Origin of the sequence: Yoonia sp. I 8.24 (genome assembly GCF_022096995.1) — a bacterium.
Classification (GTDB): Bacteria; Pseudomonadota; Alphaproteobacteria; order Rhodobacterales; family Rhodobacteraceae; genus Yoonia.
In genome coordinates, this window is the sequence record NZ_JACXGQ010000004.1 from 226,581 (window position 1) to 283,187 (window position 56,607).

Below are 56,607 nucleotides of genomic sequence, written 5' to 3' on the forward strand. Positions count from 1 at the left end.
GGAGGTAAGTTCGGCGCGGGCACATCGGCCCCATTATCAACGCCACCAAGACTAGGCGTGTCGCCAAGCTGGGCAATGTCGCAATTTGCTTCAAGTTCACACAGCCGGAATTCAAGATCGCCCACACGGTTGGTGCCATCCACCGTGATCCGGTTCACCCGGAATTCAAGCTGCTCAGTCTTTGACGTCAGGCGCTGCAATTCAGCTTCAATCGCATTAAGCCGGTCAAGCGGTGTATTGCCCGCGATCCCGCTATTTAGCCCGCCAGTGGTTGATAGCTCGCGACGCAACAGTTGCACGTCACCATAAAGCCCGGTCAATTGCTGTCGAATATCGGCCAACGTTTCCTCTTGGGCAACGGCGGGCAGCGGCGACAACAAAATGGCGTAAAGAACAACAATACGGTGCAACATAGGGGGTCCTTTGGGCTGGTTAGCTAGTAATAGCTGAGAATGAAAGAACAGTTACCGCGCGACGGTTTTGCGAATAACAGGCCTCGTTAGAGCAGACTTCAATCGGACGAAGTTTTCCGTAGCTGATCACCTCAAGTCGGGCCGTTGGAACCCCACGTGACACCAAATATTCGCGTACGGCATTGGCGCGACGCGCACCCAGCGCGATGTTATATTCGCGTGTGCCCTGCTCATCCGCGTGGCCTTCGACAACTGCGCGGTAGTCGGCATTGGTTAACAACCATTGCGCCTGGCCATCCAAAATGCGCTGACCTTCGGGGGTAAGCGTTGACGTATCCACCGCAAACAGCACCCGGTCGCCAATCGCCTGATTGAAATATGCGGGGCTGGTCGGGTCACTGGCTGATCCTGCCAGACCACCGTCGGCGGCTGCACCACCTGCACCTGCGCCACCGGCACCACCTAAGCGGTCGGGATTGGTACAGGCTGCCGTGCCCAATACCAAAAGCAGCATCGTCGCTTTTGTCATCATATTCATTGGTTCAATCCTGTTTTTATCTGCTCGTTTTCATCAGCATAGCATGGCTGATTGGTTCTGGGAATGTACTTTGACTAGGGCTGCAAGGGGCCCCATGACGGATCCGATGCGGCCCCCTGAACCGGGACAGCCTTCAGGTTACGGCCCGAAATATCGATGGAATACAGTGATGATGTGCCGCTTTCGCCTTGGGTTTCACGGCTAAACATGATCACCCGGCCATTCGGGGACCATGTTGGGCCTTCATCCAAGAACGACGCTGTAAGTAGACGCTCTTCTGAGCCATCCGTGCGCATCACGCCGATATGGAACCGGCCTGCGTTTTGTTTGGTAAAGGCAACCAAATCCCCCCGAGGCGACCAAACCGGCGTTGAATACCGCCCCTCGCCAAAGGAAATCCGGCGCGCCTCGCCGCCATTGGCGGACATAATGTAAAGCTGCTGCGTGCCGGAACGGTCGCTTTCAAAAACGATCTGCGTGCCATCAGGCGACAGGCTTGGCGCGGTTTCAATCGAAGGCGCAGAGGTCAGCCGCGTATATTGCCCCGACGCAAGGTCCGAGCGAAAAATATCCGTGTTTCCGCCGTTAGAGAGGCTATAAATTACTGAACCACCATCGCGCGAAAACCGGGGGCTAAAGGCCATTTCGCCGGGGGCAGTCTGCAACTGCTGGCGGCCCACATTGGCGACATTCAACAGGTTGATCCGCGGAAAGCCACTTTCGTAGCTGGTGTAGAGCACACGGTCGCCGGTAGGTGAAAACCGTGGAGCCAGCACAATGGCACTGCTATCGGTCAAATACTGCGTATTCTCACCGTCAAAATCCATCACTGCCAAACGCATTTGGCGGTTATCTTTGGGGCCGCTTTCCGCGACATAGACAACGCGACTGTCGAAATAGCCGCCCTCGCCGGTGATCCGGCTATAGACCGCATCGGCGACCTTGTGCCCCATCCGGCGCCATCCAGTCGTCGTACCCGCAAGCTGCAAACCGCCGCCCAATTCTTGGCCAGAATAGACATCATATAGCCGGAATTTAACGGTCATCTGATTGCCGTTCACCGCAACCGCACCTGTGACCAATGCCTGCGCATTGATTGCCCGCCAATCCGCAAAGGCGATAGGCTGCGAGAATGACGTGATCTGCGAGATAAACGCGCTCGCCGGAATTTCGCGGAACAAGCCCGTGCCGGACAGATCTTGGGCGACCATCCGGTTCAGGTTGTTCACAACTTGCGCGGCCTCGGCATTTTCAGCCTGAAACACAGGGGCCGCAAATGTGATCGGTTCGATCACACCATCGGTGATCGTTATGCGCAGCGGTCCGTCTTGCGCAGCGACAGGCCCCGCCAACAATAGGGCCATCAAAAGTGTCAGAACTTTTTTCATCTTCTTCGCCTCATTTCGCATCGTCAGGTTACCCCTAATCCGCGTCTTTCTTTGTCTTCATAGCAGATGGATGAAACCATTTCATCTCACCTGCGCGTGTTCTTTTTAACGTAGCCGCATTCCGCTGGGATCGAACGCGGCCTCGACATCCTTCCACGATTCATACTTCTCTACCGGCAATGGAAACCCCCCAGATCGCGACACGGCCCAAATCGAGCTCCGCGCAGCTAGAAACGCAGCATCTACGACTTCAGCCGGCGCATCAGTGTTGCTTATCAACTCAACATCACCATCAAGTTGTCCATCGCGACCTAACGAAAATGCAACGACAATAACGACATTCGAGCTGCGCGCGCCGTTATCGACGATCCACTTTCGACCAATTGCAGAAACAACGTTGCGCATTTCCGTATCAGATAGCCCCTGCCCCAATGGTATCGCAGAAGTCGCAACATTAGGCGTTTCAGTTGCCAAAGCCGCCGCAAGCGCCGCCTCAACCGCGTCATCATTTGGGGTTTCGGTTTCAATCGGCGCTTCAGCAGTCTCGGCCGCTGTGTCTGTTTCCGGCGCAGGTGGCGCAGTGGGTCTTGGTCGTGAAACTGGCCGCAGCGAGGTTTCGACCAAGCCGGACGGTTTTTCATCTTCAATCGCGATCTGAGTTGCCGTTTCTTCGGGCGCGGTTGGGGTGGTTTCTTCTGTCACCACTTCTGCGGTTGTTGTCTCGTCGGGCACGACTGCTTCGCGCACTGTATCTTCAACTTGCGCATCCGGTGGTGGCGGCGCAATTGGAACCGCTGCGACACGGTCCGCCTGCGTCGGTGCGGGTTCTGCATTGACATCAACATTCGGCGACGACGGGAGCGACTCTGGCGCATCAGGTGTCTCAGGTGGCGTATCTTCTGCTTCAGTCACCAGAACGTCTGGCGCGGGTGGCGGCGGAAGCTCGTCAACAGGTTGATCCACAGGGTCCGGCGGCGGCGCGGGTTCTGCGGGGCTTTCTGTTACTGGCAACGGCGGCAGCGTGTCATCAATTTCCGGCTGCGGCGGCGCAGTTGGGTCTGCATCCCCCGGCTCTGGGGTGCGGGCCGCCAACAATTCGTCAAAGGCCTCACCGCTGATAACAGACACATCCATCGCGTCAAATTCCAGCGGATCTGAATCAAAGCCCCATCCAAAGATGAGCCAGCCAATCAAAGCAACATGGCCTGTGGCAGAAATATACGTGCCCGGCGTGCGCATGACCTACCCGTCCGACCCCGCAAAGGACGGGCCGCCAACATCGGTCACCAGACCAATGTTGGAAAACCCACCTGCGTTCAACGCGCCCATGATTTCGGCAACAGCGTTCCACTGGTTCGTGCCATCGGCGCGCAAGAAAATACGGTCGCTCGTACGTTCAGCGGCAATGGCCTGCAATTTCGCGACCAGTTCATCGGGCGATGTTTCTGTCTCTTGAATCATCACGATACCTTCGGCAGTGATGGTAACAGTTAACGGTTCTTCGTCATCACCGGGCAATGCGTCAGCGGCTGTTTTAGGCAAATCAACCGGAACACCCACCGTCATCAACGGGGCCGCCACCATAAAGATGATCAAAAGCACCAGCATCACATCCACAAACGGGGTGATGTTGATCTCGGCCATGGGCTGCGTGCCACCGCCGCTCCGCCGCCGCCTGCGCCGTCCGCCGCCACCACCTGATTTGGTTACACCTGCACCCATGATTAGCTATCCAGCTGGCGACTAAGGATGGTCGCGAATTCATCCGCAAAGGCTTCATAACCTGCGATGATGCGATCACTATCTGCGGACAGTTTGTTATAGAATATCACGGCCGGAATAGCGGCCAAAAGACCCAAACCCGTCGCCAAAAGCGCTTCGGCGATCCCAGGTGCGACAACGGCAAGGTTCGTGTTTTGAGCTTCGGCGATCTCAATAAATGCGTTCATGATGCCCCAAACCGTCCCGAACAGACCGACAAACGGCGCTGTCGATCCGACGGTTGCCAAAACAGGAAGACCCTTTTGCAGCCGCGCGGCCTCTTTCGCGATGGCGACATCCATAGAGCGATCAATGCGTGCAGTTGCCCCTGCGATCAGACCACCGTCTTGGCGGTGCGATCTGCGCCATTCCAACATACCTGCCGCGAAAATCTTTTGGCTGGCGCCCTGTGGGTCAGCGCCGATCTGATCAAACAAAGCATCCAAGGGCTCACCCGACCAAAACTGTTGATCGAAAATCTCGGCCTCGCTCCGGGCATTTCGGTATTGCACGATTTTGTCCACGATCACGGCCCAGCACCAGATAGACGCGGCGATCAGTAAGATCATGACAAGTTTTACGGTAATTGTTGCGCGCGCAAATAGCGCCCACATCGTGAAGTCGGTTGCTGCTTCCATTGTGCCTGCTCTGCCTGTAGGCCCGGTTTTGGGCTCTGATTAAGGCGAGATATAACGCATTCGAAATCGAAAAGCCAATCAAACCCGTATTACAAGGCTGAAACCCACACGAATTAACGCGTGGATTGGCGGATCTGTGCCGGAAGCCGAGCCACCGTCCCAGTTTCATCCATACAAATGATCGTTACAACAGCCCGAAACAACAAGGTCTCTTCGCGCATAACATCTTGCTGAAGTGAAAGCCGCACGCCAGTCGTACGGCTGATCGACGTTTCAATCTGCAACAGATCATCAAAACGCGCAGGCGACAGGTAGTCAGCCTCGACCCGGCGCACCGCAAAAACCAACCCTGCGGCCTTCATCGCAACCTGATCAATCCCCAATTCGCGGACCCATTCAGAGCGGGCGCGCTCAATGAACTTCAGATAATTGGCATAATAGACGATCCCGGCAAGGTCGGTATCTTCGTAATAGACGCGGACGGGGAACTGATGGGTCATGGCAGGCGCGCGCCGATACGCATGGCGTGGCTTGCATCGCGCGCTGCAACCGGCATCACCGGGTCATAGGCGGCACGAATAACGTCGCCGATCTCGGGACGCAGGGCAACTGCCCCGTCGATCATCGCAAGCGGCGGCATTTCCGAAAATGCCGTATCCGACCAAAGCAAAATCACCTGTACCGCTTGCGACAGAGCCAGCGTATCGGCTGGGGCCTGCGCCATTTGGTCATCCATGCGCATAAATACAAAAGCGGCTTGAATGGCGCCAGCATCATCAAAACGGAAAATACGGTACTGATTGGCCTCGGCCGCCTGTAGACGTGCAACCAATGGACCAAGCTCTGGTAACATCTTGTCCAGATGCGGCACTTCCAACAGTTCGGCCCAGTCATTACAGAAGAACATCATCAGGTTGGCACCTAATTCCATGTCAGTCTCGTCCATTTTGTGACCGGCCAATGTCACAACGGCCTCAATCGCTCCCTTAAACAGCGCCAAGGTCGCATCATCGACACCGAACACGACAGGGACAATCGGCCGCCCCCAACGGGCAAATACATAATCCCCATCGGATCGGGTAAACAAAGGCGCGACATCCTGCATCATCTTGCTCCAAATACTCCCGCCGGAGGCGAACAAATTTCTTGAAATTTGATCTGCGCCCTCAGCCAAATAAATCGTCTCGTGACTTTGGTTGATCCAACCCCAAATGGGTCCATGCCGCCTGTGCAAGCATCCGCCCGCGTGGTGTGCGCTGGATCAGGCCTTTTTGCAACAAATAGGGTTCGATCACATCTTCCAAACTATCGCGGCTTTCGGACAAGGCCGCTGACATCGTTTCAATCCCAACCGGGCCACCACCATAGCTTTCTGCGATCAAACGCAAATAGCGCCGGTCGGCATTATCCAATCCCAAATGATCCACGCCCAGCCGGGTCAACGCGCGATCGGCAATTTGCTGTGTGACTGTCCCGTCACCCTCAACAATCGCAAAATCAACGACACGGCGCAGCAACCGCCCCGCAATCCGTGGGGTACCGCGTGCACGACGGGCGATTTCGCGCGCCCCACCGTCGGATGCCGGCGTTCCCATCATCCGGGCACCACGCGTCACGATCTGATGCAATTCATCTTCGGTATAAAATTCAAGCCGTGTTGGAATGCCAAACCGATCACGTAAAGGCGTCGTCAAAAGCCCCATCCGGGTTGTCGCCCCAACAAGCGTAAAGGGCTGCAATTCAATACGCACAGTACGGGCTGCCGGGCCTTCACCGATCACCAAATCCAGTTCAAAATCCTCAAGCGCGGGGTAAAGCACCTCTTCAACGGCTGGGTTCAGCCGGTGAATTTCATCGATAAACAAAACATCGCGCGCCTCTAGGTTGGTCAAGATAGCGGCCAGATCACCTGCTTTGGCCAGCACCGGCCCAGATGTCATACGAAAGCTCACACCCAATTCGCGGGCCATGATCTGTGCAAGCGTGGTTTTCCCCAGCCCCGGCGGGCCGTGAAACAATGTGTGGTCCATCGCCTCGCCACGGCGGCGCGCGCTTTCTATGAAGACCTTGAGATTCGCACGCGCATCCGCCTGCCCGATAAATTCATCCAGCACCTGCGGACGCAGCGCGCGGTCCGCATCTTCGGGCTGAGGCGCTGCGCGCAATGTCGGATCCGGCTCATTCATGGGCCATCTCTACTCTTTTGGGGCCAAGAGCTTCAAGGCCGCACGGATCAGGCGTGATGTATCTGCATCTGGATCGGCGCCTGCGGCTTCGGCGACGGCGCTTGCCGCGTCGCCGGGCGCATAGCCAAGATTACCCAGCGCCGAAAGCGTTTCCGCCTGTGCGGGGTTCGCCTTTTTCGTAGGCTTCCTGCGCACGGGTGCCGCGTCTTCAATCACCGCAGTATCAACCGGTTCCGCGACAGCCCCATGCAACGCCATAACCCCCGGCGCTTTATCCTTGAGATCAAGAATGACTTTTTGCGCGGTCTTCGGGCCAACACCTTTGGCTTTTGCAACGGCATTCCAGTCACCCAGGGCAATCGCACGGCTGACACCGTCTTCGCCCAAGGTTCCCAAAATCGACAACGAAGCCTTGGCCCCGATCCCTTGCACCGACATGAGCATCCTGTGCCATTCTTTTTCGACCAAAGTCGTAAAGCCGAATAGCTGCAAATTATCTTCGCGCACCAAAAGATCCGTATATAGCGCAACCGCCTCACCGTTGCCCGGCAATCCGGTCATCACACGGTCGGACACATAAACTATGTAGCCCACACCGCGCACATCGATCAAAACATGATCGGTGCTACGGTATTCAAGTCTACCTGCAATCTTACCAATCATGCCCCTGCCCTCGCCAACGCTTTGGCCAGTGTACCCGCTGATTGCAGGTGGTGCGAATGACAAATCGCGATCGCAAGCGCATCCGCCGAATCCGCGCCCACGATTTTCACACCCGGCAATTGCAGTTTCACCATATGTTCGACCTGATGTTTTTCTGCATGCCCGACGCCGACAACCGCCTTTTTCACGGCGTTCGGCGCATATTCACCGATCGCAAGCCCGGCCTGCGCAGGCACCAGCATGGCGATGCCGCGGGCCTGCCCAAGTTTGAGCGTCCCTACACCATCCTTGTTTACAAATGTCTGTTCAACCGCAGCCGCATCTGGCGCCCATGCGTGAATGACATCGGTGAGTTGCGCATGGAGCGACAATAACCGCTCCCCAAGGTCGGCGCCCTTAGAGTGACAAATGCCATTTGCGATATGCGACAGGCGTGAACCGGTAACTTCGATCACGCCCCACCCCATATTTCGCAGGCCAGGGTCGATTCCCAATACGCGCATTGCTCGCCTCGTTATTATTTTTGTAAAAATTACCTAGCACAAAACGCGAACATAAACCAAGCCACATTCGGATCACAGGCTTTGGCCGCGCCAAAACCCTCACTTGGCCTTAAGAAAATCGTGCCAAATCATGGCCCTAGTAATTCCTTAAAAACAAGGGTTTTTTACGGGCAACCGCCCAAAAGTTAGGCATTCTGAAAACTCATATGAGCTATGCAAAAAATGGGGTACCGCCGGATCCGAATCCCCCCTAAATGCCGGTCATCAAGTCATTTCTGCAACGCAGATCAACACAAGGAACGACCCAATGGCCAACGTCCAAACAAACCTCGCAACGTCCAGCATCCTTGCAGGCCGCGTTGCATCATTCTTTCACCAGTCCTTCAACACTGCGATGCAGTGGAATGCCGCGCGCATCACACGTAACTCGCTTTCCAAACTTTCAGCACGTGAGCTAGATGATATCGGGCTGACATTTGCTGACATCGACGCTGTCGCGACCCATAAATTACGTTAAACGAACCACCACTCACAAATGCGAAAGGCCGCGCTGATCCAGCGCGGCCTTTTCGTATTCATCTCACAAAAAGTGGTTAGGGCATGATAGTTTTGACTTGGTCCGCGATAAACACAGTTGCAACGTCAGGCTGCATGACCCAAGCACCAGCCTTCTCAACAAATGAACCGCTGCTCAGACCAGCAACCCGTTCTTCATAAGCTTCGGCACCAAGCGCTGCAAAAAGAAAACCTTTGAACAAAAACCCTGTGACGACCAGTGCGATAAGCCCCTTGAGCGGGAAGCGCGGACGATAGACACGCGGGCGTGCAACGATCAGACCATCGGCATTAACAGAAGTAACAACGCCGTTAGCCATACGGTCATGGCGACGCACGATACGCTTCAGTCGTTTATCAAACGGGACATTTGCCTGTGCCATACTAAACTCCAGAAAAAAATATACGGATTAACTCCGTATAGGATTGCAACCCATGTGATCAGAAACAAGGATTTTCACAAGAAACACTTAAATGATTCGTCAAATTGGAATATTCTTGCTCATTGTTAACGTTGTCCATTCAACAATGCTACTATTTTCGACAAGATTGAACCCACTTTCAACATAAACGGCGATCACCTCATCGGCTTGCTCGTTCAATATCCCCGAGAGAATCACGTGCCCCCCATCGACAATATTCTGTGCCATCGCGGGTGCCAGCCCGATGAGCGGTCCCTTTAGAATATTGGCAAATATTAAATCATAGGGCGCGCCCGTTGCCAGTTCGGGTGCTTCAAACCCGGCAGCAACAACGCAATCTACCTGCCCCGAAAGCCCGTTTGCCGCGACATTCGCCGCTGCGACTTCGACCGCAACTGGATCAATGTCGCTGGCAAGTACGACGTCAGGAATAACCTTTGCCGCAGCCATCGCGAGCACTGCGGTGCCGCAGCCCACATCAATAACCCGCCCACCCGAAAAGCCCGCATTACAAAGCGCGTCAAATGCCCGTAAGCAACCTAAGGTTGTTCCATGATGGCCTGTCCCGAACGCCATCGCGGCGTCAATCAGCAGTGGAATCTTGCCCGCTGGCACCGTATCCGCATCATGGCTGCCATAGACGTAAAACCGTCCTGCAGCGACAGGCGCCAATTCGCGCTGCACTTTGGACACCCAGTCTTGGTCGGGGAGTTCAGAAATATTGAACGGTTTCGCATCGTGCAGCGCCGAATAGACCGCCAACGCACCTGCGTCTGGATATTCTAAGAAGTAGGCCGCGACCTCCCATAGGCCGGACCCATCCTCGATTTCAAAAACGCCTACCCCGGTGGGCTCTGGCACCAAATCTTCAAGCGCCTCCGAAAGCTGATAGGCCGCGTCTTCGCCCGAGATGGTGGTTAACGCTGTAAACGTGGTCATATCCGTTGCCCTTTTCCGGTGATCCCCCGAGTTAGGCACAGACCCTCGCGACGTCAAGCCGCGCTCAGGCGCCTGTCCCGATCGGGCAAGTCACCCCTGTCCCGCCGATGCCGCAATAACCGCTGGGGTTCTTGGCCAGGTATTGCTGGTGATAGGTTTCGGCAAAGTAGAACTGAGACGCATCGATGATTTCTGTCGTGATTGCGCCAAGCCCTGCTGCCGTCAGACGCGCGCCAAAACTTGCTCTTGATGCCTGCGCCGCAGCTTTTTGCGCGGCAGAGGCGGTATAAATACCAGAGCGATACTGCGTCCCCGCGTCATTACCTTGCCGCATCCCTTGTGTCGGATCGTGGTTTTCCCAAAACACCTGCAACAGTTGGTCATAGCTGATTTTTACGGGGTCAAAGACAACGCGGACCACTTCGTTATGTCCGGTTTTACCGGTGCAGACTTCTTCGTAGGTGGGGTTGGGCGTATAGCCCCCTGTATAACCAACCATCGTCGAGACCACGCCATCAAGGGTCCAGAACATCCGCTCGACACCCCAAAAACAGCCCATGCCAAAAACGGCGACATCCATCCCGCTAGGTACATCCGCCATCAAGGGCGTGCCAAAAGTAAAATGGGGTTCGGTGATCGGGATCGCGGCATCACGGCCGGGTAAGGCCGCATCGGGCGTGACCATTTCTGATTTAGCGCGGCTGGCAAAAAACATCGGCGAACTCCTTTATCTGATGAACATATATGGGTTATTCGGCTGGTGCCAAAAGACGCCCTTGAAACACGGTTTCGTGACCGGGCCCGGGGTGGCGCGGGACCAAAAGCGCAAGCGCAAAGGAGGTCGCGGCCATACAGGCCGCTACTATGAACACCGCTGCAGGTGAGACCAGCCACAAATACCCAAGCCCCGCAGGCAAAAAAACAGCCGCGATATGGTTAATTGTAAAGGCAACAGCCGCCGTCGGCGCAATATCCCCCGGATCCGCGATTTTTTGGAAATAGGTCTTCAACGCCAAAGCCAGTGCAAACAGCATATGATCGATCACGTATAGCGCAGAGGCGATAATCACGCCCCAACTAAAGAAATACAGCCCACCATAAGCCACAAAGACGATAATCAAACCCGCATATTCAAACAACAGCGCCCGACGTTCGCCAAAGACCTGCACGATCCGCCCCATCAACGGCGCGATGATGATATTGACCACAAGGTTGATCGTATAGAGCGCCGTAATTTCATGGACCTTAAAGCCAAATTTCTCGACCATCATAAAGCCTGCGAAAACCACGAAAATCTGCCGCCGCGCCCCCGCCATGAACTGCAACGCGTAATAGAGCCAATAGCGCTTGCGTAGCACAAAGGTTTTCAACTGTGGGTGCGGGGCCTCGAACTGCGGATAGGCGAACAAACAAAACAGCGCCACAACTGCGGTAAACCCGCCCGACACCATATAGACGAAATTATAGCTCAGATCATACGTGCGCCAGGTCGAGACGATTAGGATATAAGCAACCAATGTCGCGCCGGACCCCGCCGCCATGAGCCAGCCAATCATTTGCGGCGCCCGCTTTTTATCGATCCACTGCAACTGCAATGACTGGTTCACCGTTTCGTAGTAATGAAACCCAATCGACGATAGCATTGTCAGCGTCAAAATTCCGCCCATCGTGGGGAATTGTGCGGTCAATGCGGTGGCCACACCGAGCATCGCCAGTGCAACCATCCCCAAGACTTGTTCGCGCACAAACATGATGATCGCGATCACCCCGATCGCAAAGAACCCCGGAATTTCGCGCACCGTATGCAGCCAGCCGATATCACTGCCATCAAAATTGGCGACATCAATCACAAAGTTGTTAAGCAAGGCCAACCACGTCGAAAACGCCACAGGCATCGCCATCGCCATCAAAAACAAAAGCGCTGCGGGGCGACGCCAAAATGGCAATGCGGGTGTATCTTCAAGACGGATAGTTTTCATTTGTAAATCCTTACGCCCATTCAATTCCATTGGCGAGACCGATCAGACCACAATACACGCACAGTCGCGGCACCATTGGTGCACAATTGCCGTGACACCCCGCCGCAGGGGGCGGCTGCCGCGTTTGATCCACATCAAAGATATATTCCAGACACCTAATACAAGCGATCGTGCGAACAGACCGATTCATTGGATACACTATGTCTACGACACCTCCCCCCTCCCTCTATGCCGCGCGCGAGCCGATCTTTCCTAAACGTGTGAAAGGCTACTACCGCAATCTGAAATGGGCGGTAATGGCCGTCACGCTCGGGATCTACTATCTGACGCCGTGGATCAGGTGGGACCGGGGGCCAAACCTGCCCGATCAAGCCGTGTTGATCGACCTTGCGCACCGCCGTTTCTATTTCTTCTGGATCGAAATTTGGCCGCATGAATTCTATTTCGTCGCGGGCCTGCTGATTATGGCCGGGCTCGGGCTGTTTTTGTTTACCTCTGCCTTGGGCCGTGTCTGGTGCGGCTATACCTGTCCGCAAACTGTTTGGACCGATCTGTTCATCCTTGTCGAACGTTGGATCGAAGGCGACCGCAACGCGCGTGTGCGCCTGTGGAAATCCAAATGGGACATGCATAAATGGCGCTTGCGGATCACCAAATGGATGGTTTGGTTTGCCATTTCGGTTGCGACAGGCGGGGCTTGGGTCTTTTACTTTGCCGATGCGCCAACACTGGCTGCCGGGCTTTTGACCCTTCAAGCGCCTTATATCGCTTGGGCGACTATCGGCGTGCTCGCGTTGACGACATTCGTGTTTGGTGGATTTATGCGCGAACAAGTTTGTAATTACATGTGCCCATGGCCGCGTATCCAAGCAGCGATGATGGACCCTGAAACGCTGACCGTGGCTTACCGGGACTGGCGTGGGGAGCCGCGCGGCAAAAAGCGCGACGCCAATGCAGGTGATTGTATCGACTGCATGGCTTGCGTGAACGTCTGCCCTGCTGGCATCGACATCCGCGACGGGCAGCAGATGGAATGTATCACTTGCGCGCTTTGTATTGATGCCTGCGATGATATCATGGCTAAAATCGGCAAGCCGCGTGGCTTGATCGACTATCTGGCGCTGTCTGACCAAGAGGCCGAATCAAAAGGCAAACCGGCCAAGCCCATCTGGCGGCATGTCCTGCGGCTGCGCACGGTGATCTACACATCTCTATGGTCACTCATCGGGATTGGGCTTGTCTTCGCGCTGTTTATCCGCGCTGACATCGAAATGACCGTCTCGCCAGTCCGCAACCCAACATTTGTGACCCTCTCGGACGGGACAATCCGCAATATCTATGATATTCGTCTGCTGAACAAAAACGGCGAAGATCGGGCGTTTCATCTGTCGTTGGTATCGGATGACATTTTGCGGATTGAGCTGGAAGGCACGGCAGAACGCTCTATCGTTGTTCCCGCGAATGAAACCTTGCTGCAACGGGTCTATGTATCTGCGCGGCCCAGTGACGCGGCAGCAACCGTAGACCGGACCGAATTGCGGCTTTGGGTCGAAGATATGACATCAGGTGAACGTGCCTATAAGGACACGATATTTAACGGAAGGGCTGCACAATGACCCGTGAATTTACTGGCTGGCACATGCTTGGGATTATGGTCGTGATGTTTGGCACGATCATCGCTGTCAATCTGACACTGGCCTATAAGGCTGTAAAAACCTTTCCAGGGCTTGAGACACGCAATTCCTACGTCGTCAGCCAAAGCTTTGATGCGGACCGGGCCGCGCAAAATGCACTGGGTTGGACGCTCGACAGCACGTTGACACATACACAGTTGACGGTCGCAATTACCGATGACGCAGGTACCGCTGTGATCCCCAAAGTTGTCAGCGCGACCTTGGGCCGCGCCACAAATGTTTCCCAAGACATGACGCCTGAATTCGCCGTTGTTGATGGTGTGATGCATGCTGATGTCGATGCGGGCGCTGGCTATTGGAACCTGCGTATCGTGCTTGAGGCCGAAGATGGCACCGTCTTTCGCCGCCGTGTGCAGCTAACGGCAGAATGACCCAAGCCGCCGCGTGTCCGGCCTGTATCGGCCTTCCCGAAGGGACGCTTGAAAAAGCGGCCTCGAACGGCAGCAGCGAGATCTTGCTATCGCTGCCCGCAATTCACTGCGTCGCCTGTATCAACGGGGTCGAACGCGCCCTGCGCGGGATGGACGGCGTGGCCAACGCCCGTGTTAACCTGTCGATGAAACGGGTCACCGTCGGGCTAGATGCGCCCGTCGCAGCCGAAGCGCTGATTGATACGCTTGAGTTGGCCGGGTTTGAGGCGCGTGTGCTCGACACATCTTTGCTTGGCGCAGAAAGCGACAGCTACGGCAGCGGGTTGATGACGCGGATTGCCGTGTCGGGCTTTGCGATGATGAACGTCATGCTGCTTTCTGTCGCGGTCTGGTCGGGGGCCGTTGGGGCGACCCAGCACATGTTCCATATGATCAGCGCGATGATCGCCCTGCCCGCATTGATCTACGCCGCACAGCCGTTTTTCCACAACGCGTGGACCGCTTTGTCGGTGCGTAAGCTGAACATGGATGTGCCGATTTCACTGGCGATCATTCTGGCCGCTGGCATGTCGCTATTTGAAACCTTTGTCGGCGGCGCGCAGGCCTATTTTGACGCGGCCCTTTCGCTGACTTTCTTCTTGTTGATCGGGCGTTACCTTGATCACCGCAGCCGCAAAGCCGCAGCATCCGCCGCGGCACAGCTGTCAGCGCTAGAGGTACCGCGCGTCATGCGCGTGCGTGATGACAGCCGCGAAATGGTTGATTTTGTACAGCTTGCGATTGGCGATTTGATCCAAGTCCTGCCCGGCGGACGCATCCCTGTCGATGGTGTTGTCACGGATGGAAGCAGCCAAATTGACCGTTCTTTGCTGACGGGTGAAAGCCGCACAGCAGATGCGAGCCCCGACACGGTCGTCACCGCAGGCGAGGTCAATATGACCGGGCCGCTGACCATCCGCGCAACAACTGTCGGCGCTGATACGACGCTGCGCAAAATGGTGACCATGGTCGATCAGGCCGAAGCCGTCCGCAACCGCTACACCGCCATCGCCGACCGCGCCGCCGCGGTCTATGCGCCTGTTGTGCATCTGCTGGCCCTGGCCGCGTTCTTGGGATGGGTGTTCTATTCGGGCGACGTGCGCCTGTCGCTGAATATAGCTGTGGCCGTGCTGATCATCACTTGCCCCTGTGCGCTTGGGTTGGCTGTTCCGGCCGTATCAACCACAGCAGCAGGTCGGCTGTTTCGCGCCGGGCTTTTGGTGAAAGATGGTACAGCGCTCGAACGCTTGGCCGAAGTCGACACAGTGGTATTCGACAAGACAGGCACGCTGACCATGCCTGCCGCCGCGCGCGATGCGCTTGATGCGCAGGCGCAATCGATCGCGATGGCGCTCACCGAAAACTCGACCCATCCAGTCGCGCAGGCGATTGCCGCTTCGTTGGATGGGGTCACGCCAGCAAAAATCACTGCCCAAGAGGAATTGTCTGGGCGCGGGTTACGCGCCCAATGCGACGGGCAGGTCGTGCGGCTTGGGTCTGGTGCGTGGCTGGGCGCAAAGGCTGGCACATATTTGCAAATTGGCGACGCACCCGCACAAAAAATCGCACTGCGGTCGGAACTGCGTGAAGGTGCCGCGCAATTGATCAGCGGCTGGCAAGACGCCGGGCTTGATGTGCATTTGGTATCAGGTGATGACGCCGATGAGACCGCCAAGATTGCCGACGCACTTGGGATCAGCAACTGGCAAGCACAGACCAAACCCGCAGAAAAAATCGCCTATATCACTGGATTGTCCGAGAAAGGCGCAAAAGTGCTGATGGTGGGTGATGGGCTGAATGATACGGGTGCGCTCGCTGCGGCCTATGCATCGGTGTCGCCCGCGACGGCTGCAGATGCATCACGTGCCGCATCGGACATCGTTTTGCTGAACGATAGCTTGGTCCCGCTGATCGAACTGCCAAAGGTTGCGCGCGCCGCCAAACGGCGCATTCTGGAAAATTTTGCGATCTCAGCCAGCTATAACGCCATCGCCATTCCGGTCGCGCTCTTGGGGTTTGCAACACCCCTACTGGCCGCGATTGCAATGTCGGCCTCGTCGATTACAGTACTACTGAATGCGCTACGGCTACGAGGGCGGGTATGAATATTTTGGTCATTCTGATTCCGGTTTCACTGATCCTTGGGGGGCTTGGGCTTGCCGCGTTTTTATGGAGCCTGCGCAGCGAACAATATGAGGACCTCGACGGGGATGCGTGGCGCATTTTATCAGAAGACGACGAAACGCCCCGGGATTAATCCGCGCCTTCATCCAAACCGCTGTCCGCCTCAACATCTTCGTCGATGCGGCGGCGTAGCGGTTCATCCGTCATCCCAATGCTGGCCGCGAAAAAGCTAGATGCCGCCAGCGTCGGCACGACCCACACCATTTTGTCGGTCAGGAATGCGGCAGTATATGACGGACCTAAAACGACAAATGCCTTCAGCGCCGCCAGTTTAATATGTGTGATCTGCGTCATCGCCATCGTCTTTCATATTGCGGAACAACATTGCAACCCCAGATTGCCGAGGTCTGTGTTACTGCGCACAATAGACCCAAATTCGCAAAAGAATGCTGAATCTCAAAAATCAGCACATCCGCAAGAACAGGCTGTTGACTCGGGCATTTTCGGTGCCTAACTATGCTGCGTTATCACTCGGACGGGCTGAGTGCTAACACAAGAGAAACCCGAACTGGAGAAGTTCTGAAATGGCATTTACACCACTTCACGACCGCGTACTCGTTCGTCGCATCGAAGGCGACGAAAAGACTGTTGGCGGCTTGATCATTCCTGACAGCGCAAAAGAAAAGCCTGCTGAAGGCGAAGTTGTTAGCACTGGCGAAGGCGCACGCAAAGACAGCGGTGAGCTGATCGCGATGGCTGTTAAAGCTGGCGACAAAGTGCTGTTCGGCAAATGGTCCGGCACAGAAGTTAAAATCGACGGCGAAGACCTGTTGATCATGAAAGAAAGCGACATTCTGGGCATCATGTAAGCCCACGCAGGCGTGGATTGAAATCCACCCTACGTATGTCACGCAATTAGAAATTTAAGGAGCACATGAAAATGGCTGCTAAAGACGTCAAATTCGGCACCGACGCACGCAATCAAATGCTGCGCGGCGTCAACATTCTTGCAGACGCTGTCAAAGTAACATTGGGTCCAAAAGGCCGTAACGTTGTTTTGGACAAATCTTTCGGCGCACCGCGCATCACCAAGGACGGTGTATCGGTTGCCAAAGAAATCGAACTTGAAGACAAGTTTGAAAACATGGGCGCGCAGATGGTCAAGGAAGTTGCTTCCCGGACCAACGACGAAGCTGGTGACGGTACAACAACCGCGACAGTTTTGGCCCAAGCCATCGTACGCGAAGGCATGAAATCTGTCGCTGCTGGCATGAACCCAATGGACCTCAAGCGCGGTATCGATCTAGCGACGTCAACTGTTGTTGAAGCGATCAAATCCGCAGCGCGCCCTGTGAACGACAGCGACGAAGTTGCACAAGTCGGCACAATCTCTGCAAACGGCGAAGCTGAAATCGGTCGTCAGATCGCAGACGCAATGCAGCGCGTTGGCAACGAAGGTGTTATCACCGTCGAAGAAAACAAAGGTCTGGAAACAGAAACCGATGTTGTTGAAGGCATGCAGTTCGACCGCGGTTACCTGTCCCCTTACTTTGTGACCAACACAGAGAAAATGACAACAGAGCTGGAAGACGCGATCATCCTGCTGCACGAAAAGAAACTGTCATCTTTGCAGCCAATGGTTCCACTGCTCGAATCAGTGATCCAATCAGGCAAGCCTTTGCTGATCATCGCAGAAGATGTTGAAGGCGAAGCACTGGCGACTCTCGTGGTTAACAAACTGCGCGGCGGCCTGAAAATTGCGGCTGTTAAGGCACCTGGTTTCGGCGATCGCCGCAAAGCCATGCTGCAAGACATCGCCATCTTGACTGGCGGCCAAGTGATTTCCGAAGACCTCGGCATGAAGCTTGAGAACGTCACAATCGACATGCTGGGTTCTGCTAAGCGCGTTGCGATCACCAAAGACGAAACAACAATCGTTGATGGTGCAGGCGACAAAGCTGAAATCGAAGCACGCGTTTCACAAATCCGTGGCCAAATCGAAGAAACATCTTCTGATTACGACCGTGAAAAACTGCAAGAACGCGTTGCCAAACTGGCGGGCGGTGTTGCTGTTATCCGCGTCGGCGGCATGTCCGAAGTGGAAGTGAAAGAACGCAAAGACCGCGTTGACGATGCTCTGAACGCGACACGCGCTGCTGTTCAAGAAGGCGTTGTTGTTGGTGGTGGTGTTGCTTTGATCCAAGGCGGCAAAGCGCTTGACGGTCTGGCTGGTGACAACTCTGATCAAGATGTTGGCATCAACATCGTACGCAAAGCTATCGAAGCACCTCTGCGTCAAATCGCTGAAAACTCTGGCGTTGACGGTTCTGTCGTTGCTGGCAAAATCCGCGAAAGCGACGACAAGTCTTTCGGCTTTAACGCACAAAAAGAAGAATATGGTGACATGTTCGCATTCGGCGTTATCGACCCTGCCAAAGTTGTCCGTACAGCGCTGCAAGACGCAGCATCTGTTGCTGGCCTGCTGATCACAACCGAAGCAATGGTTGCAGACAAGCCATCCAAAGACGGCGGCGCGCCTGCTGGCGGCATGCCCGACATGGGCGGCATGGGCGGCATGATGTAAGTCGAAACGCTTCGCGTTTCGGCGCGAGCGGCAAAGCTCTTGAAGGGCGGTCCATTTATGGCCCGCCCTTTTTCTATTTATAACACCCGTTTCACATTATTACGCGATCACGCTGTTAGCCCTTGCAACGGAGCGTTAACTCCCACCTTATGACCTGAGTAAGAAGGAACAGAGCTTGGTAATTGGTCCCGATTTTGCCCGCGATCTACGCGCGGGAGAAGAGCCAGCAGTTGATGCGTTGTTGCGCGATGCATTCCCAACCTCGGATGAAGCTAGGCTAGTCGCAAAACTACGCAAGGCACGTGCCATTGCAGGCGAAACAGTGCTGCCTTGGGAACATACAATCATTGGCTATTTTGCTTTGTGTTATATGGTGAAACCCAAAGGTTGGCTTTGCCTCGCCCCCGTCGCCATCCACCCCGATGTCCAAGGACGCGGCTACGGCAAACGCATGTTGGGGATGCTGACAGAATGGGCACGGCTGACGAAAACCCCAATTGTGGTGCTGGGTGATCCCGCATTTTACCAACGCGCCGGGTTTTCAAGCGCACTGGCACAAAACCTAAAATCCCCCTACCCGATCGCAAACACGTTGATCGCCGGCGTCGAAAACGCGCCAAAACAAAGCCTGACCTATCCGTCGGCATTTCAATCATGAGGCTCTTTTTTGCCGTGGCGCTGGTCATGACCGCCTTTGCCGCAAACTCTGTGCTCAACAGGATCGGTATTGCCCAATATGGGATGAGCCCGCTCAGCTTTGCCGCGATCCGCGTGATCGCGGGGGCAGCCATGCTTTGGGTGCTGATCGCCGCCAGAACACAAACTGCGCCCGCCATATTTACCCCGAAACGCTTCGCGGGGGCTGCGACATTAGCCACCTATATGATTGGGTTCTCTGTCGCCTATCAAGAGCTCGACGCGGGTGTCGGCGCGTTGATTTTATTCGGTGCGTTGCAAGTCGTCATTTTCGGTTGGGCCATTGTGGAAAAGCAACCCATTGCGCCACTGCGCTGGCTGGGGGTAGCGACCGCATTCATGGGCCTTTGTGTACTGTTATGGCCATCACAAAGCACTTTGATGCCGTTTGGCAGTATTGCGGCGATGGTCGCTGCGGCAGGGGGCTGGGGGGCCTATACGTTGCTTGGACGCGCAGAAGCAGACCCTTTGGGCGCGACGGCGAGTAACTTTTTACTCTGCGTGCCAGTCGTGGGGTTTGGATTGATCGGCGCGGGTGCTCTCCCCGTGACGGGGATCATGACAGCCGTGGTCGCGGGAGCACTGACATCTGGGTTGGGCTATGCATTGTGGTATCAACTTTTGCCAAAACTCGCGACGACGGTGGCCGGCACCGCGCAGTTGACCGTTCCGGTGATTGCCGTGGCGTTCGGCGTCATATTCTTGGCAGAACCGCTCAGCCTCCGTCTTGTTTTATCGGGTGTATTGGTTTTAGGCGGCATCGGCCTTTCGCTGCTGATCAAGAGGTAACGCGAGGTCCCCCCTTTTCCTACGGCGGCACGATGCTATCTATAGCTGTATGAAAGCCTTTCTCATCGCCGCATTTTGCCTCTTTGGCACCGCATCGTCAGCACAAGACTGTGTTGTCTTGCTGCACGGGCTTGCCCGCTCTGAAATGTCGTTGACGCCCATGCAATTGGTGCTCGAAGACGCGGGCTATAAGGTCATAAACCGCGGTTACCCATCGACAGAGGCCCCTATTGAAACGCTCGTCCACGACCATTTGACCGAAGATGTTGCCGCCTGTGGTGATACGCGCATCAACTTTGTCACCCATTCGATGGGCGGGATTTTGGTGCGGTTGTGGTTGACCGAAAACCGCCCCGAACAAATGGGCCGCGTGGTGATGCTTGGGCCACCCAATGGTGGATCAGAACTGGTTGATATTTTCGGTGAATTTGAACCCTTCCAATGGGTTAACGGCCCGGCGGGGCTTCAGTTAGGAACTGAGCCCAACAGCGTCCCCAATTCCATCGCCTATCTTCCTTATGAAATTGGGATTGTCGCGGGGGATCGCACCCTGAACCTTGTCTATTCAGCGCTAATCGAAGGGCCTGACGACGGCAAAGTCTCTATCGCCTCTACCCGCTTAGATGGGATGACGGATATGATTATCCTGCCCGTCACCCATACCTTTATGATGAACAACCCGCTGGTGATGGAAGAAGTGCTGACCTTCCTCAAAAACGGCAGTTTTGACCATGATCTAACCCTGACGGATGTGATCTTGGGGCTTGATTAAGCCTTTGTGACGATCTTATTCACATGGCCCATTTTGCGCCCTGGCTTGACGTCTGCTTTGCCATAAAGATGGATCGCCGCATCCGTGCGCGCCAACTCAGGCACACGGTTCATGTCGTCACCGATCAGGTTTTCCATCACAACATCCGCATGGCGCGCACCGCTGCCCAGCGGCCAGCCTGCCACGGCGCGAATATGTTGTTCGAACTGACAAATCGTGCAGCCATTCTGTGTCCAGTGCCCTGAATTATGGACACGCGGGGCGATTTCGTTCACGATCAACCCACCTGAGGTGACAAACAGCTCAACCCCCATCACGCCAACATAGTCGAGCGCATTTAAGATGTTCGCCGCCAAAAGCACGGCGTCGGTCCGCTGAGATGGCGTCAGGTTTGCGGGCACTGTGGTGGTCCGCAAAATCCCGTCTTCATGAACATTTTCGCCCGGATCATAACAGGCGACAGCCCCATCTACGCTGCGCGCGCCGATGATCGACACTTCGTGGCTAAAGTTGATGAACCCTTCAAGGACCGCAGGCGCACCCGCCATATCGGCAAGTGCCTGATCCGCATCAGCCGCAGCCATGATGCGTGATTGCCCTTTGCCATCGTAGCCCATACGCCGGGTTTTTAGGATCGCGGGGGTGCCGATTTCGACAATCGCCTTGGCCAGATCATCCGCGTTTTCGACATTGGCAAAAGGGGCCGTTTGTAGGCTAAGCCCTTGCAAGAATGTCTTTTCGGTCAATCGGTCTTGGCTTGTGGCCAACGCCTGACGGCCCGGATGGATCGGCGCGAGAGATTCGAGCAGATCCAGCGCTGACGTGGGGATGTTTTCAAACTCATAGGTGATGATATCAACAGCATTGCCAAAAGCAGTGAGGGCAGCCTGATCGTCATAGCTGGCGGTGGTAACGGTATCGGCCACTTCGGCGGCAGGCGGGTTAGCACCGGGTTCAAAGATATGGGTTTTCAGCCCCAGACGCGATGCCGCAACAGAGAGCATCCGGCCAAGCTGACCGCCCCCCAAGATACCGATTGTGGCCCCGACGGGCAGTGCATTAGTCATCAGTTGGTTCATCCGGAATTGAGGCGGACAAAGCCGCGCGCCATGCATCCAACCGCGCAGCCAATGCAGGGTCTTGTAAAGCCAAAATACTTGCGGCCATCAGCCCGCCGTTCTTCGCGCCAGCGGCCCCAATGGCCATTGTCGCAACCGGAAAGCCGCGCGGCATTTGCAGAATCGAATAGAGACTATCAACGCCAGACAGTGCCTTGGTTTGCACCGGGATACCAACGACAGGCACCCGGGTTTTCGACGCCATCATGCCCGGCAAATGGGCCGCGCCGCCAGCGCCCGCGATAATGACCTGCAATCCGCGGTCCACGGCTGTTTTGCCGTAATCCCACAACCGATCCGGGGTGCGGTGCGCCGAGACGATTTTGGTCTCATAGGTGACACCCAATTCATCTAGGACATCCGCAGCCTCGCGCATTGTCGGCCAATCAGATTGGCTGCCCATAATAATGCCAACAACAGGTTGCGTCATCTGTTCATATCCTTGGTTTCAAAAGGAAGCGGCACTATAGCCAAGGCGGACAAAGCTGCAACGCCATATCACGCGATAATATCAGGGAAAATGCGGTCTTCGAGCCTGACGATCTTGTCCTTGAGCATCAGTTTTTGTCGTTTAAGGCGTTTCAGTGTCAGCATATCGGGTGCCCCGCGTTCATGCAGCGCCGCAATCGCAGTATCAAGATCGCGATGTTCTTGTTTTAAAACGGCAAGTTCGACGCGCAGTACGTCATCTTGATCCATTTTCGAAGAGTTATTCATCAACACTGCACCCAATTCCATTCGTTACGCCGACTATAGAACATGGCTTAGCATAAGACATCTTAATACTTGCCACTTGATCAATTGGTCCGCACCCCCCATATTTTTACAAAGGTCGCCGAAACGGGGCCGCAAACGCGACAGTCGCTTAGCAAAGGACATGTCTTATGACAAAATTGGCTTTGGGAACCCATCCGTTCCTTCTTGGATTTGAGCAGCTTGAACGGCTGGTCGAACGCACCGCAAAAACCGGCAATGACGGTTACCCCCCTTACAATATCGAACAGACCTCGGAAAATTCGTACCGGATCACGCTAGCCGTGGCGGGATTCGCCGAAAGCGATCTCGCGATTACGGTTGAGGATAGCTCGCTTGTGATCCGCGGACGCCAGAACGATGACGCCGAAGGGCGCGTGTATCTGCACCGGGGTATTGCAGCGCGTCAGTTTCAACGCTCTTTCGTGTTGGCAGATGGGGTCGATGTTGGCGAAGCAACCATCGAAAATGGGCTGCTGCATGTCGATCTAACGCGCGCTGTGCCCGACCGTGTCGTGCAAACAATCAACATCCGGAAAGGGTAAGCCATGGAATCCAAAATAGACCTTAACGCATTTGCGTCAGACATTGCTTACGTCAAACCCGTCTTGGCTGCCGATCTCCCTGATGAGATACGCGATCAAGTTGGCGATCTGGAAACGTTGTTTTCAGTGCACAATGCCGAAGGTGAACAGCTGGCGCTGGTCGCTAACCGCAAGCTGGCCTTTCACTTAGCCCGTGAAAACGACATGACGCCCGTCACGGTGTACTAAAGCCAAATACCGTAGGTATCTTGCATGTATTTCACGCAGGCGCTGTCCGCTTCGACGCGGTTGGCGCCCTCGATTACGGAACGATGAAGTGCGGCCGCATCCGCGGCCCCTGTTTCCGGCGGAATGCCAAAGCCAGCGGCACAAAGAATGCCGATCCCCTTGCGTTCGAGATGTCCTGACAGCCAGATGTCATCAACCGTCCACAAAATCGGCGGGATATCAAACATCGTTTCATCAAAGAAATCAGGCTTGATCAGTACCGCGCCAAGACCTTCGGCGATGTGACCAAACCCGGCCCGGCGAAATTGCATCGCGCGATGGGGTTTCGGGTCGATGACCCCTGTCGTGAATTGTTTCACCTTGCGACGCAGCAGTTTGTAGACATGCAGCGGCGTTGTCCTGTGGCGCGGACTTTTGCCGTGGCGTGAAGGGACCTTGATCCCGATCTTATCAACATGGCTAAGCACAGAGGTCGCAACGGCAATATCCCTACGCTCGCCACGTGCAGCAATCATGTTTTCAAACCATTGCGGATGATAAATGCGGTCATCATCACAATAGATCAGGTCCGTATCGGTTCCAGCCAAATCACGCGCGGCAAAAAGAACCTTTGTTGCGGGGCCAATATCATCGTCAGGTTGAATGATCGTGATCCCCTTCGGAACGTCCGGCAATTGCCCATCCCAATCAGGAAAACGGCGATACTTCTTTGGAATATAAAGCCGAATTTCATCAATTTTCACAGTTTGCTGAAGCAAGCCTTCGAGCGCGGGCTGCAATTCTGGAAACCGTGGCGGGATCGCGGACAAGGAAACGGCGAGGCTCATGTATTTCTCATAGGTTGGCGACAGTCATATCGCTTGTTTGGTCTATCATTGCTTGAGCAAACATCCATCGTGCTAAATCCAAACACCGTAGGTTTCCTGCATGTACCTGATACACGCGAGATTTGCGTCGTCTCTATTCACACCCGCAACCGTCGCTTTATAAAGCGGCGAAGTTTCGCTGCTGTCGGTAACAAGCGGGTCTGCAAATCCGGCGCCTTGCCAGATCGCGATACCTTTACGCGCCATATGGCCTGACAACCAGATGTCATCGACGCTCCAGATAACAGGGGGGATGTCATATGCTTCGGCATCAAAGAAATGCGGTTTGACTAACACGGCCCCAAAACCTTCGGCAATGGATGCAAATCCGGGTCGACTATACCTTCCGCGCCGAAGTTGCGGTTGGTCTTCACCGGTGCGCAGCTTGCGAACGATTTGTCTAAGCCTTTTCGCGCGATACCTCAGGTCTTTACGAAAAACCTGTGGCCCTTTGTGCGACGGAAAACCTGGTACAATTTGCACCCCACGAAACGCCAACTCGCGGTCCAAAGTGGCGGTCGCAACGCAGCGATTGTGATGCCGTTTTCTGGCACGCAGCATTCGCGCAAACCAATCAGGTTCATAGATCCTATCGTCGTCACAATAGATAATATCGCAATCAGTGCCCTGCAAATCATCCGCAGCAAACAAGACCTTACTTGCTGGCCCTAAATCCTCGGGGGGGCGTATGATACGCACCCCATTTGGCACTTCGGGTACTTCCCCATCATAGTCAGGAAACCGCCTATAAGATTTTGGTATATACAGCCGTATCTCGTCTATATGCGCCGTCTGTTTCAGTAGATGCGGCAATGACTGCATCAGGTAGGGAAACCGGGGCGGAATGGTAGTAAGCGAAACGACGAGGCTCATCCTATCACCTTGTTAACAAGTACAATTGGTCTCGACCTAATCGTAAACCTGTGTAGGAGCAACTTATGCAACGGGATTGGCCCACACGCCATATTTATCCTGCATGTACTTGATGCAAAGCGCGTTAGCGGCATCCCGGTCATGTCCGTCAATTGTCGCGTCAATTAAGGATTCCACATCACGCCCCTTTGCATAGCGCGGCTTAGGAATGGCGGCTGGCGCCCAAATCAGCACGTTGTTGCGCGCCATATCGCCCGACAACCAATAGTCGTCGACGCTCCATAGGACCTCTGGAATTTCAAAAACCTCCCGTGAAAAAAAATGAGGCTTCACCAGTACACTGCCCCAGCCGCGCGCGATGTCGACGTATCCAGACTTAGCCACATGCGGAAATGGTGGCTTGGGCCGCGACTTGCGCGCGATCACTTCCATCCCAATTTGGAGGACACGTCTTGCGCGATACGACAGATTTTTTTGAGCAGGTAATGCACGTGGCAAATTCCCTGATGCTCTGCCGCCAACATCGATACCCGCAGGCGAAATACACGCATCCGGATGCTGCAATCCCGCCTCGATCATGCGCGCAAACCGCGTAGGCTCATACAGCATATCATCATCGCAATAGACAATATTGCAATCACTTCCGCGTAGATCGTCGACTGCGAATAGCACTTTGCTCGCAGGACCGAGATCATCATCGGTTTGGATAACACGCACACCTTTGGGGACATCCGGCATCTCGCCCGCATACTCTGGGAAGCGCCGAAATCGTTTAGGCACGTAAAGACGTATCTCATCGATCTTCGCCGTTTGCGCGGTGAGGCATTCAAGAACCGGCCCAAGATGCCGAAAGCGGGGCGGAATCGCTGTAAGCGAAACAATCGTAGGCACACCGCTTCTCCAGTTTTGGGGTTGTTCGCTACCCTTTAATAAGCCCCATGCTTTCGAGCTTCAAGATCACTTGGTGCGCGCAATTGTCGACAGCGACACTTTCTGTCTCAAGGCTCAACTCAGGGGCCGCAGGTACATCGTAAGGATCCGAAATCCCCGTGAATTCTTTAATCTTACCTTCGCGCGCCAGCTTATACAGGCCCTTGCGGTCCCGGCGTTCACATTCTTCGATTGATGTCGCAACATGTACTTCGATGAAAGCGCCAAATTGCTCAATATCTTCGCGCACCGCACGACGGGTCGCCGCATAGGGGGCGATAGGTGCGCAGATCGCGATACCACCGTTTTTAGTGATCTCTGACGCGACATAACCGATACGGCGGATGTTCAGATCGCGGTGTTCTTTGCTAAAGCCCAATTCGGAGGACAAGTTTTTGCGCACGATATCGCCGTCCAACAGCGTCACCGGGCGGCCGCCCATCTCCATCAACTTAACCATCAACGCATTGGCAATTGTGGACTTCCCAGAACCCGAGAAGCCAGTGAAGAACACAGTAAACCCTTGGCTCGCCCGTGGGGGGCGGGTTTTGCGCAGCTCTTCGACCACTGTTGGAAAGCTGAACCATTCTGGAATTTCCAGCCCTTCGGCCAAACGGCGGCGCAATTCGGTGCCCGAAATATTCAAGATGGTCACATCGTCTTTATCTGTGATTTCATCAGCGGGTTCGTATTGGGCCCGGTCTTGCACATAAACCATGTGCTTAAAGTCGACCATTTCGATGCCCATTTCTTCTTGGTGCTCGCGGAACAGGTCCTGCGCATCATAAGGACCATAGAAATCTTCACCGGCGGAATTTTTGCCGGGGCCGGCGTGATCACGGCCAACGATAAAGTGGGTGCAGCCGTGGTTTTTGCGGATCAGACCGTGCCAGACCGCCTCACGTGGGCCAGCCATGCGCATTGCGAGGTTCAGCAGTGACATCGCGGTAGTAGACGCTGGATATTGGTCAAGCACCGCCTCATAGCAGCGTACGCGCGTAAAGTGATCGATATCGCCCGGTTTCGTCAGACCGACGATAGGATGGATCAGCAGGTTGGCTTGGGCTTCGCGGGCCGCTCGGAATGTCAGCTCTTGGTGCGCACGGTGCAGCGGGTTGCGAGTTTGGAAGGCCACGACCTTGCGCCAGCCCATTTTTCGGAAATAGGCGCGCAATTCGTTTGGCGTATCGCGACGGGCCCGGAAATCATAGTGCACAGGCTGCTGGATACCTGTGACCGGACCACCCAGGTAAACTGCGCCCGCGTGGTTATGCAGATAGTTCACCGCCGGGTGGGCGCTATCATCCGCGCCAAAAACCTTTTCGGCTTCGCGGGCTTTGTTCGGCACCCATTTGTCCGTGACTGTCATCGTCGCGAGGATCACGCCCTCTTGGTCGCGCAGCGCAATGTCTTGGCCAACCGTGATAGTTTCTGCGAATTTCTCGGTCACATCCAGCGTGATCGGCATCGGCCACAGCGTGCCATCAGCCGTGCGCATGTTTTCCACGACCCCGTTGTAATCAGCCTCGGACAAGAACCCTTTGAGCGGGTTGAACCCGCCGTTCATCAACAATTCAAGATCACAAATCTGGCGCGGCGTCAGATCGTGGCTGACCAAATCGCCAGCCTCTGCCTTAAGTTTTTGGGCGCTGTCATATGAAACGAAGAGTTCGGGGATCGGGGCCAGGTCTTGGGTCATGAATGCTCTCTGACTATGATGTATAATTTCGAGCGGGGATAGCCCCGCATCAGGGCCAATGTCTAGCACAACAAAGCAGAAAAGACAGGTGTTCGCGTGTTCATCCCATCCGCAGAACCAAATCGGCACCAATGCGCCGCAATTGGTCTATGTGTATGCGCGGCGCATAGCGTAAACTAGAAAGGCCAGCCGCACCGCAGCTGACCTCTAACCGTAATAAATAGCAGAATTTATTCTTGTTCGGCGATAAACCGTTCAGCATCCAGCGCCGCCATGCAGCCCATTCCGGCAGACGTCACCGCCTGACGGTAGACGTGGTCGGTCAAATCGCCTGCGGCGAAAACGCCGGGAATTGCCGTGCGCGTACTGCCCGGCTCTACTGCGACATAACCGCCGCTGTGCAATTCCAGTTGATCTTTGACCAGTTCAGATGCAGGCGCATGGCCGATCGCGATAAACACGCCTTTGGCGGGGATATCCGAGATTTCGCCTGTTTTAGTGTGTTTGACCTTGATGCCTTCAACACCAAGCGGGGTGTCGGTCCCGTAGATTTCTTCGATTTCATGGAACCAAAGTGTTTCAATCTTGGGGTTCTTTTCCAAACGATCTTGCAAGATCTTTTCTGCGCGCAATTCATCACGGCGGTGCACAAGCGTCACTTTGGCGGCAAAATTCGTCAAGAACAGCGCCTCTTCCACAGCCGTATTGCCGCCACCGACGACAACGATCTCTTGACCGCGATAGAAAAAACCGTCGCAGGTCGCGCAAGCGCTGACGCCAAAACCCTTGAACTTTTCTTCAGTCGGCAAGCCAAGCCATTTGGCGCGTGCGCCAGTACATAGGATCACAGCATCGGCTGTATAAACCGTGCCACTGTCGGATTGCGCCGTGAAAGGACGGTTTTGCAGATCCAGCTCGGTGATGATGTCACCGATAATCTCACACCCCATTGCACGCGCATGCGCCTCTTGGCGGATCATTAGATCGGGCCCTTGGACTTCGGTATCACCGGGCCAGTTTTCAACTTCGGTTGTTGTTGTCAACTGACCACCTGGTTCAATCCCTTGCACAAGGATCGGTTCCAGCATTGCGCGCGCGGCATAGACCCCAGCGGTATAGCCCGCGGGGCCAGAGCCGATGATCAGAACTTTGGTATGGCGGGTCTCGGACATGGTGGGTCTCTCTTTATGCGATTTGTTTACGATATAGCGGCGCAGCCCGCCGGATGAAAGACCACGCATAACGGGCATGCAGACATCAATAGTTACCAGAACTTGAAATAATATTGCGCCCACCCGCACAGTTGCGTAGTATTTGGAAAAACACAAAGGATCACCGATGCCCGGCACGAAACTTGATGAAATCGATCGTATGATTCTTGCAGAATTGCAGGCGGACGGGCGCATGACCAATGTTGAACTTGCCAAGCGCGTCGGGATTTCGGCCCCACCATGTTTGCGCCGCGTGCGTACGCTTGAGGAACAAGGTTTCATCCACGGCTACCATGCGGATGTGAATGCGCGCGAACTCGGCTTCGAAGTGCAGGTCTTTGCCATGGTCGGTCTGGTCAGTCAGGCCGAGGTAGATCTCAGCGCCTTTGAAAAGCGGTGCGAAGGTTGGCCTCTGGTCCGCGAATGCCATATGCTCAACGGCGAAGTTGATTTTATCCTGAAATGTGTGGCCCCTGATCTGCGCAGCTTTCAACGGTTCCTCACCGAAGAGCTCACCAGCGCTGAAAACGTGGCATCAGTGAAAACATCACTGGTGATCCGCGGTGCCAAAGACCAACCCGGCGTGCCATTTGATGTGCTAGAAGCACGTCTGGCGCAGCAGGCTTAACCGATAGCACCCGCTGCGCAATTGGTTCGGATTTCATGGTTTGTTGGCGCGTTCCAATGGAACTACCAGGGGGCTATGCCGTCTCGATCGCCCCATCACGGAAAACCCGAAGAAACTCGACCTGATCTTTAATTGAATCTGCATATTCCTCTTGCTGATTCAGCTTGGAGACTTCGTCGAGGTCGCCTTTTTCATCGTACCGAAAATGCGTAATCTTCGCGTCATTCGGGTCAAAGCCGAATTTCGCAGAATATCGACAATGCATATCGCCCAAAAAGATGTCCTTGAACTGCATGAAATACACAGTATCGAACCAAGCAACATGTAACACAACATTCAGTGCATTTGCCATTGGACTTTCCCACGACCATGCGGGCTGCACCCGCGAGCGGATTAACAGGTCAGACACACTGATTTCTTTGAGGCATTTATCAACCTGATCTTTGCTTTCGAATGCCATTTTGACCCGCGTCAAATGTGTCGGCGCCACATCAAAGTTCACTGGCGTTCCGATACTGACCAGTTCGTAGTCAGGATAGTCTTTGATAAGCTGACGCAGTAATTTCGCCATCGTGATATCTTTGGTAACTCGTTTTGTTTCCCCAAACACATCGGTCACGAATTGCGGCACGTAATCGACACTTGAACGTACGATAATCTCTTCGGTCAGGCCCGTCGCGACAATGGTAAGTGTCTTTCCGTCTTCTTGCTTAGTATGAATTATAGACATGGTAAAAATTCTCCCTAAATTGATATCTCTAAAGTTGCGCAAAAGTATACTAACTCCCGCATGAGGTATGCCGCAATTCGGGATTTCCTTACCTTCAAGTTGGAGAAACAAACCGCCAAGCCGCTAGAAAGACGCAATGAGGTCGATGCTGAAAATTAGATTCTTAGTACAAAAAAGGGCACCTACTTGCGTAGGTGCCCTTTCCTTCACTGGGTACGTACCGTTGCGCGAACAGATGGTACGCTGCCTTGTGATCCTTATTCGCCGCCGCCCAATTGGTGAACATAAGCTGTCACCGCTTGGATTTCTGCCTCTGTCAAACGTGTGCCCCAATTGGGCATGACCCCAAATCGGGCATAGCGCACGGTTTCTTCCAGTGTGTCGACATCGCCACCATAAAGCCAGATTGCGTCGGTCAGGTTTGGCGCACCGAGGTCGCGGCTGCCGGTACCTTCATCGGCGTGGCAAGCGGCACAGTTATCATAGAAAACCGTTGCCCCCGCTTCGGCCAGTGCGGAGTCGTGTTCTTGGTTCGATATCGCCCGCACATGCTGCACGACTGCGTTGATTTCTTCATCGCTGAGAATCTCGTCATAGGCGGTCATTTCGGAATAGCGCGCGTCCCAATCTTCTTCGTTACGAATACCGTGACGCACAGTATAGGCGATGTTTTCGAAATCACCGCCCCAAAGCCAATCATCGTCTAAAAGGTTCGGATAGCCTTTGGCACCCGCAGCCCCCGACCCGTGGCAGGTTGAACAATTGGTACGGAAAACGGCCGCACCTGCAGATGTCGCATAGCGCATTAGCTCTTCGTTTTCAGACAGCGTCGTCAGATCAGCCGCAGCCAGCTGCGCAGAAATTTCGGCGTTTGCCTCTTCGAAACGGGCGATATCTGCGGCGACTTCACCGCGGGTGGAATATCCCAACACGCCTTTTGTCGCGCCTGAAATCATCGGCCAAGCGGGGTAAGCCACTGTATAGGCGATTGCCCAAACGATACACATATACAGCGTATACAGCCACCAGCGCGGCAGCGGGTTGTTCAGTTCTTTGATCCCGTCCCAATCATGGCCTGTGGTGTCAGTGCCTGTGACCTCGTCAATCTCTTTATGTTCGCTGCTCATGATTGCAGCTCCTTGATACTAGCGTCTTTGCTGGCGGGCGTCTCGACGCTACCGGGCGCAACTTCATTACGAAACGGGATATTGGCGGTTTCGGCATGCACCGACTTACTTCCCGGGCGGAATGCCCAAACGATCACCCCAAGGAAAAATAGGGTCATCGCCAGTAAAACCCAGCTGTCGGCGATTTCACGCAGGATAGAATAGGTATCCATGATCTGTCTCCTTTACCGGCTTGCGTCTGGGGTGAAGGTCGAAAAATCGACCGTTGTGCCCAGCATTTGAAGGTAAGCCACAAGCGCGTCCATTTCGGACACACCAGGCGCGCCGTCAAAGTTACGGACTTGTGCACCCGGATATCGTTCTAACAGCGCGTCGTAAGAATCGCTGTAAGGGTCGATTTGCACCAAGACATCGGATTCTGCGGCTTCGATCATTTCGTCGGTGTAAGGCACCCCAACGATACGGTGCGTCGCCACAACGTCCGCAGCATATTCTGCGTTCACCTCAACATCCATCAAATAGCCATAGCCGGGCATGACGGATTCAGGCACCACAGATTGCGGGTCGATCAAATGATCCACCTGCCACGCATCTGAGTACTTACCACCGACCCGGGCCAGATCAGGCCCGGTCCGTTTTGATCCCCACTGGAACGGGTGATCATACATTGATTCCGCCGCGAGCGAGTAGTGCCCGTAACGTTCGACTTCGTCGCGCATGGGCCGGATCATTTGGCTGTGACAAACATAGCAGCCTTCGCGGACGTAGATGTCGCGCCCCGCCAGTTCAAGCGGCGAATACGGGCGTACCCCTTCGACCTCTTCGATGGTGTTCTCGAGATAGAACAGCGGCGCGATTTCGACGATGCCCCCGATGCTCACCACGACAAGCGACGCGACGAACAACAGAGTTGGGCTCCGCTCAAGCATACCGTGTTTGGCCAGGAAGCCTTTGTTTTCTTGTGTATCAGACATGTTCCTGATCCTTATGCTGTAGGGACGCCGACAAGGGCTTTTTGGCGTGCGCCACCCTTGATGGTCATGAAGATGTTCCACGCCATGATCAGCGCACCAGCTAGATACAAGACCCCACCCAATCCACGGACAACAAGCATTGGGAACTTGGCAGAAACGGTGTCAGCAAAGCTGTTCACAAGGAACCCGTTTGCGTCGACTTCACGCCACATCAGGCCTTCCATGATACCGGTAACCCACATGGAGGCGGCATAAAGAATGATGCCGATTGTGGCCAACCAGAAGTGCCAGCTGATCGCAGACATCGAATACATGCCTTCTTTGCCCCAAAGACGTGGTGCCAAGAAATACAGAGCCGAGAAGGTAATCATCCCGTTCCAACCAAGCGCACCAGAGTGCACGTGACCAATGGTCCAGTCGGTATAGTGTGACAAGCTGTTGACCGCACGGATCGACATCATCGGGCCTTCAAATGTGGACATGCCATAGAACGCGAGACTGATCACCATCATCCGAATGATCGGATCTGTACGCAGTTTGTCCCATGCCCCTTGCAGGGTCATCAGACCGTTAATCATCCCGCCCCATGAAGGCATCCAAAGGATGATCGAGAACACCATGCCCAGTGTCGATGCCCAATCGGGCAACGCGGTGTAGTGCAAGTGGTGTGGACCCGCCCAGATATAAAGGAAGATCAGCGCCCAAAAGTGAATGATTGACAGTTTGTAAGAATAGACCGGACGGCCCGCTTGCTTCGGTACGAAGTAGTACATCATCCCAAGGAAACCCGCAGTCAAGAAGAAGCCAACCGCGTTATGGCCATACCACCATTGCGTCATAGCGTCTTGGACACCCGCAAAGAGCTGTACCGATTTGCTGCCCCAAATACTGACGGGAACGGAAAGGTTGTTCACGATGTGCAACATCGCCACGGTAATGATGAAAGACAGCAAGAACCAGTTGGCGACGTAAATGTGTTTTTCTTTGCGTTTGAAAATTGTGCCCAAATAAACCGCCAAGAAAGCGACCCAGACGATCGTCAGCCAGATGTCGACGTACCATTCGGGTTCGGCGTATTCTTTCGACTGCGTCGCCCCAAGCAGGTAACCTGTCGCAGCAAGCACGATAAACAAATTGTACCCCCAAAACACAAACCACGACAGGTTTCCGCCCCACAACCGCGCGCCGCAGGTGCGCTGCACGATGTAGAATGACGACATAATCAACGCGTTGCCCCCAAAGGCAAAAATCACCGCACTTGTGTGCAGTGGGCGCAATCGGCCAAAGTTACCGAAAGGTTGGAGAAACTCAAAGTTAAGCGCTGGAAAGGCAAGCTGGAAGGCGATGACGACACCGACTAAGAACCCAACAACACCCCAAAAGGTCGTTGCGATGACACCCGCGCGGACGACATCGTCCATATAGCCATCGGTTGCCACTGGCTTGATCGGCTCATCTGTTTGGCGCAACGTGCGCAAAAACAAATAGCCTGCAACAAGCATAATAATTACCGCGTGCACCACGTAGGCGATATCACGCCCCCAGTTTGCCGCGATGGCCGCGAACAGGGTGATTATCCCCAACACGACCAGCTTAACATAGTTCCCCATCCGAGAATCCCCTTCGTTTGCCGCGCCCAACACCGGGCACAACATTTGCTTACGACTCTCGTAATGGTGAACGGGCTGTGTTTCGTCTTTGACATGGATCAAGACAACGTGATCCAGATTAGCAGATGGTAGCGCTGAGGTGCGGCTTGCGCGAACGGTCGCCCTACCGTCGAAACCGAAAAGGGAACCGCCAGTCAATGGATTACAAAATCATTGCAACCGTTCTGACCAGGCAAGATGACGCGCCCGACGCGTTGAATGCAGCAATCGCGCTTGCAACTGATATGAACGCGCATCTGGATATTTACATCGCCACCATCAGCCACACCGAAACCAACAATTACTATTTAGGCGCAGAGGCAATCATGGTCGCTGAGCAAACCCGCGAGGCGATGGCCGCGCGTGAAGAAATCGAGGCGTGGCTTGAAGAGCGGATGAAAGGCGAAGTCATCCGTTGGTCGTCAAAGGCAGCGACAGTACAAGGCCCTGCGCTGACAGGGTATTTGGCGCGCAGCTTGCGTTTTTCCGATTTGGTCGTGCTCCCACGCCCCTATCAAGACAACCCGGAAACCGCCGCAGTCGTCGAAGCCTGCCTATTTTCTGCAGAGCGCCCGGTTTTGATGATCCCTGAAGGTTGCGAAATGCCAGCGCATGGCGGCCGCGTGCTCATGGGGTGGAACGATGGCGCAGAAGCGCTCGCGGCGGCTCGGGCCGCGTTGCCTCTGCTCGAAAAATCGGACCAAACCGACATCTGCATCATCGATCCGCCCGTCCATGCGGCCGATCGATCTGACCCCGGCGGGGCGATGGCACAGTATTTAATGCGGCACGGAACAAAGACTCAGGTTGACGTTTTGGCAAAAACAGAGCCACATGTCGGCGAGATACTGCTGCGTCATGCTCGGGAGGTTGGCGCACAGATGATCGTATCCGGTGCTTATGGCCATTCCCGTCTGCGCGAAGCCGTCCTTGGCGGCGCCACGCGCAGCCTATTGGAAATGGCGGACCGGCCGATCTTGATGTCGCGCTAAGACTTGCGCCGCGACATACCGGGGGGTGGGCGCGCTTGTGTTTTGGGAGGATCACAAGCATCGCCTGCCCTTCACCCACCGTTTATCGCGCGCGCATACAATTGTCGCAGCTTTTGACCGCGCGATGGATTTAACGTGCAGACCCAATCGATTTGTCCTTCCAAAGATAGACAATGCGCGTGACCCAAACGGCCTAGATCATCAGTATGGCGCAATGCATTAATTTTGGCCTTGATCAGATCATATCGCGCGCGCGGCACATTGATGTGCTGGTTCACCACAATCCCTGTCACCACCTGACGCTGCGCCGCATTGCGCACACGCGTCTTTCGTGGGTTCAGTACGAACCCTTCCTCCTGCAAAATGTGTGGGACTGCCCTTGTCAGAACGGGTGCAATTCCTGCGTCACCCGAAAATGTAAGATCATCAGCATAGCGGCTGTACTGCGCATCCAACGCACGCGCGAGCCCCGCCAACCGACGATCCAGCGTGAATGCAATCAAATTCGCTAATGCAGGCGACGACGGCGCGCCCTGCGGTAAATGCGGGGTCCGCATCAACTGACCTTGCAGATGGGGTAACCGTGCGCGGACCCGCTGTGGCGTCGTGGTCGTACAAAGCCCCGTTAAGGTTCTCGCGACCGCATCCGGATATCCTAATCGCCGAAAAAGGCCAAAAACCCGCGCAGCCGCTAAGTTTGGAAAAAAGTCGCGTAGATCAAAGCCTACAACGGTTTGCGCCCCACAGTGACGGTTTGCCGCTTGGGCACATGATTTACCGCGAACAAAACCGAATGCATCTGAATGGACAGGAACCTTGTCCAAAATCCCGCGCAAAATTTGACGTTGTAACGCCTTAAGCCCCGATTTTGGGGCCTCGATTACGCGGTACCCGCCGGTTGGCTTGGGACGCAGCCCATATAAGTAATGATGTACCGGCGCATCCGGGTGTTCGTTGTGGCGGTTCGCGATATCCGCCATATACATGAGCCGACCACCATCAATCACCAACCAATCTGCAAGCGCCGCGAATGTTGGGATATTGGGCAAATCCAATCTTGCGAACGGGAACAACGGGAGCATTTTACCGGAATTCAAATCTGGGTCCGGCCAAAGCCCCCGTCGCAAGCACTCACCGTGCAATCGGACAAATGCATCACATGCGCACAAGGCCTTAGAAATCGCACCTGCGTTAGGGGCTGTCATCGCCGGTAAAAACGCCACAAGGTCTTCGGCGATCAACTGCGCTTCGCGTTGAAACTGTGCTGGCAGGCGCCGCTTTAATGCCCCGGTGACATCCGAGACAGCCCAACGCCCCTTGGCCAAACTTGGCGCGACTAACCTCGCAAAGATTTTTAGCGAATTTCTTTGGTCAGGGTGCAACGAACGATCTCTGCCTTTCTTGGTCGCGCGTCACCAGGACTGGGTAACGCCCAGTCACGGTGATGCCGTGTATGCAAAGGTCGTTTGGTCAGGCGGGGATACCCCGCCCTTGGTATCAAAGACACCAGCCAGAGATCGCCGTTGCCCCTAAGGCTTAGCGCCAAAAAACCGCTGAGACAACACGCCCACTGCGCTAGTCGGCTTCACCGGTTTCATCCTTAAGCGCTTCAACATCAGGCACCGTGATATCGCGGCGGTCGGTAAATGAAATCAGCCCATCGCGCTTTAACGCCGACATCTGGCGGCTCACCGTTTCAATCGTGAGGCCAAGATAATTTGCCATCGTTTCGCGGGTAATCGGTAAGGTGAACGTTGTGCTCTCTGAGGTTTGTGCCGACAACTTCGCCATCCGAATAGCGATCATATAGAGCAACGAAGCAATTTTTTCACGGGCAGTTTTGCGCCCTAACACCAACATCCATTCACGCGCCGCATCCAATTCATCCAACGTCATTTCCAACAGGCGTTGGCCGACATGAGGCGTGTGATCAATCAAACGCTCAAACGGTTTGCGCCGAAAACAGCAGAGCATCACATCCGTTTCAGCGACCACATCGCAATCAATCGTATCTCGGTTGGGGCGGCCCAAAAAATCACCGGGTAACAACAGACCAACCATTTGGACGCGCCCGTCGGGCATGGTCCGCGTCAGGCTCGACACGCCCGAAACGATGGATGCCACAAATTCCAATGGATCACCCGCAAAGAAAATCGGCTGTCCAGCTGCGAAGGAGCGATAATATTTGATCGCTTCCAGCTCTTGCATTTCGTCAACGTCACACTTTGAACAAACCGCATTATACCGGATGGGGCATTCTTCACAGGAGTTCATTGACGGCGGTGAAATCTTCATTAGGCTAAACCTTGCGGCGGCTGGTCGGTGCCAGTATCGCGCAAACGAACCTAAAGCGCCACTATAAACGCGAGGGAAGGCACGCCGGAAAACCAAGCAACCCGGCGCTACTCATTAACTCCACGCTTAGGATACCCTGCGGTCACAGCATCAATCAAAAGCCGTGACCAATATTTAGGCGTTACCAACTTTTTGTTGCTGCTCGCCAAGCCCTTGAATACCAAGGCGCATGACTTCGCCACCTTTCAGGTATACCGGGGGATTTTGGCCCATGCCAACACCTGGGGGCGTACCCGTGGAAATCACGTCACCCGGCTGGAGCGACATGAAACGGCTACAATAGGCCACCAAGAAAGGTACTTTATAAACCATCGTCGCGGTGCTGCCGTTTTGATAGCGTGTGCCATCGACGTCCAGCCACATCGACAGGTTATTATAATCGCCAACCTCATCGGGGGTCACCAGCCAAGGGCCGGTGGGGCCAAACGTGTCGCAGCCTTTGCCCTTGTCCCAAGTGCCCGCCCGTTCAATCTGATATTCGCGCTCTGAGACATCATTGACGACACAAAAACCGGCAATGTGGTTCATTGCATTCGCTTCGTCGATGTAGGATCCACCCGTCCCGATCACGATGCCCAGCTCGACCTCCCAGTCGGTCTTTACAGAGCCACGCGGGATCAAAACATCATCGTTCGGCCCCACAACGGCAGAGGTCCATTTATTGAAAATCACCGGCTCTGGCGGCACTTCAAGCCCACTTTCTGCGGCGTGGTCTGCATAATTCAAACCAATGCAGATAAATTTTCCGATATCACCGACACAGGCACCAAGGCGCAAATCCTCTTGCGGGGTGCCCGGAACGATGGGGAGCGTGCCAAGATCAAGGCCGCGCAATTTTTCGATGTTTTGCGCTGTCAGCGCGTCACCCGAAAGATCGTTCATCATCGCTGACAGATCACGCACCTGCCCTAGTTCATCCAAAAGGCCCGGTTTTTCCTGACCGTCAGGCCCATAACGCAGCAGTTTCATATTTGCCCTTTCCACAAATTGTCGACGGCCCGCTGACCATAGCGGGCCGCCCATTGAACGCAATCAGTCGTAAAGGACGGCTGCGATTTCCGCGTCATCCATATTGGACTGATCGTAGTAGTAGAAACCAGTGTCGATGACTTTTGGCACCGCTTCGCCAGCAACTGTCATGACGGCGGCCTTAACGGTCTCATAGCCGATGCCCACGGGGTTTTGCGTGATCGCACCAGCCATCAGACCAGAACGCACCGCTTCTTTTTGTGCCGCGCCACTGTCGTAGCCAATGATGACGACGTCTGCGCCACTTTCGGTCACACCGTTCACGATACCAATGGCCGAACCTTCGTTCGCGCCAAACAGACCCTTAAGGTCAGGGTTGGCTGTCAGGATCGATTTAGTAATCTCGGTTGAGATCAGGTGATCACCACCGCCATATTGGATCGAAACGATCTCGATATCTGGGTATTTCGCCGCAACTTGATCGACGAAACCATCGACGCGCTCGATGCCGGTGACGCTCGTTTGGTCGTGCGAGATGATCGCAACTTTTCCGGCGCCACCAATGGCTTCTGCCATTTTGTCCGCAGCCAATGCAGCAGAGGCAAGGTTATCGGTTGTGCAGGTCGTCACGGGGATGTCACTGGCAACACCGCTGTCAAAAGCGATGATTGGAATGCCCGCTGCATCAATTTCGCGCAGCATTGGGATAGAGGCCTGACTGTCCACCGCGGCAAACCCGATCGCGGCCGGGTTTTTTGCAAGCGCCGCGGCGAGCATATCGATCTGACGGTCAACCTGCCCTTCATTGTCGGGGCCTTCAAACGTGACATCAACGCCAAATTCAGCTGCCGCCTGTTCGGATCCAAGCTTCACAGCCTGCCAGAACTGGTGCGAAAATCCTTTTGAGATCAATGGGATGTAGTGCCGCGTTTGACCGATCACGACCGTTGTACTGGTCAGTACCGTTGTGGCACTTAGGCCCGCAATCATTTCTCTTCTGTTCAACATAGTTATTCCTCCATTTATATGTTGTCGTCTCTGTGTCGTGTCTGGGGGCTTATGCCCTACGCATGTTAGGACCCTTTGCGGCGTCGTACCGTGTCGGCATAGACGGCCAGAATGATGATTGCGCCGGTCACAACGGTTTGCCATTCCTGTGCCACCGACAAGATTCGCAACCCGTTCAGCAACACAGCCATGATCAACGCACCGATCAGCGTCCCTACGATTGTCCCACGCCCGCCGGACAGCGATGTGCCACCAATGACCACGGCCGCAATTGCTTCGAGTTCGTAGCCAAGCCCAAGTGCTGGTTGCGCAGAATTCAAACGTGATGCGATGATCAGGCCCGCAATCCCGACAATGGCACCCGAAAGTGTATAGATCGCGATTTTCCAGTTGTTCGTGTTGACGCCGGACAGGCGGACAGCCTCTTCGTTGCTTCCCAGCGCGAAACAGTAACGCCCCAGAACTGTGCGGCTCAGAATATAGGACGTGGCCCCCGCCACGACGAACAGGATGAGCACGCCATTGGGAATGGGAAGCGACGGAAGAACTTCGCCAATCAGCGAGCCACGCGAAATTAGATCAAAACCCGGCGTATCATTGAAATAGATCGGGCGGGTGCCCGAGATCACGAGGCTTAGCCCCTTGAGGATCAGCATCATACCTAGGGTCGCAATGAAGGGCGGGATTTTCATCTTGGCGACAAGCGAGCCCGATATAAAACCGCAAAATGCGCCGGTCAAAATGCCTGTCAAAACACCCAAAGGAAGCGGCAAGCCGAGATTGGTCAAAACCATGCCCGTCATCACAGCCGTAAAGGTCATCAGCGTACCAACGGACAGGTCAATCCCACCAGTGATGATCACAAGCGTCGCTGCAATCGCAAGCACCCCGTTCACAGATGTCGCCTGCAAAATCGCAATCATATTAGACGTTTGCATGAAATTCGGCGAAGCAATGCTAAACCCAATCAACAGGATAACCAAACTGGTAAATGCAAGAATTTTCTGGAACGCCCCGCCAGCCACGAGTTTGGCAAAAGCGCCTTGTGTGTCAGTATTTATCATGGCGGTCATTGGATGGATTCCTCGGTTTTGTCGGTCTGTGTCGCGAGCTTCATAATTTGTTCTTGCGTGGCCCCTTCACGCGGCACGATGCCGGTCAGATGGCCTTCGCACATGACGGCGATCCGGTGTGAGAGCCGCAGAATTTCCGGCAATTCAGAGCTGATCACGATAATCGCGCGCCCTTGGGCCGCGAGATCTTCGAGTAGCCGATAAATTTCGGATTTTGCGCCAACATCAATGCCACGTGTCGGTTCGTCAAAGATCAAGATGTCGCAATCGCGCAGCAGCCATTTGGCAATGACAACTTTTTGCTGGTTCCCACCCGACAAAAGGCCGACGTCTTGCATATCGGACGGCGTCCGAATGCCAAGCTGCTCAATGAACCCATCAGCAGTTTGCTTCATCGCCGCCTCGTCCAAGACACCTGTCTTGCTGGTGAACTTACCCATCGCAGCCATCGCGATATTGGCGCGCACCGTCATATCAAGTGCGAGACCGAAATGCTTGCGGTCTTCGGACAGATACCCAATCCCCGCGCCAACAGCATCATAGGGGCTACGGATATTGCAAGGCTGCCCATGCACCAAAATCTCGCCGCCATCACGCGGATCGGCACCAAAGATGATCCGTGCCACCTCTGTCCGCCCAGCGCCCATCAGCCCCGCAAACCCTAAGATTTCACCTTGTTTGACGCTAAAGCTGACATCGTGAATTTCACGGCCCCGCTTCAACCCGCGCACTTCGAGCGCAGTTTCAGCGTCCGACGTATCAGGAATAACTGTCGGCTTGTCCTTGACTTCGCGGCCAACCATCAGCTCGATAATCTTCGCCAGCGGGGTTTGCGCCGCATCCAGCGTATCAATCCACGCGCCGTCCCGCATCACGGTCACACGGTCCGCTATGCGCTTAATTTCATCCATCTTATGGCTGATATAGATGATGCCGACGCCGTCCGCTTTGAGACGGCGAATAACTTCGAACAGCTCAGCGATTTCAACATCGTTAAGCGCGGCCGTCGGTTCATCCATGATCAAAACGCGCGGTTTGTAGGACAGCGCCTTGGCGATTTCGATCAACTGCTGGCGGGCGATGGTTTGATCGCCGACATGCGCACGCGGGTTCATGTCCAGCTTCATCGACGCAAAGATTTCTGCAGTTTGTTGATTGAGCGCGGCTTCATCCAAACGCCCAAAACTGCGGCGCGGTTCGCGCCCGATAAAGACATTCTGGGCCGCGGTCAGGTCATTCATCAGGCTGAGCTCCTGATGGATAATCCCGATCCCCATATCTTGGGCGGCGCGCGGGCTGTCGGGGGCCGTATCGAACCCGTCGATCGCCACCGTCCCCCCATCGCGCGTATAAACACCTGACAGGATTTTCATCAGCGTCGATTTACCTGCGCCGTTTTCGCCCATCAACGCGTGGACTTCGCCACTGTGCAGGTCAAATTGCACATTTTTCAGCGCATGCACGCCCGGGAACCGCTTTTCGATACCCGTCATTGCGACCAATTTTGTCATGATGCTGAGGCCCTCCCAAACCTTGGCGCGGTGCTAGATCGTCACGCCGCCATCAACCAAGACCGCTTGCCCGGTGACATAGCTGCTACCGTCAGACAGCAGATGAATGATCGTCGGGGTCATATCGTTGACCGTTGCCAGACGCCCAATCGGTTGGCGCGCGGCAAAGTCTTTTTCGGCCTGCACCGGGTCATCAAACGCATCAATCCGTCCGCGTAGTGACGGGGTGTCGACCGTGCCAGGGCACAGCGCGTTGCAGCGCAACCCTTGACCGACAAAATCAGCAGCAATACCTTTGGTCAGCCCTAAAACAGCGGCCTTTGTGGTGCCGTAGGCTGTGCGCATCGGAAAGCCTTTGATCGACGAGGCCATTGACGACATATTCAGGATCGACGCGGTGCCCGTGATTTCAGCACGGCGGAGCATGCCGGGAATGAACGCCCGACTGATCCGCACCATTGACGTGATATTCACGCTGACTGACAGATCCCAATCGGCATCTGAAATATCCAAGATGGTGCCATTGTGGACCATGCCCGCGCAGTTAAACAGGCCATCTAGATCAGGCAGTTCTTCGGCCAAGGCCAGCGTCGCGGCGGCATCTGTTACGTCAAAATAGCGGGTCTCGATACCTGTGATCCCATCAAGAGACGCCAAAGCATCGCGGTTCACATCTGTTGCAAATACCTTTGCCCCCTCAGCGGCACAGGCGATTGCTGCAGCACGCCCCATGCCTTGGCCCGCAGCTGTGATCAGGATCGTTTTATCTTTTAGTCGCATAGTGGGCTCCTCCCTTTTGGTCAGTTACATGACCGCGCCGATTTGCCATGGGACGAATTCAACGCCGCCAAAGCCCAGTTCTTCGCTTTTGGTTTTTTCGCCAGAGGCCACCCGAATGAACAATTCAAACAGGTCACGCCCTTTGTCTTCGATCGACAGGCCTTCGGTGACGATATCACCGCAGTTCATGTCCATATCTTCGGACAATCGCGCATACATTTCACTATTGGTGGCAATCTTGATGCCCGGCGTCGGCATATAGCCAGACACAGACCCGCGCCCGGTGGTAAACGCGATCAGGTTCGCCCCCGATGCGACTTGCCCGGTGACAGAGCACGGATCAAAACCGGGACTATCCATAAAGACAAATCCGGGCGTCGTGATCTTCTCGGCAAATTTGTAAACATCCGCGAGCGGTGCACTGCCGCTTTTAGCGACCGCCCCAAGTGATTTCTCTAAGATCGTGGTCAAGCCACCACGCTTGTTGCCGGGGCTAGGGTTATTGTCCATCTCACCGCCATTGCGTGCGGTGTAATCTTCCCACCAGCGCACCCGGTCGATCAGCTTTTGGCCAACTTCGGCAGAAACCGCACGACGCGTGAGCAGATGTTCCGCGCCATAGATTTCAGAGGTTTCTGACAAAATCGTCGTGCCGCCATGCTGGATCAGTAAATCAGACGCCACGCCCAGCGCAGGGTTGGCGGTAATGCCTGAATAGCCATCAGAACCGCCACATTGCATCCCAACCATGATTTTAGATATCGGGGCCGGTTGGCGCGTGGCTTGGTTCGCGAGCACGGCGACACCTGCCAATTCGACCAACCCTTTTTCAATCGTTTTGCGCGTTCCACCTTCTTGTTGGATCGTCATATAGCGCAGCGCGCCATCCGCGCGGATCGGCCGCCCGTCGACCAATGCGGACAACTGCATCACTTCGCAACCCAGCCCAATCAAAAGAACGCCACCGAAATTCGGGTGACACGCATAACCCGACAAGGTCCGAAACAACGCGTCATAACCTTCGTTTTCGCCTGACATGCCGCAGCCTGTGCCATGGGTGATCGGCACAATGCCATCAACGTTGGGGAAATCATCCAGCAAGCCCGTTTTCTCAGCGGCCTCTGCGATGAATTTCGCGACCGACCCGGAACAATTCACCGATGTCAAAATGCCGATATAGTTACGCGTGCCCACGCCGCCGTCGGCACGGTGATAGCCATCGAATATGCGCGGATCATTAGCAGCGGCAAGCTGTTTAACTTCACTGGCAAACGCATAATCTTGGGTGTGGTCGCCCATGCCAAGGTTCTGCACATGAATATGTTCACCCGCGGCAATATCCGTCTTTGCCTGCCCAATCGTCTGACCATAGCGAATCACGTTTTCGCCCTGCGCTATCGCGCGCCGCGCGATTTTGTGCCCCCGTTTTATAGCACCTAGCAACGGAACGGCGACCCCGCCCACAACAGTACCAGCCACCAAATCTGCAAGCGCGATGACGATATTATCGTCGTCATGAAGGCAGATTACGTCGGGCATATGGGCGTCCTATCTTGGCGTGGCGTAATTCGTTAAGAAGTGAAAGCACAATTAGCTTTACATGAGCCATATGTCAACTAACATGTTAGCTGTGAACGGAGAAAAGACTTGGCGAATATTACGAATATCTACAGCGGCACGCTCGCTGACATCGAAAAACTAGATGGGCCGCTTTCGCAGCGGGTCTACACGGCGCTGCGTGACGCGATTCTTGATATGAAAATTGCACCCGGCGAGGTGTTGCGCAAAGCAACGATCTGCGAACAGTTCGGTGTTTCGCGATCCCCTGTGGCCGAGGCGCTGACCCGGCTTTCAGGTGAAGGGCTGGTGGATGTGATCCCGCAATCGGCCACACGGGTTACCCGGTTCTCGCTTGAAGAAATACGCGAGGAATGTTTCCTGCGCGACGCGGTAGAGGTCGCAGCCGTCAAACGCGTCGCAACCACCCGTACCGATGCGCAGCTTTTGCAACTATCCCGCAATATACGCCTGCAATCATTGCTAGTCGAAGACAAGGACTTCCACGGGTTCTTTGAGGCCGACGAAGCGTTCCACGCCATGCTGCTTGAATTTACCGGCTTTCGGTCGGTCGCGGCGATTGCTGGGCAATTGTCATTGCAGCTACGACGCGCCCGCGTGCTCATTCTCCCCGAAGAAGGCCGCCCCGCTGAAACGGTCATTGAACACACCGCCGTGCTTGATGCCATTCGCGCAAGCGACGAAGACGGGGCCGCCCGCGCTATGCGCCACCATCTTGGGCAGCTGATCGTGCGTATTGAGCCGCTTGAAAAACAATACCCCGACTTTTTTCGTTAGGACCTAAAGGATCACACCATGCGCGTTACGCAGCAAAACCTGCTCAACAATCGGACAAAAACGCCAATCGCGTTGACGGCGATGGGGTTTGGGGCGGCGCCTTTGGGCAACCTGTACCGCGCGATGACCGATGCGCAGGCGGGTGAAACAATGACCGCAGCGCTGAATGCCGGGTTTGGCTATTTTGATACGGCACCGTTTTACGGGCTAGGCCTATCTGAACAGCGGGTCGGGCGCGCCTTGGGCAATCGCGCTGATATGGTCATTTCCACCAAGGTTGGCCGCCTCTTGCATGATTGCAAGCCAAGCGAGGCCACCCCAGAAATGTATGTCGACGTGCCGTCGCGGCGGATCACGTTTGACTATTCCTATGATGGGATCATGCGCAGCTTTGCAGCGAGCCTGAACCGCCTCAATGGCGCGCGCCCAGACATCTTATTGCTTCATGACATCGATGCTGGCACCCACGGTCAGGCTCTCTCGGACAAGCATATGCGTGATCTTTTTGATCGCGGCGGCTACCGGGCCCTGAAAGAGCTGCGCGACGCAGGTGACATCGCCGCGATTGGTGCGGGCGTGAATGATTGGCAAATCTGTGAAAAGCTATTGGGCGAGGCCGCGTTTGACTGCTTTTTGCTGGCCGGGCGCTATACATTATTAGAGCAAGAGGCGCTGGATAGTTTTCTGCCGCTTTGCGAAAAACGCGACGTCGGGATCATCCTTGGTGGCCCTTATAATTCTGGCATTCTCGCGACAGGTGCCGTGCCCGGTGCCCGGTATAATTATATGCCAGCAGAACAACCCATCCTTGACCAGGTCGCCAAGATCGAGGCGGTCTGCACCAGTCACAACGTGCCCCTGATCGCAGCGGCACTGCAATTCGTGATGGGACACCCAGCCGTGCGCAGCGTCATCCCCGGCGCCGCGAACTCGACCGAGATCGCCAGCAATGTTGCCCTGTTCAACACAAAGATTCCCTCAGCTTTGTGGTCAGATCTACGCACCCAAGGGCTGATCCGCCCGGACACCCCCTGCCCTCAGGAGTAACAGATGCTTTATCACATTCCCCCTATCCTATCGCCTGATTTGCTGTGGACGTTGCGCGCGATGGGCCATGGCGATGAAATCGTGATCGCTGATGCAAATTTCCCCGCCGAAGGGCTGGAACCCAAAACCTTGCGCCTTGATGGGATCAGTGCAACCGATACGCTGGCCGCCGTGGTGCAATTGCTGCCGCTCGATACCTATGTGCCGACGCCTGCAAATACGATGCAGGTCGTTGGTGATCCCGATGCCGTACCTGAAATTGTCACGGCATTCCAAGCCCTGATCCCCGACCATACAATCGGATCCATCGAGAGGTTCGCGTTTTATGAACGTGCGGCCAAAGCCTTTGCCGTTGTGCAGACGGGCGAAACCCGGCTGTACGGCAATATCATCCTGACCAAAGGGGTGATAGGCACATGAAAATTGACGCGCATCAGCATTTTTGGGCAATCGCGCGTGGGGACTATGGCTGGCTCACGCCCGATATTGCGCCGCTTTACCACGATTTTCAGCCCCGCGACCTGCGCCCACATTTATCCGCTTGTGGCGTCGACGGCACGGTACTTGTACAAGCCGCGCCAACTGATGCCGAAACGACCTATATGCTGTCGCTCGCCGCGCAAAATGATTTCATCCTTGGTGTCGTCGGATGGGTCGATTTTGAAGCCACAGACGCCCCTGACCAAATCGCAGCGCTTGCGCAAAATCCCAAACTCGTCGGGCTGCGCCCAATGATCCAAGATATCGCAGATGACGCGTGGATGTTGCGACCAGCGCTCAGCCCCGCGTTTGAGGCGATGATCGCGCATGATCTCACCTTTGATGCGCTGGTCCAGCCCCGGCATCTTGATACCCTCATGACATTATTAGACCACCACCCAATGCTGCGCACAGTCATTGACCATGGGGCAAAACCCGACATTCGCGCAGGTCATTTTGATGATTGGGCAACAGGCATGGCCCGGCTCGCATCTGATACCAATGCACATTGTAAGCTGTCTGGGCTGGTCACCGAAGCCAATGCCGATTGGACCCCGACAGATATCGCCCCCTATGTGGCGCATCTTTTGTCGTGCTTTGGTCCAGAGCGGGTCATTTGGGGCAGCGATTGGCCCGTCTCCACATTGGCCGCGACCTATCAACGCTGGCATGATGTCGCGCTGGCGCTTGTGGGTGCAGATCATCCCAGCGTATTTGGCGGCACCGCACAAAAAGCTTACCGATTGGCGTGATCTCATTGCGCTTTGTGTGAAAACCACGCAAGTTTGCGGCGAAGGGGGCGCGCTTTGATCCGCATTTTGCATACGGCTGATTTACACTTGGATTCGCCGCTCAAATCACTCGCGCTGCGTGACCCCGATATGCGCGACAGCGTCCAAACAGCGACGCGCAGCGCTTTGACGCGGTTGATTGATACCGCCCTATCGGAAAACGTGGCAGCCCTCTTGATCGCAGGCGATTTGTTTGACGGGGCCGCACGCAGCGCCAAAACCGCGGCATTTCTTGTCACCCAGTTCGATCGCTTGGCCGCCGCCGATATCCCTGTCTTTTATATCAAAGGTAATCATGACGCCGAAAACCCCATCACGGGCGAGACCGCTTTGCCCTCAAACGTCCATATCTTTGACGGGCGCGGCGGCAAATCACAGCTACCCGGCACCGATATTTGGATACACGGTGTCAGCTTTCGCGACAGGCACGCGCCCGACAGCCTATTAGACAAATTCAACGCCCCCGTTGCCGGGGCCATCAATATTGGCATGCTGCATACCTCGCTTGCAGGGGCTGCGGGGCATGACACCTATGCGCCTTGCACCGTCGCTGATCTGCAAAAGATGGGGTTCGACTATTGGGCGCTTGGGCATATTCACAAACGCCACGTTTATTGCGACGCGCCGTGGATCGTAATGCCCGGCACCCCCCAAGGCCGCGATATCGGCGAAGCAGGGCCACAATCGGCCACGATGTTAGAAATCGTTGACGGCACCATTACACTGCGCGAAATCCCCACAGCGGCGGTAGTTTTCCATAGTGCCGATGTAGATATCACCACGCTCACGGATGACGATCAGATACGCGGCGCGATCCGAACCGTTCTACGTGACAATACAACACCCGACAGCACCCGCATTCTGCGGCTCAGATTAACCGGACAAAGCGACCGCTATTGGCAAATCCTACGCGATCAGCCTCTGTGGGAAGAAACCATTCGCACCATTGCCCAAGAGACGGGACAAATTTGGATTGATAAGGTCCGCTTTGATCTTAAGCCGCCTGCGATAGCTACACATAATGCCACAGACGAGCTGGCCGAAATCATCGCCAGCATGCGCAATGAGCCGGGGATCGTCGCAGGTCTCAATGATCTTTTGGAAAACACCTTATCAGAGCTGCCCCCACAAGTGCGCGCGGCCCTTGTGCCGGACCATGACGCGCTGACCGCATTGGCCCTAGAACTCACAGATCAGGGCACAGCACAGATGATCGCGCGAATGAAAGGGGCGAGCGACTGATGCGGTTACGCAGCTTGAACCTTCATCTTTTTGGGCATTTCGCGGGCAAATCCTATGATTTCGGCAGCGCAGGCACAGGCGAACCCGATTTCCACATCATTTATGGCCCCAATGAAGCGGGAAAAACCACCACGATGGAGGCCTATCTGCGTCTGCTATATGGGTTTGACGCACGCGAAGCCTATGATTTTCAACATCAGCGCAAGAACCTGCGGATCTCGGGCACATTTGAAACTGAGCAAGGCGATCTATCCCTGAGCCGACTACCAACACGGAATGCATCCTTGCAAGATGCCCACGGCGCGCCGCTGCCAGAGGCCGCGATTGCCGCGCATCTGGGCGGGCTGGGTGCGGATGATTATCGCAGCTTACTTTGTCTTGATGACGACACGATTGAACGCGGCGGCGAAGAAATCGCCAATAGCCACGGCGATATCGGACGGCTGCTATTTTCCGCCGCGGCGGGTGTCAGCGATCTCTCACAGGTACTCGATAGCGTTGACGCAGAGGCAAATGCGCTGTTCCTGAAACGGTCAAGCAAAACGGAAATGGCGCAGCTGAAGAAAGAATTGGCCGATGTCAGCGCCCAAATCAAAGCCCAAGATGTGCCAGCCAGCACCTATCGCAAGCTGCGCCAGACATTGGCCGCTGCCGAGGTAACGCAAGACCAGACCAACACGCAACGCACTGCATTGATGGCACAATTGGCGCAGGTCAAAGCCCAACAAAATGCTATGCCTCTCTTACTGAAACTGGAACAGCTGGATGCGGCTTTGGCAGAAATGCCGGACTACCCGATGCATCTTAACGTCGCTCCCGAAGATTTGGTTCAACTTCTGACAACGCAAAGCCAAGCCAATCACGACATGTCCCGGCTGACCCAAGAGCGCGATGCGCACAAAGTAACGTTGGCCCAGATTGATCTTGATCCCAACCAACTTGGCTTGCGGCAGGCATTGGATGATCTTGATGCGGCGCGCAGTCGTTTTGCGACAGCGCAGCTTGATCTGCCGCGCCGGATTGAAACCCGCGACACCATCATCAAGGACATGCAGCGCGCCGCCGTCGAATTAGGCGCGACATGCGACCCGGTACAATTGGTCGTCTCTCCCGCCGCGCTGACCGAACTTGAAACCGCACGCGACACATTGCGCACAAGCGCGCATGACCTTGACACCGGGTCGCGCGAATTGACCCGGCTTGCTGATCGGGTGGCGCTTGCCGAAGACAGTACAACGCAATCCGCGCGCCCAAATGACACCGCAATCGGTGACATTTTAGACAGGTTTTCAGTCGATAGTTTCGCCCTGACCTATGCGACAGCGCAACACGCGATCAACAGCGCAAAGCGTGACCTTGCAGCAGCACTAGCTGCGCTTGCAATCAATGGTCAAACGTTCACGCAGGTCCCGACAAGCGCAGTTGCTGTTCCTGAGATCGCCGCGCACGCGGAGAAGCACGCCGAGTTGGACCGCAAGATAACCCAAGCCAAGGATGATCTCGACCAGATGCGTGCAGATCACGCCGCGCAAAATGCCCAGATCAAAGCACAACGCGGCGCAGGCGCGCTTATCGATGATACAGAGGCGCAAGCCGCGATCACATTGCGCGACACAGCATGGAAAGCCCACCGTGCGTCAATGACGGATACGACCGCCGATGCGTTTGAAGCCGCATTGAAGAAAACAGATGCCAACGCAACACAACGATTGACGCGCGCCGATGAGATTGGGCAGCTTCGGCAGTTGTCGCAAAATGCTGCGCAAACCGCGGCGCGCATCGCGCAACACACTGAACGGCTAGCGCGACTGGCATCTGAACAGGCGGCAATTACGACCCAACTCGCGACCACCGCCAACGACATGGGAATAACCGCGGCACCTGCACCTTTGGCCTTTGCGCAATGGGCAAACTTGGTCACAACGGCAGAGGCGGCCGCGCAGCACCTGCGCGCCCTAGAGCAAGACCACGCCGCGACATTGGATAAAGCGGATCGGCTGATTAACGCACTGAGCCAACATATCGCGCAAGATGCGCCAGACTTTGAAACGTTGGTCGCGGCTGCCCGGCAACGCGCAAAAATTGCACGCGATCAAGATGCGGATCAAAAGGCCAATCAGCGCGCGCTTGACGATTTGCGCGCTGAACTGAAGAAACGACAGGAACACTGCGCCGCACTGACAAAAACCGCACAAGACGCCCAGAAAGCATGGCACAATTTGGTCGCGGAACACCTGCAAGAACATGTTCAGGCAGATCGGCTTGTGCTTTCGTTTGAACCCTTACGCACCCTGCGCGAGCTGAACGGCCGTCACAGTACAGCGGCACGGCAGGTCGCCACGATGCAAGACGATCAGGCGCAGTTTGTTAGGGCCATTAGTACTTTGACCACGCAGCACGCTGTTAGGGGCGATGATCCGCTTTCTGCATTTTCAACACTCGCAAGCCTCGCCGATGAGGCCCGCGCCCAAGAAGACCGCAGCGCCATGCTTAGGCAAGAGATCGACACGGGCGCAGAACAAATCGCACAGGCGCAACGCGTCATTGACGATATCGCGCGCAAGGTCGCGGCGCTTGGGGCGCAGTTCCCCGTCGACATCCCAAGCAAGTCAATCGATGACCTGCGGCGCGCCGTTGCGGGGACACAAGACGCGGTGGTCGCGCATAAAGATAGGAAAGAGATCGCCGCGCAAATATCGCTACTGCTAGGGACATCGGATTTAGCGCAAGCGCGCGACGCATTGACCGGGCAAACCGCGACAAACCTCGCGGCGACTGCGATGCGGGTTCAAGGTGATCTGGACGCCATTGAGACCCAGTACCGCGCGGCCATTGCTGCACGTGCGGAAGCTGCGCGCGATCTGAACGCAGTCACGGGTGACGACAGTGTCGCGGCGCTGGTAGCGCGCAAAACCACGGTTGAACTGGCGATACAAGACGTGGCGCTCCGCTATGTCAAATTGCGTGCTGGCCATGTGCTGGCACAAGAAGCGATCCGCCGCTACCGCGACAAACATCGCAGCGGTATGATGGAGGCGACGCAGGTCGCCTTTAGAGAGCTTACCAATGGGGCCTACACCGCGCTGCAAACGCAAGCCCAAGGCACCAATGAAACGCTAATCGCGATTGACGCGTCGGGGCGGGCGAAACACGCGCAAGACATGTCGAAAGGCACACGGTTTCAGCTATATCTCGCACTACGCGCCGCAGCATATGAACAGCTTGCCGATCAGGGCACATGTTTGCCGTTCTTTTGCGATGATATTTTTGAAACCTTCGATGAAGCCCGCACCAAATCAGCCTGCAAAATGATGGCCCGGATCGGGCGTCGCGGTCAGGCGATCTATCTCACCCATCATCAGCATGTCGTTGATATCGCGCGCGCAACCTGCGGCGACGGCGTTCGGGTACACGAAATTTGACAGCATCCGCGCCAGAAGTGTCGGATCGGAAATTCGCAAGTGTCTATTCCGGCATCTGAGGCGTCGCTTTGATCTAGTCAAAGGCTGAGGAACGTCATTATCACTCAAATGAAACAGATTCACCATGCTAGGAAAGTTGACGCCATGAACAATTTTGCCCTTCGCGTGCAATGCAAATCCACCCGCGGGATCGTTGCCGAAACATCGACGTTTTTGACCGAGCAAGGCTGTAACATTACAGACAGTTCTCAGTTCGACGACACAGACACCGGAAATTTCTTTATGCGCAACAGCTTTAGTTCCGAAGAGGGCGTAACGCTGGCCGAAATCGAAGAACGCTTTGCAGGCATCGCTGCAAAATACGAGATGAACGTTGAGTTTTTTGACGAAACATCCAAACCCAAAGTGATCATCATGGTGTCTCGCTTTGGGCATTGCCTGAATGACCTTTTGTATCGCTGGCAGATCGGCGCGCTCCCGATTGATATCGTGGCCGTCATTTCCAACCATATGGATTACCAAAAGGTCGTCGTGAACCACGACATTCCGTTTCACTGCATCAAAGTGACCAAGGAAAACAAACCCGAAGCCGAGGCGCGCATCATGCAGGTCGTCGATGACACGGGTGCCGATTTGATTGTGCTCGCGCGCTATATGCAAATCCTGTCAGATCAAATGTGCACGCAGATGTCAGGCAAGATCATCAATATCCACCATTCGTTCCTGCCGTCCTTCAAGGGCGCAAACCCTTATAAGCAAGCGTTCGAACGGGGCGTTAAGTTGATCGGCGCGACATCGCATTACGTCACCGCAGATCTGGATGAAGGCCCGATTATCGAACAAGACACCACACGCGTCACCCACGCGCAATCGCCCGCAGACTACGTGTCACTGGGCCGCGATGTCGAAGCGCAGGTGCTTTCGCGTGCGATTCACGCACATATCCACGGACGGGTTTTCTTGAACGGCAATAAAACCGTTGTATTCCCAGCGTCGCCGGGTTCGTTTGCGTCTGAGCGGATGGGCTAACCCTGCCCGTAAACCACGCGCGTGCCCCATGCGTCACATTCAGCGCGCAACCTGCTCGCGATGGGTCGGTCGGTGAAAAACACATCGACCGACGCCAATGACCCGATCCGTGCCGGGGCCGAACGCCCGAATTTCGTATGGTCAGCGACAACGAACACATGGCGGGCTTGGGCAATGATTGCCTGGCTGACGCCGACTTCATGGATGTCGAAATCTAGCAGATCACCATCATTGTCGAGCGCCGAACACCCAATTATCGCATAATCAAATTTGAATTTCCGGATCGTATCGGTGGTGATATTCCCAACCAGACCACCATCTGAACGGCGCAGGCTGCCACCTGTCACAATGACCTGACAATCCGCGTTTCCTGCCAGAATATTGGCTACGTTCATGTTGTTTGTCACCGCCATCAGGTTGCGGTGGTTCAACAGCTCAGCCGCGACCGCCTCGGTCGTGGTGCCAATATTGAGAAACACAGAACAATCTTCGGGTAATTCGCGCGCGCAAGCCCGGGCAATATCCACCTTTTCTTGACTGTTGAGAATTCGGCGATCCTCATACCCAATGTTTGTCGTGCTAGAGGGCAAAATCGCGCCGCCGTGGACGCGTTCAAGGCGGCCAGCGTCCGCGAGTTCGGTCAAATCGCGCCGGATCGTCTGCAAGGTCACACCGAAGCGCTCAGCCAATTCTTCGACTGTCACCTTACCCTCACGGCGCGCAATTTCGACGATTTCCGGGGCCCTAAAGGTTTGCGCCATCGATTTACCCACGTTCCCTTACACTCAATTCCGTCCAATATTTAGTTCGCTTTCAACATATTTTCCATACTATATTTTCGTTTTTGTTCGTTTTAATGAAAAAGTTGCCAGTTGCACCGACACGAAACTCTAAAATTTATGTTTAACTTCAATACAATATCCAATTTCGAACCAAAACGAACAAAAATATCTTCCAATCATACGCGACTCAACGCATTAATTTTCGACAACTCATGCACCTTGGGAAGGAAAGCCCGTTGCAAACGCAGCAAACACCAGATGAAATCTGCGATCTATTTGTGATCGGTGGCGGCATCAATGGCTGTGGCATCGCCCGTGATGCGGCGGGGCGGGGGCTGTCTGTGACGCTCGCAGAAATGTCCGATTTGGCCTCTGCGACCTCTTCGGCCTCGACAAAATTATTTCATGGTGGGTTACGCTATCTCGAATATTTTGAAGTGCGATTGGTGCGCGAAGCCCTCATTGAACGCGAAACGCTGCTGCGTGCGATGCCGCATATTTCATGGCCCATGCGGTTCGTGCTGCCCTACCACAAGGATATGCGGTTCGGGGGCAGCACCCCTACATCAAAGATCCTGAATCTGGCGATGCCTTGGCTGCGCGGACGACGCCCGGCATGGCTGATCCGTCTTGGGCTTTTCTTGTACGACCACCTTGGCGGCCGCAAAATCCTGCCTGCGACTGCGACTGTCGATTTACGCAGCGGAGCCGTAGGCGCGCCGCTGAACGACAAATTCAGCAAAGCCTACGAATACTCGGACTGCTGGATCGAGGATTCCCGGCTTGTCGTGCTGAACGCGCGTGACGCTGTTGCGCGGGGCGCAAAGATCATGACCCGCACCAAAGTTACGCAAGCCCAGCGCGTCGATGATGTATGGGAAATCACCCTGCAAGAAAGCGACGGCAGCACGCCCAAAACTGTGCGGGCACGTATGTTGATAAACGCCGCTGGCCCTTGGGTGGGTGATGTGATTCACCAAAAAATCGGCGTCAACAGCACCGAAAATGTGCGGCTTGTGCGTGGCAGCCATATCGTGACCCGCAAGCTTTATGATCACGACAAATGCTATTTCTTCCAAGGCACCGACGGGCGCATCATCTTTGCAATTCCCTATGAAAACGACTTTACGCTGATTGGGACCACCGACGCAGACCATAGCGATCCATCGGTGCAACCCGTATGCACCGATGACGAACGCGACTATCTGATCAGCTTTGCGAACGACTATTTCAAATCCGCGATCTCGGTCGATGATGTGGTTTGGTCTTATTCTGGGGTGCGTCCGCTTTACGATGATGGTGCAACCTCTGCCACGGCGGCAACACGCGATTATACGTTGAAGGTCAACGATACCGGCGGTGCGCCAGTTTTGAATGTGTTCGGCGGAAAAATCACAACCTATCGACGATTGGCCGAAAGTGCTATGGACAAGGTGCAGGACTATTTTCCTGACCTTTCTGACAAGTGGACGGCCGGGGTCGCATTGCCGGGCGGCGATTTTGAAGTCATTGATTTTGATAATTTGGTGTCAAAACTTGCTAATACATATGTGTTCTTAACCAAACCGCATGCCCGCCGTTTGGTGCGCGCCTATGGAACCGATGCAAACGCCATTCTAATTGGCGCCAGCACGCTTGATGATTTGGGGCGCGATTTTGGCGCGCATTTGTACGAGGCCGAAGTGAATTGGCTCATGGCAAATGAATTTGCCTACACGGCTGAGGACGTTGTTTGGCGGCGCAGCAAACTGGGGCTTCGCCTGTCACCTACGCAGGTTTCGGAACTTGATACGTGGATGCAGGCGCAGAGGGCGAAGACATAAGAATACGATAAGGCTTAACCGCCGCACGGGGGGAGACATAAAAATGACGCTTAAGATGGAGGGGGTGTCAAAATCGGTTGATGGGAAAATACATATTTTCTCTACGGATTTGACGCTGCAAAAAGGGACGATGAACGTGCTTCTCGGGCCGACATCGGCGGGGAAAACCTCGCTTATGCGGCTGATGGCAGGGCTGGATGTGCCCAACACTGGCAAGATTTTCTGGGAGGGCAAAAACGTCACCGGCATGCGGGTCCAAGACCGCAAAGTCGCGATGGTCTACCAGCAATTCATCAACTACCCGTCGATGACCGTCTATGACAATATTGCATCCCCAATGCGCCTGCTTAGGCAATCCGCCAAAGAGGTGGACGCCGCCGTGCGTGAAGCCGCTGATCTGATGCAATTGGCCCCAATGCTGAACCGCAAACCGCTGGAATTGTCAGGCGGACAACAGCAGCGCTGTGCCTTGGCGCGCGCGCTCGTCAAGAAGGCCGGACTTGTTTTACTTGATGAACCGCTCGCGAACCTTGATTACAAACTCCGCGAAGAATTGCGCGCTG

Annotated in this window: 61 protein-coding genes (2 of these 61 running past the window's edge); 23 read left to right on the plus strand and 38 right to left on the minus strand. The window is 55.0% G+C overall.

Annotated elements, in window-relative coordinates; genetic code table 11:
• The 11 genes from ybgF to ruvC all read right to left on the minus strand — a co-directional run.
• Nucleotides 1–413 carry the 5' portion of a tol-pal system protein YbgF gene (gene ybgF, locus Yoon_RS09675; RefSeq protein WP_238111987.1) on the minus strand. The gene continues 406 nt to the left of window position 1, outside the view, so 413 of the gene's 819 nt are visible here — the first part of the coding sequence; it begins with the start codon at nt 411–413; the stop codon falls past the left edge of the window.
• Between the two features lie 19 nt (nt 414–432).
• On the minus strand, nt 433–951 hold the full coding sequence (gene pal / locus Yoon_RS09680; protein WP_238111988.1) for a peptidoglycan-associated lipoprotein Pal: 519 nt from the start codon (nt 949–951) through the stop codon (nt 433–435).
• Between the two features lie 74 nt (nt 952–1,025).
• Entirely contained in the window at nt 1,026–2,339 is a 1,314-nt protein-coding gene (tolB, locus tag Yoon_RS09685; protein ID WP_238111989.1) for a Tol-Pal system beta propeller repeat protein TolB, read from the minus strand.
• 105 nt (nt 2,340–2,444) lie between these two features.
• Nucleotides 2,445–3,578, minus strand: a complete 1,134-nt coding sequence (locus Yoon_RS09690; protein WP_238111990.1) for an energy transducer TonB — start codon at nt 3,576–3,578, stop codon at nt 2,445–2,447.
• A 3-nt stretch (nt 3,579–3,581) separates the two neighbouring features.
• Nucleotides 3,582–4,061, minus strand: coding sequence for an ExbD/TolR family protein (locus tag Yoon_RS09695; RefSeq protein WP_113775113.1), 480 nt, complete (start codon nt 4,059–4,061; stop codon nt 3,582–3,584).
• A gap of 2 nt (nt 4,062–4,063) precedes the next feature.
• Entirely contained in the window at nt 4,064–4,738 is a 675-nt protein-coding gene (gene tolQ, locus Yoon_RS09700; protein ID WP_238111991.1) for a protein TolQ, read from the minus strand.
• A 113-nt stretch (nt 4,739–4,851) separates the two neighbouring features.
• A complete protein-coding gene (gene ybgC, locus Yoon_RS09705) occupies nt 4,852–5,238 on the minus strand; it encodes a tol-pal system-associated acyl-CoA thioesterase (RefSeq protein WP_238111992.1) in 387 nt (128 codons plus the stop codon).
• A complete protein-coding gene (locus Yoon_RS09710) occupies nt 5,235–5,843 on the minus strand; it encodes a hypothetical protein (protein WP_238112222.1) in 609 nt (202 codons plus the stop codon). Before Yoon_RS09710 ends, ybgC begins: the two co-directional genes overlap by 4 nt.
• Nucleotides 5,844–5,904: 61 nt before the next feature.
• Complete coding sequence (gene ruvB / locus Yoon_RS09715; RefSeq protein ID WP_238111993.1) at nt 5,905–6,924, minus strand: Holliday junction branch migration DNA helicase RuvB; 1,020 nt, start codon at nt 6,922–6,924, stop codon at nt 5,905–5,907.
• Nucleotides 6,925–6,933: 9 nt separating this feature from the next.
• Nucleotides 6,934–7,587, minus strand: coding sequence for a Holliday junction branch migration protein RuvA (gene ruvA, locus Yoon_RS09720; protein ID WP_238111994.1), 654 nt, complete (start codon nt 7,585–7,587; stop codon nt 6,934–6,936).
• Nucleotides 7,584–8,090: a crossover junction endodeoxyribonuclease RuvC gene (ruvC, locus tag Yoon_RS09725; protein ID WP_238111995.1), complete on the minus strand. Its 507-nt coding sequence runs from the start codon at nt 8,088–8,090 to the stop codon at nt 7,584–7,586. Before ruvC ends, ruvA begins: the two co-directional genes overlap by 4 nt.
• A gap of 307 nt (nt 8,091–8,397) precedes the next feature.
• Here ruvC and Yoon_RS09730 point away from each other — a divergent pair, with 307 nt between their 5' ends.
• Nucleotides 8,398–8,607 carry a DUF1127 domain-containing protein gene (locus Yoon_RS09730; protein ID WP_238111996.1) on the plus strand — a complete coding sequence of 70 codons (210 nt, stop codon included), beginning with the start codon at nt 8,398–8,400 and terminating at the stop codon, nt 8,605–8,607.
• A gap of 76 nt (nt 8,608–8,683) precedes the next feature.
• On the opposite strand, the gene Yoon_RS09735 is transcribed toward Yoon_RS09730, so the two are convergent.
• The 4 genes from Yoon_RS09735 to Yoon_RS09750 form a co-directional block, all read right to left on the minus strand.
• A complete protein-coding gene (locus Yoon_RS09735; RefSeq protein ID WP_238111997.1) occupies nt 8,684–9,028 on the minus strand; it encodes a hypothetical protein in 345 nt (114 codons plus the stop codon).
• Between the two features lie 99 nt (nt 9,029–9,127).
• Nucleotides 9,128–10,006 (minus strand): 50S ribosomal protein L11 methyltransferase, encoded by an 879-nt coding sequence (locus tag Yoon_RS09740; RefSeq protein ID WP_238111998.1) that lies wholly within the window; start codon nt 10,004–10,006, stop codon nt 9,128–9,130.
• A 64-nt stretch (nt 10,007–10,070) separates the two neighbouring features.
• Complete coding sequence (msrA, locus tag Yoon_RS09745) at nt 10,071–10,721, minus strand: peptide-methionine (S)-S-oxide reductase MsrA (protein ID WP_238111999.1); 651 nt, start codon at nt 10,719–10,721, stop codon at nt 10,071–10,073.
• Between the two features lie 34 nt (nt 10,722–10,755).
• A complete protein-coding gene (locus Yoon_RS09750) occupies nt 10,756–11,985 on the minus strand; it encodes an MFS transporter (protein WP_238112000.1) in 1,230 nt (409 codons plus the stop codon).
• A gap of 200 nt (nt 11,986–12,185) precedes the next feature.
• On the opposite strand from Yoon_RS09750, the gene ccoG reads away from it, so the two are divergent.
• The 4 genes from ccoG to ccoS are packed head-to-tail and all read left to right on the plus strand — an operon-like array spanning nt 12,186 to nt 16,346.
• Nucleotides 12,186–13,601 (plus strand): cytochrome c oxidase accessory protein CcoG, encoded by a 1,416-nt coding sequence (gene ccoG, locus Yoon_RS09755; RefSeq protein ID WP_238112001.1) that lies wholly within the window; start codon nt 12,186–12,188, stop codon nt 13,599–13,601.
• Nucleotides 13,598–14,050, plus strand: a complete 453-nt coding sequence (locus tag Yoon_RS09760) for a FixH family protein (protein ID WP_238112002.1) — start codon at nt 13,598–13,600, stop codon at nt 14,048–14,050. The genes ccoG and Yoon_RS09760 overlap by 4 nt, the downstream gene beginning before the upstream one ends.
• Complete coding sequence (locus Yoon_RS09765) at nt 14,047–16,194, plus strand: heavy metal translocating P-type ATPase (RefSeq protein ID WP_238112003.1); 2,148 nt, start codon at nt 14,047–14,049, stop codon at nt 16,192–16,194. Before Yoon_RS09760 ends, Yoon_RS09765 begins: the two co-directional genes overlap by 4 nt.
• Nucleotides 16,191–16,346, plus strand: coding sequence for a cbb3-type cytochrome oxidase assembly protein CcoS (ccoS, locus tag Yoon_RS09770; RefSeq protein ID WP_238112004.1), 156 nt, complete (start codon nt 16,191–16,193; stop codon nt 16,344–16,346). The genes Yoon_RS09765 and ccoS overlap by 4 nt, the downstream gene beginning before the upstream one ends.
• On the opposite strand, the gene Yoon_RS09775 is transcribed toward ccoS, so the two are convergent.
• A complete protein-coding gene (locus Yoon_RS09775) occupies nt 16,343–16,567 on the minus strand; it encodes a hypothetical protein (RefSeq protein WP_238112005.1) in 225 nt (74 codons plus the stop codon). The two genes, ccoS and Yoon_RS09775, sit on opposite strands and share 4 nt — an antisense overlap.
• A gap of 230 nt (nt 16,568–16,797) precedes the next feature.
• Here Yoon_RS09775 and Yoon_RS09780 point away from each other — a divergent pair, with 230 nt between their 5' ends.
• From Yoon_RS09780 to Yoon_RS09800, 5 genes are all read left to right on the plus strand, one after another.
• Nucleotides 16,798–17,082 (plus strand): co-chaperone GroES, encoded by a 285-nt coding sequence (locus Yoon_RS09780; protein ID WP_113775129.1) that lies wholly within the window; start codon nt 16,798–16,800, stop codon nt 17,080–17,082.
• 71 nt (nt 17,083–17,153) lie between these two features.
• Complete coding sequence (gene groL / locus Yoon_RS09785; RefSeq protein WP_238112006.1) at nt 17,154–18,797, plus strand: chaperonin GroEL; 1,644 nt, start codon at nt 17,154–17,156, stop codon at nt 18,795–18,797.
• Between the two features lie 175 nt (nt 18,798–18,972).
• Nucleotides 18,973–19,455: a GNAT family N-acetyltransferase gene (locus Yoon_RS09790; RefSeq protein ID WP_238112007.1), complete on the plus strand. Its 483-nt coding sequence runs from the start codon at nt 18,973–18,975 to the stop codon at nt 19,453–19,455.
• A complete protein-coding gene (locus Yoon_RS09795) occupies nt 19,452–20,282 on the plus strand; it encodes a DMT family transporter (protein ID WP_238112008.1) in 831 nt (276 codons plus the stop codon). Before Yoon_RS09790 ends, Yoon_RS09795 begins: the two co-directional genes overlap by 4 nt.
• A 49-nt stretch (nt 20,283–20,331) precedes the next feature.
• Nucleotides 20,332–21,054 carry a triacylglycerol lipase gene (locus tag Yoon_RS09800; RefSeq protein WP_238112009.1) on the plus strand — a complete coding sequence of 241 codons (723 nt, stop codon included), beginning with the start codon at nt 20,332–20,334 and terminating at the stop codon, nt 21,052–21,054.
• Here Yoon_RS09800 and Yoon_RS09805 read toward each other — a convergent pair.
• From Yoon_RS09805 to Yoon_RS09815, 3 genes are all read right to left on the minus strand, one after another.
• Nucleotides 21,051–22,121, minus strand: coding sequence for a 5-(carboxyamino)imidazole ribonucleotide synthase (locus Yoon_RS09805; RefSeq protein ID WP_238112010.1), 1,071 nt, complete (start codon nt 22,119–22,121; stop codon nt 21,051–21,053). The genes Yoon_RS09800 and Yoon_RS09805 overlap by 4 nt on opposite strands.
• On the minus strand, nt 22,114–22,602 hold the full coding sequence (purE, locus tag Yoon_RS09810) for a 5-(carboxyamino)imidazole ribonucleotide mutase (protein WP_238112011.1): 489 nt from the start codon (nt 22,600–22,602) through the stop codon (nt 22,114–22,116). Before purE ends, Yoon_RS09805 begins: the two co-directional genes overlap by 8 nt.
• A gap of 68 nt (nt 22,603–22,670) precedes the next feature.
• Nucleotides 22,671–22,889, minus strand: coding sequence for a YdcH family protein (locus Yoon_RS09815; RefSeq protein ID WP_238112223.1), 219 nt, complete (start codon nt 22,887–22,889; stop codon nt 22,671–22,673).
• Between the two features lie 167 nt (nt 22,890–23,056).
• On the opposite strand from Yoon_RS09815, the gene Yoon_RS09820 reads away from it, so the two are divergent.
• Both Yoon_RS09820 and Yoon_RS09825 read left to right on the plus strand, forming a co-directional pair.
• Nucleotides 23,057–23,470 (plus strand): Hsp20 family protein, encoded by a 414-nt coding sequence (locus tag Yoon_RS09820; protein ID WP_238112012.1) that lies wholly within the window; start codon nt 23,057–23,059, stop codon nt 23,468–23,470.
• 3 nt (nt 23,471–23,473) lie between these two features.
• Nucleotides 23,474–23,698 carry a DUF1150 family protein gene (locus Yoon_RS09825; RefSeq protein ID WP_238112013.1) on the plus strand — a complete coding sequence of 75 codons (225 nt, stop codon included), beginning with the start codon at nt 23,474–23,476 and terminating at the stop codon, nt 23,696–23,698.
• Here Yoon_RS09825 and Yoon_RS09830 read toward each other — a convergent pair.
• From Yoon_RS09830 to trxB, 5 genes are all read right to left on the minus strand, one after another.
• A complete protein-coding gene (locus tag Yoon_RS09830) occupies nt 23,695–24,525 on the minus strand; it encodes a glycosyltransferase family A protein (RefSeq protein WP_238112014.1) in 831 nt (276 codons plus the stop codon). The genes Yoon_RS09825 and Yoon_RS09830 overlap by 4 nt on opposite strands.
• 72 nt (nt 24,526–24,597) lie before the next feature.
• Complete coding sequence (locus tag Yoon_RS09835; protein WP_238112015.1) at nt 24,598–25,437, minus strand: hypothetical protein; 840 nt, start codon at nt 25,435–25,437, stop codon at nt 24,598–24,600.
• A 63-nt stretch (nt 25,438–25,500) separates the two neighbouring features.
• Complete coding sequence (locus Yoon_RS09840; RefSeq protein WP_238112016.1) at nt 25,501–26,328, minus strand: glycosyltransferase family A protein; 828 nt, start codon at nt 26,326–26,328, stop codon at nt 25,501–25,503.
• 28 nt (nt 26,329–26,356) lie between these two features.
• Nucleotides 26,357–28,066, minus strand: coding sequence for a bifunctional sulfate adenylyltransferase/adenylylsulfate kinase (locus Yoon_RS09845; protein ID WP_238112017.1), 1,710 nt, complete (start codon nt 28,064–28,066; stop codon nt 26,357–26,359).
• 230 nt (nt 28,067–28,296) lie between these two features.
• On the minus strand, nt 28,297–29,238 hold the full coding sequence (trxB, locus tag Yoon_RS09850; RefSeq protein WP_238112224.1) for a thioredoxin-disulfide reductase: 942 nt from the start codon (nt 29,236–29,238) through the stop codon (nt 28,297–28,299).
• A gap of 166 nt (nt 29,239–29,404) precedes the next feature.
• Between trxB and Yoon_RS09855 the strand changes: the two genes are divergently transcribed.
• Nucleotides 29,405–29,905: an Lrp/AsnC family transcriptional regulator gene (locus tag Yoon_RS09855; protein WP_113775139.1), complete on the plus strand. Its 501-nt coding sequence runs from the start codon at nt 29,405–29,407 to the stop codon at nt 29,903–29,905.
• Between the two features lie 73 nt (nt 29,906–29,978).
• On the opposite strand, the gene Yoon_RS09860 is transcribed toward Yoon_RS09855, so the two are convergent.
• The 5 genes from Yoon_RS09860 to ccoN form a co-directional block, all read right to left on the minus strand.
• Nucleotides 29,979–30,635, minus strand: a complete 657-nt coding sequence (locus Yoon_RS09860) for a hypothetical protein (RefSeq protein ID WP_238112018.1) — start codon at nt 30,633–30,635, stop codon at nt 29,979–29,981.
• A 257-nt stretch (nt 30,636–30,892) separates the two neighbouring features.
• Nucleotides 30,893–31,762, minus strand: a complete 870-nt coding sequence (gene ccoP / locus Yoon_RS09865; protein ID WP_238112019.1) for a cytochrome-c oxidase, cbb3-type subunit III — start codon at nt 31,760–31,762, stop codon at nt 30,893–30,895.
• Entirely contained in the window at nt 31,759–31,974 is a 216-nt protein-coding gene (locus tag Yoon_RS09870; RefSeq protein WP_238112020.1) for a cbb3-type cytochrome c oxidase subunit 3, read from the minus strand. Before Yoon_RS09870 ends, ccoP begins: the two co-directional genes overlap by 4 nt.
• Before the next feature lie 12 nt (nt 31,975–31,986).
• On the minus strand, nt 31,987–32,736 hold the full coding sequence (gene ccoO / locus Yoon_RS09875; protein WP_238112022.1) for a cytochrome-c oxidase, cbb3-type subunit II: 750 nt from the start codon (nt 32,734–32,736) through the stop codon (nt 31,987–31,989).
• An 11-nt stretch (nt 32,737–32,747) separates the two neighbouring features.
• Nucleotides 32,748–34,346, minus strand: coding sequence for a cytochrome-c oxidase, cbb3-type subunit I (gene ccoN, locus Yoon_RS09880; RefSeq protein ID WP_238112023.1), 1,599 nt, complete (start codon nt 34,344–34,346; stop codon nt 32,748–32,750).
• Nucleotides 34,347–34,543: 197 nt separating this feature from the next.
• On the opposite strand from ccoN, the gene Yoon_RS09885 reads away from it, so the two are divergent.
• On the plus strand, nt 34,544–35,377 hold the full coding sequence (locus Yoon_RS09885; RefSeq protein WP_238112024.1) for a universal stress protein: 834 nt from the start codon (nt 34,544–34,546) through the stop codon (nt 35,375–35,377).
• 71 nt (nt 35,378–35,448) lie between these two features.
• Here the strand turns inward: Yoon_RS09885 and Yoon_RS09890 are convergent, their stop codons facing one another.
• The 8 genes from Yoon_RS09890 to Yoon_RS09925 all read right to left on the minus strand — a co-directional run bounded on the left by Yoon_RS09890 (nt 35,449) and on the right by Yoon_RS09925 (nt 44,612).
• On the minus strand, nt 35,449–36,759 hold the full coding sequence (locus tag Yoon_RS09890; protein ID WP_238112025.1) for a reverse transcriptase family protein: 1,311 nt from the start codon (nt 36,757–36,759) through the stop codon (nt 35,449–35,451).
• Between the two features lie 193 nt (nt 36,760–36,952).
• On the minus strand, nt 36,953–37,672 hold the full coding sequence (gene fnrL, locus Yoon_RS09895; RefSeq protein ID WP_238112026.1) for a transcriptional regulator FnrL: 720 nt from the start codon (nt 37,670–37,672) through the stop codon (nt 36,953–36,955).
• A gap of 174 nt (nt 37,673–37,846) precedes the next feature.
• On the minus strand, nt 37,847–38,701 hold the full coding sequence (locus Yoon_RS09900) for a fumarylacetoacetate hydrolase family protein (RefSeq protein WP_238112027.1): 855 nt from the start codon (nt 38,699–38,701) through the stop codon (nt 37,847–37,849).
• Between the two features lie 63 nt (nt 38,702–38,764).
• Nucleotides 38,765–39,709 carry an ABC transporter substrate-binding protein gene (locus Yoon_RS09905; RefSeq protein WP_238112028.1) on the minus strand — a complete coding sequence of 315 codons (945 nt, stop codon included), beginning with the start codon at nt 39,707–39,709 and terminating at the stop codon, nt 38,765–38,767.
• Nucleotides 39,710–39,774: 65 nt separating this feature from the next.
• Nucleotides 39,775–40,782: an ABC transporter permease gene (locus tag Yoon_RS09910; RefSeq protein ID WP_238112029.1), complete on the minus strand. Its 1,008-nt coding sequence runs from the start codon at nt 40,780–40,782 to the stop codon at nt 39,775–39,777.
• Nucleotides 40,779–42,293 carry a sugar ABC transporter ATP-binding protein gene (locus Yoon_RS09915; RefSeq protein WP_238112030.1) on the minus strand — a complete coding sequence of 505 codons (1,515 nt, stop codon included), beginning with the start codon at nt 42,291–42,293 and terminating at the stop codon, nt 40,779–40,781. The genes Yoon_RS09910 and Yoon_RS09915 overlap by 4 nt, the downstream gene beginning before the upstream one ends.
• 33 nt (nt 42,294–42,326) lie before the next feature.
• Nucleotides 42,327–43,073, minus strand: coding sequence for an SDR family oxidoreductase (locus Yoon_RS09920; protein ID WP_238112032.1), 747 nt, complete (start codon nt 43,071–43,073; stop codon nt 42,327–42,329).
• Between the two features lie 24 nt (nt 43,074–43,097).
• Nucleotides 43,098–44,612 (minus strand): UxaA family hydrolase, encoded by a 1,515-nt coding sequence (locus Yoon_RS09925; protein WP_238112033.1) that lies wholly within the window; start codon nt 44,610–44,612, stop codon nt 43,098–43,100.
• A gap of 108 nt (nt 44,613–44,720) precedes the next feature.
• Here Yoon_RS09925 and Yoon_RS09930 point away from each other — a divergent pair, with 108 nt between their 5' ends.
• The 7 genes from Yoon_RS09930 (at nt 44,721) to purU (ending at nt 53,439) form a co-directional block, all read left to right on the plus strand.
• Entirely contained in the window at nt 44,721–45,428 is a 708-nt protein-coding gene (locus Yoon_RS09930) for a GntR family transcriptional regulator (RefSeq protein WP_238112035.1), read from the plus strand.
• Between the two features lie 18 nt (nt 45,429–45,446).
• Complete coding sequence (locus Yoon_RS09935) at nt 45,447–46,475, plus strand: aldo/keto reductase (protein WP_238112037.1); 1,029 nt, start codon at nt 45,447–45,449, stop codon at nt 46,473–46,475.
• Nucleotides 46,476–46,478: 3 nt separating this feature from the next.
• The gene (locus Yoon_RS09940) at nt 46,479–46,895 is read left to right on the plus strand and encodes an RbsD/FucU family protein (protein ID WP_238112038.1); all 417 of its coding nucleotides are present in this window, start codon (nt 46,479–46,481) and stop codon (nt 46,893–46,895) included.
• On the plus strand, nt 46,892–47,707 hold the full coding sequence (locus tag Yoon_RS09945) for an amidohydrolase (RefSeq protein ID WP_238112041.1): 816 nt from the start codon (nt 46,892–46,894) through the stop codon (nt 47,705–47,707). The genes Yoon_RS09940 and Yoon_RS09945 overlap by 4 nt, the downstream gene beginning before the upstream one ends.
• Before the next feature lie 54 nt (nt 47,708–47,761).
• Nucleotides 47,762–48,988, plus strand: coding sequence for a DNA repair exonuclease (locus Yoon_RS09950; RefSeq protein ID WP_238112042.1), 1,227 nt, complete (start codon nt 47,762–47,764; stop codon nt 48,986–48,988).
• On the plus strand, nt 48,988–52,410 hold the full coding sequence (locus Yoon_RS09955) for a YhaN family protein (protein WP_238112043.1): 3,423 nt from the start codon (nt 48,988–48,990) through the stop codon (nt 52,408–52,410). The genes Yoon_RS09950 and Yoon_RS09955 overlap by 1 nt, the downstream gene beginning before the upstream one ends.
• Nucleotides 52,411–52,554: 144 nt before the next feature.
• The gene (purU, locus tag Yoon_RS09960) at nt 52,555–53,439 is read left to right on the plus strand and encodes a formyltetrahydrofolate deformylase (RefSeq protein ID WP_238112044.1); all 885 of its coding nucleotides are present in this window, start codon (nt 52,555–52,557) and stop codon (nt 53,437–53,439) included.
• Here purU and Yoon_RS09965 read toward each other — a convergent pair.
• A complete protein-coding gene (locus Yoon_RS09965; protein ID WP_238112045.1) occupies nt 53,436–54,200 on the minus strand; it encodes a DeoR/GlpR family DNA-binding transcription regulator in 765 nt (254 codons plus the stop codon). The two genes, purU and Yoon_RS09965, sit on opposite strands and share 4 nt — an antisense overlap.
• A 257-nt stretch (nt 54,201–54,457) precedes the next feature.
• On the opposite strand from Yoon_RS09965, the gene glpD reads away from it, so the two are divergent.
• Nucleotides 54,458–56,044 carry a glycerol-3-phosphate dehydrogenase gene (gene glpD / locus Yoon_RS09970; RefSeq protein ID WP_238112046.1) on the plus strand — a complete coding sequence of 529 codons (1,587 nt, stop codon included), beginning with the start codon at nt 54,458–54,460 and terminating at the stop codon, nt 56,042–56,044.
• 43 nt (nt 56,045–56,087) lie between these two features.
• Nucleotides 56,088–56,607 carry the 5' end (the start) of an ABC transporter ATP-binding protein gene (locus Yoon_RS09975; protein WP_238112047.1) on the plus strand. Its footprint extends 569 nt past the window's final position, so only the first 520 of its 1,089 coding nucleotides appear in the window; its start codon is at nt 56,088–56,090; the stop codon falls past the right edge of the window.

Bases quoted from the DNA above. Each gene is read 5' to 3' on its own strand.
- Yoon_RS09805 (WP_238112010.1), bottom strand. From the start codon at position 22,121: ATGACTAATGCACTGCCCGTCGGGGCCACAATCGGTATCTTGGGGGGC.
- ruvB (WP_238111993.1), bottom strand. From the start codon at position 6,924: ATGAATGAGCCGGATCCGACATTGCGCGCAGCGCCTCAGCCCGAAGAT.
- Yoon_RS09915 (WP_238112030.1), bottom strand. From the start codon at position 42,293: ATGACAAAATTGGTCGCAATGACGGGTATCGAAAAGCGGTTCCCGGGC.
- ruvC (WP_238111995.1), bottom strand. From the start codon at position 8,090: ATGCGCGTATTGGGAATCGACCCTGGCCTGCGAAATATGGGGTGGGGC.
- msrA (WP_238111999.1), bottom strand. From the start codon at position 10,721: ATGTTTTTTGCCAGCCGCGCTAAATCAGAAATGGTCACGCCCGATGCG.
- ccoS (WP_238112004.1), top strand. From the start codon at position 16,191: ATGAATATTTTGGTCATTCTGATTCCGGTTTCACTGATCCTTGGGGGG.
- Yoon_RS09955 (WP_238112043.1), top strand. From the start codon at position 48,988: ATGCGGTTACGCAGCTTGAACCTTCATCTTTTTGGGCATTTCGCGGGC.
- Yoon_RS09830 (WP_238112014.1), bottom strand. From the start codon at position 24,525: ATGAGCCTCGCCGTTTCCTTGTCCGCGATCCCGCCACGGTTTCCAGAA.
- ccoN (WP_238112023.1), bottom strand. From the start codon at position 34,346: ATGGGGAACTATGTTAAGCTGGTCGTGTTGGGGATAATCACCCTGTTC.
- Yoon_RS09820 (WP_238112012.1), top strand. From the start codon at position 23,057: ATGACAAAATTGGCTTTGGGAACCCATCCGTTCCTTCTTGGATTTGAG.
- Yoon_RS09695 (WP_113775113.1), bottom strand. From the start codon at position 4,061: ATGGGTGCAGGTGTAACCAAATCAGGTGGTGGCGGCGGACGGCGCAGG.
- Yoon_RS09730 (WP_238111996.1), top strand. From the start codon at position 8,398: ATGGCCAACGTCCAAACAAACCTCGCAACGTCCAGCATCCTTGCAGGC.
- Yoon_RS09910 (WP_238112029.1), bottom strand. From the start codon at position 40,782: ATGACCGCCATGATAAATACTGACACACAAGGCGCTTTTGCCAAACTC.
- Yoon_RS09905 (WP_238112028.1), bottom strand. From the start codon at position 39,709: ATGTTGAACAGAAGAGAAATGATTGCGGGCCTAAGTGCCACAACGGTA.
- Yoon_RS09965 (WP_238112045.1), bottom strand. From the start codon at position 54,200: ATGGCGCAAACCTTTAGGGCCCCGGAAATCGTCGAAATTGCGCGCCGT.
- fnrL (WP_238112026.1), bottom strand. From the start codon at position 37,672: ATGAAGATTTCACCGCCGTCAATGAACTCCTGTGAAGAATGCCCCATC.
- Yoon_RS09690 (WP_238111990.1), bottom strand. From the start codon at position 3,578: ATGCGCACGCCGGGCACGTATATTTCTGCCACAGGCCATGTTGCTTTG.
- groL (WP_238112006.1), top strand. From the start codon at position 17,154: ATGGCTGCTAAAGACGTCAAATTCGGCACCGACGCACGCAATCAAATG.
- Yoon_RS09945 (WP_238112041.1), top strand. From the start codon at position 46,892: ATGAAAATTGACGCGCATCAGCATTTTTGGGCAATCGCGCGTGGGGAC.
- Yoon_RS09760 (WP_238112002.1), top strand. From the start codon at position 13,598: ATGACCCGTGAATTTACTGGCTGGCACATGCTTGGGATTATGGTCGTG.
- purE (WP_238112011.1), bottom strand. From the start codon at position 22,602: ATGACGCAACCTGTTGTTGGCATTATTATGGGCAGCCAATCTGATTGG.
- Yoon_RS09815 (WP_238112223.1), bottom strand. From the start codon at position 22,889: ATGAATAACTCTTCGAAAATGGATCAAGATGACGTACTGCGCGTCGAA.
- Yoon_RS09860 (WP_238112018.1), bottom strand. From the start codon at position 30,635: ATGTCTATAATTCATACTAAGCAAGAAGACGGAAAGACACTTACCATT.
- tolB (WP_238111989.1), bottom strand. From the start codon at position 2,339: ATGAAAAAAGTTCTGACACTTTTGATGGCCCTATTGTTGGCGGGGCCT.
- Yoon_RS09740 (WP_238111998.1), bottom strand. From the start codon at position 10,006: ATGACCACGTTTACAGCGTTAACCACCATCTCGGGCGAAGACGCGGCC.
- Yoon_RS09935 (WP_238112037.1), top strand. From the start codon at position 45,447: ATGCGCGTTACGCAGCAAAACCTGCTCAACAATCGGACAAAAACGCCA.
- trxB (WP_238112224.1), bottom strand. From the start codon at position 29,238: ATGTCCGAGACCCGCCATACCAAAGTTCTGATCATCGGCTCTGGCCCC.
- Yoon_RS09765 (WP_238112003.1), top strand. From the start codon at position 14,047: ATGACCCAAGCCGCCGCGTGTCCGGCCTGTATCGGCCTTCCCGAAGGG.
- purU (WP_238112044.1), top strand. From the start codon at position 52,555: ATGAACAATTTTGCCCTTCGCGTGCAATGCAAATCCACCCGCGGGATC.
- Yoon_RS09775 (WP_238112005.1), bottom strand. From the start codon at position 16,567: ATGACGCAGATCACACATATTAAACTGGCGGCGCTGAAGGCATTTGTC.
- Yoon_RS09710 (WP_238112222.1), bottom strand. From the start codon at position 5,843: ATGCAGGATGTCGCGCCTTTGTTTACCCGATCCGATGGGGATTATGTA.
- Yoon_RS09825 (WP_238112013.1), top strand. From the start codon at position 23,474: ATGGAATCCAAAATAGACCTTAACGCATTTGCGTCAGACATTGCTTAC.
- Yoon_RS09870 (WP_238112020.1), bottom strand. From the start codon at position 31,974: ATGGATACCTATTCTATCCTGCGTGAAATCGCCGACAGCTGGGTTTTA.
- Yoon_RS09750 (WP_238112000.1), bottom strand. From the start codon at position 11,985: ATGAAAACTATCCGTCTTGAAGATACACCCGCATTGCCATTTTGGCGT.
- Yoon_RS09885 (WP_238112024.1), top strand. From the start codon at position 34,544: ATGGATTACAAAATCATTGCAACCGTTCTGACCAGGCAAGATGACGCG.
- Yoon_RS09925 (WP_238112033.1), bottom strand. From the start codon at position 44,612: ATGCCCGACGTAATCTGCCTTCATGACGACGATAATATCGTCATCGCG.
- ybgC (WP_238111992.1), bottom strand. From the start codon at position 5,238: ATGACCCATCAGTTCCCCGTCCGCGTCTATTACGAAGATACCGACCTT.
- ruvA (WP_238111994.1), bottom strand. From the start codon at position 7,587: ATGATTGGTAAGATTGCAGGTAGACTTGAATACCGTAGCACCGATCAT.
- Yoon_RS09900 (WP_238112027.1), bottom strand. From the start codon at position 38,701: ATGAAACTGCTGCGTTATGGGCCTGACGGTCAGGAAAAACCGGGCCTT.
- tolQ (WP_238111991.1), bottom strand. From the start codon at position 4,738: ATGGAAGCAGCAACCGACTTCACGATGTGGGCGCTATTTGCGCGCGCA.
- ccoP (WP_238112019.1), bottom strand. From the start codon at position 31,762: ATGAGCAGCGAACATAAAGAGATTGACGAGGTCACAGGCACTGACACC.
- Yoon_RS09735 (WP_238111997.1), bottom strand. From the start codon at position 9,028: ATGGCACAGGCAAATGTCCCGTTTGATAAACGACTGAAGCGTATCGTG.
- Yoon_RS09800 (WP_238112009.1), top strand. From the start codon at position 20,332: ATGAAAGCCTTTCTCATCGCCGCATTTTGCCTCTTTGGCACCGCATCG.
- ccoG (WP_238112001.1), top strand. From the start codon at position 12,186: ATGTCTACGACACCTCCCCCCTCCCTCTATGCCGCGCGCGAGCCGATC.
- pal (WP_238111988.1), bottom strand. From the start codon at position 951: ATGAATATGATGACAAAAGCGACGATGCTGCTTTTGGTATTGGGCACG.
- Yoon_RS09795 (WP_238112008.1), top strand. From the start codon at position 19,452: ATGAGGCTCTTTTTTGCCGTGGCGCTGGTCATGACCGCCTTTGCCGCA.
- Yoon_RS09940 (WP_238112038.1), top strand. From the start codon at position 46,479: ATGCTTTATCACATTCCCCCTATCCTATCGCCTGATTTGCTGTGGACG.
- Yoon_RS09855 (WP_113775139.1), top strand. From the start codon at position 29,405: ATGCCCGGCACGAAACTTGATGAAATCGATCGTATGATTCTTGCAGAA.
- Yoon_RS09835 (WP_238112015.1), bottom strand. From the start codon at position 25,437: ATGAGCCTCGTCGTTTCGCTTACTACCATTCCGCCCCGGTTTCCCTAC.
- Yoon_RS09780 (WP_113775129.1), top strand. From the start codon at position 16,798: ATGGCATTTACACCACTTCACGACCGCGTACTCGTTCGTCGCATCGAA.
- Yoon_RS09920 (WP_238112032.1), bottom strand. From the start codon at position 43,073: ATGCGACTAAAAGATAAAACGATCCTGATCACAGCTGCGGGCCAAGGC.
- Yoon_RS09845 (WP_238112017.1), bottom strand. From the start codon at position 28,066: ATGACCCAAGACCTGGCCCCGATCCCCGAACTCTTCGTTTCATATGAC.
- ccoO (WP_238112022.1), bottom strand. From the start codon at position 32,736: ATGTCTGATACACAAGAAAACAAAGGCTTCCTGGCCAAACACGGTATG.